Origin of the sequence: Actinomadura barringtoniae, from assembly GCF_017573505.1 — a bacterium.
GTDB lineage: Bacteria > Actinomycetota > Actinomycetes > Streptosporangiales > Streptosporangiaceae > Spirillospora > Spirillospora barringtoniae.
In genome coordinates, this window is the sequence record NZ_JAGEOJ010000025.1 from 56,233 (window position 1) to 113,762 (window position 57,530).

Below are 57,530 nucleotides of genomic sequence, written 5' to 3' on the forward strand. Positions count from 1 at the left end.
ATCACGCCCGATCCCGATGAACTGGATCCATCGCAACAACCGGATGGAGAAGCTCATGGAAACCCGTACCGACGCCGAGAAGGTCGTCCGCCGCTACTTCGACGCCCTGGCCAACGGCAAGGACGAGATCGTCCGGGACAGCTTCGCCGAGGACGCGACCTGGTGGTACGCGGGGGAACTGCCGATGTCGGGCACCTGGAACGGCCGCGAGCAGATCGTCGACGGCTTCCTCGGTTCGGCGTACGACCTGCTGGACCCCGACAAGGAGGTCGGCATCGAGGTCACCGAGGTCATCGCCACCGGCGACCACGTCATCGTCGAATGGACCTCGAGCGCGACCGTCAAGAACGGCAACCCCTACCTCAACCACAACATCGGGGTCTTCGTCGTCCGGGACGGCAGGATCGCCGTGGCCCGCGAGTACGCCGACACCCAGCACTGGGAGCACGCCCTCCGCGCCCCGCAGGCCTAGTGAGGACAGCTCGAAGGGGCCATGAACAGCCCGAAGGGGCGGCATCCGGGTGGGATGCCGCCCCTAGGTGGGGGTCGGGGCCGGGGGCTCAGACATTGGCCTGCTTGAGGTCGTGGCCGTTCTCCTCTTCGGTGTCGTCGGTGATGACCTTGGGGGCGTTGCGGAGGGTGTAGAGGGAGGTGACGGCGACCAGGGCGGCGAAGGCGGCGCTGACGATCAGGGCGGCGTGCATGCCGTCCACGAAGGCGTCGCGGGCGGCGGCGGCGACCTGGCCGGCGAGCTGGGCGGGGAGGCCGGCGGTGGCCTGGAGGGCGCCGCCGATGGAGTCCTTGGCGGCGTGCTCGGTACCGGCGGAGAGGCCGGCGGGCAGGTGGAGGCTGTCGCGGTAGACGGCGTTCAGGACGCTGCCGAGGATGGCCATGCCCAGGGCGCCGCCGAGCTCGGTGGCGGTCTCGGAGATCGCGGAGGCGGCGCCGGAACGCTCCTTGGGCACCGAGGCGAGGACGGTGTCGCCGGTGACGGTCATCGCCATGCCCATGCCGAGGCCGGAGGCGACCATGATCGGGACCATGATCAGGTAGGAGGTGTCCAGGCCGACGGTGACGAAGCCGGTGAACGCGCTGGCGGAGATCGCCATGCCGATCGCGACGGTGCGGGCGCGGCCGATGGCGTTGATCAGCGGCGGGGCGATCGCGGCGCCGCCGACCATGGCGCCGAGGGCGCCGGGCAGTCCGGCGAGGCCTGCCTTGAGCGGGGACCAGCCGAGAGCGAGCTGGAAGAACAGGGAGAAGATCAGCGACTGGGCGACCAGGGCGAACATCGCGAACATGTTGGTGGTGATGGAGCCGGTGAACGCGGCGTTGCGGAAGAGGCGGATGTCGATCAGCGGCTCGGCCAGCCGGGTCTGGCGCCAGACGAACGCGGCGAGGGAGACGACGCCGATGGCGGCGGAGATGCCGACCTGCGGCTCGGTGAGGCCGTGCACGGCGGCTTCCTTGATCGCGTAGACCAGGCCGAGGACGCCGAGGATGGACATCGGGACGCTGAGCAGGTCGAGGCGGCCGGTGACCAGGTTGCGGGACTCGGGCAGAACGATCAGACCGGCGATGAGCGCGACCGCCATGATCGGGACGTTGATCAGGAAGACCGAGCCCCACCAGAAGTGGTCGAGGAGGAGACCGGCGATCGCCGGGCCGAGGCCGACGGCGAGCCCGCCGACCGCCATGAAGCTGCCGACCGCCGCGGTGCGCTGCTTGGGGTCGGTGAAGACGCGCCGGATGAGCGAGAGCGCGGAGGGCATCAGGGTGGCGCCGGCGACGCCGAGGACGGCGCGGGCGGCGATCAGGGCCTCGGCGCTGGGCGCGTAGGCGGTGATCGCGGAGGCGACCGCGAAGAGCGCGGTGCCGATCAGCATCAGCTTCTTGTGGCCGATCCGATCGCCGATGCCGCCCATCGTGATCAGCAGGCCGGCCAGCGCGAAGCCGTAGGCGTCGGCGATCCAGAGGATCTGGGTGGCGGTCGGGTGCAGGTCGGCGTTCAGGTGCGGGATCGCCTGGTTGAGCGCGGTCAGGTCGATGTTGGGGACCACGGCGACCAGGAGGCAGATGGCCAGTGTCCCGATCTTGCGGCCCTTGGAGAAGGTGGCCGGCTCGGCGGCCGGGGCGTTCGGTGAGGTGTTCATGCCGGTAAGAATCAGCCTGGGCGCTGACCGTCCTCGCACCATCCGCTGACCGTCCCGCGCACCGTCGCGAACGCCCAGCTCAGGGCCGTTTCAGGGCCGCTTTACGGGCGACGCAGGAGGCGGAGCTGGAGCATCAGCGCGAACCGGGCGTCAGGGTCGGTGAGGTCGACCTCGGCCACCTCGACGACGCGGCGCAGCCGGTAGCGGAAGGTGTTCTGGTGGACGTACATCGCCTCCGCGGCGGCCGGGACGTCGCCGAAGGCGTTCAGCCAGGCCCGGAGCGTGTCGACCAGGTGCATGTCGTGCAGGCGGTCGTAGTCCAGCAGCCGCGCGAGCGGGCCGGTCGGCGGGTGGCCGCGTTCGACGTCCAGGTCGGCGAGCTCCAGCAGCAGCGCCTCGACGTGGACGTCGGACATGCGGGCGATCCGGCGGGGGCCGCCGTTCGCGCGCAGGACGCGCAGGGCCCGGTCGGCGCCGTCGCGTGAACGGGCCAGACCGGCGCCGTCGGCCACCGCGGGCCCCACGCCGATCAGCGGCTGGAGCCGGTCGCCGACGCGTTTGAGGAAGTCGGAGCCGACGCGGACCGCCTGGTCCTCGGCGCCGCCGGGGTCCGCGACGGGCAGGATCGCGTACGCGACGTCGCCGACGAGCGCGGTGGCGGCGCGGGCGTGGACCGCGGTGAGGTGCATGGCGAACGCGTCGGCCAGGCGCTGGCGTTCGGCGGTGTGCTGGGCGCGCAGGTCGGTCGAACGGGGGAGCGCGGGCAGGTCGGGCGCGGCCAGCGCGAGGACGACGCCCGCGTGGTCGCCCAGGCCCAGGCGGTCCAAGGCCTCGGCCGCTCCGGGGCCGCCTTCCAGGGCGGTGCCGACCAGGTCGGCGCGGAGCCTGCGTTCGACGTCGGCTCCGGCGCGCAGCCGCAGCATGTGCAGGGCGACCAGCTTGGCCGCGTCGTGCAGGGCCTGTGAACGCTGGGTGCTCAGCGGAGCGTCCACGACGGCCCAGATCGAGCCCAGGAACTCGTCGCCCGCGCGGACCGCGATCGCCGTACGCGGGAGGTGGAAGCCGTCGGAGGCGGCGGGCTCGACGTAAACCGGCTGGTCACTGCGGTAGAGGGAACGGAAGATCCCCTGGTCTTCGAGGAAGCGGGTGAAGCGTTCGGGCACCTGCCGTCCCAGGATCGTCTCCACGCGGGAGGGGTCGGCCTCGTCCTGGCGGCCCGAGAACGCGAGCACCCGGGAGCTGCGGTCCTCGATCGTGACCGGGGCGTCGAGCAGCGCCGCGACCGCGTTGGCCAGGGCGAACAGGTCACCGGACGGGGTGCCGCCCAAGGTCTGCGGGCCCGCCTCCCCGACGTCGCCCTCGGCCAGCAGCGAACGGAGCAGCGCGGCGAGCTGGGCCCAGGAGGCGCCGCGGGTGAGGGCGAGCAGCGCGACTCCCGAACGTTCCGCCGCCGCGATGATCTCGGCGGCGGGCGGGGCCGGGGCGCGGACGACCAGGGCCGCGGCGCCCGCCTCGCCGAGCTCGGCGAGCAGCGCGGTCACCTCGGCGGCGTCATGGACGCCGACGCCCAGCACCAGCGCCTGGCGCGGCAGCTCGGGCCGGTCCAGCGGGTCGTTGATGACCACGCCGCCGATCGCGTCGGCCTTGTCCGGGTCGCCGCAGACGAGGTCGAGCAGCGTGGTGCCCAGATCCTCCAGGATCCGGCCCAGGCTGGCTCGCGGTCGCTCGTTCATCGCTCCCTCACGTCGCCAAGCACATCACAGCGAGATCCATTCGGTCTGGACGGTGACCTCGTCGAGGGCGGCCTGATCAGGGACGACGCCGAGCCCGGGCCCGGTCGGGACCGGCAGATGGCCGTCCTCGGAGAGCACGAACGGCTCGGTGATGTCGGTGCGGTAGTAGCGGTCCGAGGCGGAGGTGTCGCCGGGCAGGGTGAAGCCGGGAAGTGCGGCGAGCGCAACGTTTGCGGCGCGGCCGAGGCCCGTCTCCAGCATGCCGCCCGCCCACACCGGGATGCCGTGCGCCGCGCACACGTCGTGGATGCGGCGGGCCTCCAGGTAGCCGCCGACCCGCCCCGGCTTGATGTTCACGATGCTGCACGCGCCGAGCGTGATCGCGGCGGCGGCCGAGCGCGCGGAGGTGATCGACTCGTCCAGGCAGATGGGCGTGGCGACGGTCTTCGCCAGCTCCGCGTGGCCGAGGACGTCCTCCTCGTCGAGCGGCTGCTCCATCAGCAGCAGGTCGAACGGGTCGAGCCGGACCAGGTGCCGCGCGTCGGCGAGCGTGTAGGCGGCGTTCGCGTCCACCTGGAGCAGCAGGTCGTCGCCGAAGCGTTCCCGTACGGCCCGCACCGGCTCGACGTCCCAGCCGGGTTCGATCTTGAGCTTGATGCGCAGGTAGCCCGCGTCGAGGTAGCCGGAGACCGCGTCGAGCAGCTCGGGAACGGAGTTCATGATCCCGACGGACACCCCGCAGGGCACGCGGTCGTGGACCGCGCCCAGCTCCCGCGCCAGCGGCACGCCCCGGTCCCGCAGCTCGGCGTCCAGAACGGCCATCTCCAGCGCCGCCTTCGCCATCCGGTGACCGCGGAACGGCTCCAGAGCGGGCGCGACGGCGACCGCGTCGAGGTGCTCGCGTCCTGCCAGCGCCGGGATGAGGAAGCGCCGCAGCACGTCGGCGCAGCCCTCCGCGTACTCCGAGGAGTAGCGCGGATCGACCATCGCCACGCACTCGCCCCAGCCCTCGGTGTCGGTCCCCACGGCGCGCAGCAGCAGGGCCTGGCGGTCGGTCTGGGTGGCGAACGAGGTACGGAAGGGCGCCACCAGCGGCAGCCGGATCGTGCGGAGTTCGACTCCGGTCAGCTTCATTGCGCGTCACGCGTCCTTTCGCATGAGGATGTACCAGCCGGCGCGGTCGAATCCCGTCACCTGCCACCCGCCCACGAGCAGGCCGCCGAGCGTGTCGCGCAGGGCGGAACGCCAGGCCGCCGCGCACTCCGGATCGCTGCGGCGCAGCAGCTCGATGTCCTCGGGAACGGCGACCAGGACCCGTGAGCCGGTCGCAGGTCCGCTCGCCGAGCTGCTCGCCGAGCCGCTCGCGGAGCCGGTCACCGGGCCGGTCACTGGGCCGGTCACTGGGCCGGGGGACGGCCAGCCGTGGGCCGTGGCGTCGAGGGCGACGGCCGCGCCCGCCGCACGTACGGCTTCGGCGTCCGCGACCCGGTGGCGGCCGTGGCAGGCGGCGGCGACGTCGGCGTCGGCCAGCGGCCAGTCGACCAGCAGCCGGTCGGTGTCGTCGGCGCCGTTGATGCCGTCGTTCATCCGGCCGTAGAAGTTGGGCAGGTACTCGGCGGGCAGCGCGGCCAGCTTGCCGATGTTGAAATAGGCGTTGCGGCGTACCAGCGGATCGAACGTCCACGAGACCTGCGTCGCCCCGCGCCGCAGCGCCCAGGAACGCTGGTGCGCCTTGAGCGCGAAGCCCACGTTGCGTCCGCGCGCCTTGGCCGCGACGCCCGCGATATGGCTGTGCAGCGCGCCGTGCGGCGGCGGGCCGAAGAAACCGATGCACGCCCCGATCAGAGTCTCGCCGTCGAAGGCCGCCGCGACGTAGTTGCCCGCCTTGTCCATGGCCCGCAGCAGTTCCGTGGTCACCAGGCTGTTCTCGCCGCCGGGCTTCCAGATGCCTTCGAACAGGCGGCTCACCGCCTCCAGGTGCTCCAGGGCGTTGATCGGCCGTACCTGGCAACCGGCCGCCTCGGACGCCGCGTCGGCGGCGGCGAGTGCGTCGGCGACGAGCCGTTCGTCGATGCCGGGTGCGGGCTGGGTCACGGCGGCGGAAGAGTCGGTCATCGTCGTTCGCCCCCGGAGAGTAGGTCGCCGAGCAGCGCCGCCAGCAATGCCGTACGGCGCGGAAGCTCGTCGATCAGGACATGCTCGTGATCGGCGTGCGCCCCGCCGCCCACCGCGCCGAGGCCGTCCAGGGTCGGAGTGCCCACGCCCGCGGTGAAGTTGCCGTCCGAGGCCCCGCCCACGGCGGCGGCCGTCAGCGGGCCGATCCCGAGCCGTTCGGCCAGGCCCTGCGCGCGGGCGTAGAGCTCCTCCGAAGCCGCGCGTTGCAGGGGTGGTCGGTTGGAACCCCCGGTCACCTCTACCTCCGCGCCTTCCAGAACCGGCTTCAGCGCCCGCATGTCCGCGTCCACCCGTGACTGCTCGGCGGCGTCGCGTACGCGCACGTCAACGGCAAAATGCCCCTCCGCGGGGACGGTGTTGGAGGTGGTCCCGGCGGCCAGCAGGGTCGGTGTGACCGAGGTCCCGGCACTCGCATCGCCGAGATCGGCGACCGCGAGCATCTGATGCGCGGCCTCCAGCCCGGCGTTCACGCCGCGCTCCGGTTCGAGCCCGGCGTGCGCGGCCCGCCCGCGCACCCGCACCTCGTACCGCGACACGCCCTTGCGTTCGGTCTTCAATGCCCCGCCTTCCGCGGACGCCTCCAGCACGAGCGCGGCGGCACAGCCCGCAGCCTCGTCCTCGATCAGCCGCCTGGAGGACGGCGAGCCGAGCTCCTCGTCACCGGTCACCAGCAACGTCACGCCGGTCGACAACCCGGCCAGAGCGTGGAACGCCATCGCCAGGCCCGCCTTCATGTCGAAACAGCCGGGGCCGCGCAGCACCCCGTCGCGTACCTCGAACGGGTGGGTCGCCAGCGAGCCGAGCGGCCACACCGTGTCGTGATGGCCGAGCACCAGCACGCGGCGCGGGCCGTCGCCGAGACGCCAGCGCAGGTGGGTACGGCCGTCAAGGACGATCAGCTCCGGTTCGACGCCGAGCCGTGCCGTGCCCATCGCGGCAACGACCTCGGCGCTGTGCGCGACGGCGGCGAGGTCGGCCGACGGTGACTCGGTCCGGACCAGCCGTTCGATGTCGCCGACGATGGCGGGCAGCTCGGCCTGGAACCGGCCGACGCCGACCTGTTCGTGCGCCATGTCTTCGTGCGCCCTGTCTTCGTACGCCACGTCAGGACACCTTCGGGGTCGCGCGCACGCCGAAGTGCACGTAGGGCTCGCCCGTCGGCAACGCGTAGAACGTCACCGGCATCCACGAGACGCCGCCCGGCGGCCGGACGACGAACAGGTCGTCGGCGACCGGCACCAGGTCGAACTCCTGAACGGGGTCGGGGACCATGGCGGCGAGCGGCCCGGTCATCGTCTGCCGCAGCCTCGGCCCCTCCTCGCCCTCGCCTGGCAGGATCTCGATCCGCGCTCCGGCGCGTTCATAGGTGCCCAGGTGGCCGTCGAGATCCACCTCCACGGGGACCTCCGGCGGCGCGAGCGGCTCGGGCATCGTGACCCCGGCGAGCTCGGCGAAGATCTCCCGGAACAGGTCCACGTACAGGTCGTGGGCGTTCCCGCCGTTGGTGAGCAGCGTGACGGCCAGATCGTGCTCGGGCAGTACGCGCAGGAACGCCGATTGGCCGAGCGTGTTACCGTCATGCCCGATCAGCCGGTGCCCGTTCCAGCCGAAACGGATCCAGCCGAGCCCCCACGAGTCGCCGAGGGAGTGCACGTCGGGCAGGTCCACGTGCTTGGCCGCCATCGCGCTCGCCGACCCCGCCGACAGCACGCGCGTACCGTCCGCTGCGACGCCCCCGGCCAGGTGCATGCGCGCGAACGCCAGCACGTCGGCCGCCGACGCGGTGATCAGCCCGGCCGGTCCGGAGGAACGAGGCAGACCCCAGGCCGGAGCCGGGACCGGGTCTTCCTCGCCCTGCGCGATATGGCCCATCGCGGCGCGAAAACGCAGGGCCTCCTCGGGCAGCGTGGTCGTGTGCGTCAGGCTCAGGCACGCGCCCAGCCGTTCCTGCAGAGCGCGGTCCCAGCTCATGCCCGTGAGCTTCTCGATGACCCGCCCGGCCAGCACGAACCCCGAGTTGCAGTACGAGAACGTCGCGCCGAGCGGATGGTTCTGCGGCACCTCGTCGAGCTGCTCGACGTAGCGTTCCAGGCAGTCGTCGCCCCGGCCGGTGTCGGTGAACACGTCGCCGTCCACGCCACTGGTGTGGGTGAGCAGGTGCCGCATGGTCACCTTCTTGGCGATGTCCGGATCCGACAGCCGCAGCGTCGGAAGGACATCGATGATCGGCGCGTCGAGGTCCAGGAGCCCCTCGTCGACCAGCTGCATCACCAGCGTCGCGGTCCAGACCTTGGTGATCGATCCGATCTGGTAGAGCGAGTCCTCGGTGGTCTCGACGCCGGTGGCCTTGTTGAGCACGCCGTAGGCCGCCTGAGCGACGTCGTCGCCGTGCGAGATGCCGAGGACGGCGCCGGGCACGCGGTGGCGTTCGGCCAGCTCGGCGAGCCGGCGCCGCCAGTGCCCGGCGTCCAGCGCGACGGGCCGTACGGGACGTCCGGGCTCGGGCGCGTAGCGCTCCACCCAGTCGACGACGCGGCGGGACAGGTCGACGCGATGCGAGGGAACGCCGTCGAGGAGGAAGAGGTGGGATCCGCCCGGGTAGAGCACCAGCCGGGTCGGCACGCCTCGTTCGCGCAGGGCGGTGAACCACTGCTCTGCCTGCCCGACCGGACAGCGCTCGTCGGCGCCGCCGTGCAGGATCAGCGTCGGCGTGCGGACGTTCTCCACCCGGGAGTACGGGGAGAGCGCCGCGTAGCGGGCGCGGTCCTGCCACGGCGGCCCGCCCAGCTCACCGAAGCCCAGGAAATGGGCCTCGTCGGACGTGCCCGCCATGCTGGTCAGGTCGGACACCACCCCGCCCGCGACGGCCGCGGCGAACCTGTCGTCGTGGCCGGTCAGGTAGCAGGTCATGAAGCCGCCGTAGCTGTACCCGGCGAGCGCCAGCCGCTGCGGATCGGCGATGCCCTCGGCGACCAGATCGTCCAGTGGCTCCAGCAGGTCACCGGCGTCGGCCGCGCCCCACGCGCCGCGCACACCGGTGAAGAACGCCTCGCCATAGCCGTCGCTGCCGCGCGGGTTGAGCAGCAGTATCGACCAGCCGCGTGCGACCAGCGCCTGGTGGTAGAGGTGCGCCGCGTCGGCCGAACCGTTCCAGGCGTTGTGCGGGCCGCCGTGGACGTCGAGCAGCAGCGGGGCCAGGCCGGACTGGGCCGGGTCGCGCAGCAGCCAGCCGTGCACGGTGGCGCCGTCGGAGACGGAGAACTCCCGCTCCTGCGCGGTGAAGAGCTCGACGTCTGTTAGGACCGCGCCGTGCTCGGTGAGCACCCGCTCGTCGCCCGTGGTGAGATCGACCGTCGCGATCTCGCCGTACGAGGTGGGGGAGGACAGCACGATCGCGGCCGTGGTGTTGTCGACGGACATGCCGGAGACCACGCGGTCGGCGCCGCCGGCCAGCAGTCGCGGTTCGGCCTCGCCGTCGATCGCGTAGAGGTGGGTGCAGCCGCGGTCGCGCAAGCAGAAGACGATCGTGTTCCCGTCGCCCGCCAGCTGAGGCAGCGCGCCCGGGTAGCCGGGGCCGCCGGGCATCACGTTGCGGTCGGTCGCGGCGGTGAGGTCGACCGGCTCCGCCGCGGCCGCGCCGCCGTCCAGCGGAACGCGCAGCAGGCTCATGTGGCCGACCTCGGTGTCCTGGCGGCCGACGACCAGCAGGGCGGTGCCGTCGTGGGTCCAGCCGACGGTGAACGCCATGCCCGTACCGCTGCTGATCTGGCGCGGCACGGCTCCCGGCGTCGTGGCGTTCACGACGTAGGCGGCGGAACGCATCGTCAGGTCGGCATCGGGGCCGTGCGCTGCGGGGAACGCGAGGTCGCGGCCGTCGGGCGACCACGCGGGGCCGCCCGCGTGATCGTCGCCGTGCGTGACCTGCCGGACCGTACGGCCGTCGAGGTCCAGAACGTGCACCTGACCGCGCACCGAGTCGAGCAGCCCTTGCCCGTCGACCTTGTAGCCGAGCCGGTCCGCCACGATCGGGGATCCTTCGGGCCGCCGGCGCTTCTCGCCGTCCCCGCCGTCCCCGCCGTCCCCGCCGTCCCCGCCGTCCTCGCCGTCCCCGCCGTCGTTGTCGCGAGGGGCCGTGAAGGCGATGGCGGTGCTGTCCGGGCTCCACACAGGGGCGCCCGCGCCGAGCGGCAGGTCCGTCACCTGCTCGGCCTCGCCGCCGTCCGCGGGCAGCAGCCACAGCTGAGCCGGGCCGCCACCGCCGCGCAGGAACGCGATCCACCGGCCGTCCGGCGACCAGGCGGGGGCCGTGTCCGCCGGGCCGTTCGTGAGGCGCCGTGCCGCTCCGCCGTCTCCGCCGTCCTTGCTTGTTGGGACGGTCCACAGGGAGCGGTGGTCGCGGTCGTTCTCGCGATCGGCGGTGCGCAGCACGTACACGACGCGCGAGCCGTCCGGGGCCAGGGACGGCTGCTCCGGCAGCGCGATGTCGTAAAGGTCTTCGATGCCCATGCGTCGCGTCACGATGCGCTGTCTCCTCGTGGGTGTCGGGACGGAAGATCCGCGGCGAAGTGGCAGGCGGATCGGTGCGGTCGCGAGGCGGCGTCCTCGGCCGGATCGCTGGTGCGGCAGATGGTGCGGTCGCTGTGGACCATCGGCCCGGCGGGGCAGCGCGGGTGATAGCCGCAGCCGGGCGGCGGATGATGAGGATCTGCGGCTTCGGCTACCGGGGCCGGGTCCGCTGTGGGCGGACCGCTGTCCCGTCCGGGCACGGCCGCGAGCAGGTCGCGGGTGTACGGGTGGCGCGGGTCGGCGAGGACCTCTTCGGTACGGCCCGCCTCGACGATCCTGCCGAGGTACATCACGGCGATGTGGTCGCTGAGGTAGCGGACGACGGCCAGGTTGTGCGAGATGAACAGCATCGACAGCCGAAGCCGCCGTTGCGTCTCGCGGACCAGATTGAGCACGGCGCCCTGAACGGAGGCGTCGAGGGCCGAGGTGATCTCGTCGGCGATGACGACCTCCGGCCGCCCGGCGAGGGCCCTGGCGAGCGCGATCCGCTGGCGCTGCCCGCCGGACAGCTCTCCGGGCAGCAGTGCCGCGCTGCCCGGATCCAGGTTGACCTGCTCCAGCAGGCGAGCCACCTCGGCTCGCCGCTCGGACCTGCTGCTCCGGCCACCTTCGCGGGGCATCGCCTCGGCGATCGAGTCCCCGACGCTCATCCGTGGATCGAGTGAGGAGTACGGGTCCTGGAAGACCATCTGCAGGGGGCGTTCCCGGCGCCGCAGCCGCCGTACGTCCGTTCCGCCGAGCATGATGCGGCCCGAGCTGAGCGGGGCGAGGCCGACCGCGGCGCGGGCCAGGGTCGACTTGCCCGAGCCCGATTCCCCGACCAGCCCGACCACCTCGCCCGACGGCACGACCAGGTCGGCGTGGTTCACGGCGGTGAGGCCGTGGCGGCGGTGGCCGTAGTGCACGCTCACCGACTCGAAGACCAGGTCGCTCATGCCGTTCCTCCTGCAACCGTGCCGCCCGCGCGGGCCTCATCGGCCAGCGCCGTCTCTTCGGTGATCGTGACCGGGTTCCAGCATGCGACCCGGTGGCCGTTTCCCTGCGTGACCGGCTCCGGGTCCGTCTCGCGGCAACGTTCCTCCGCCCGAGGGCAGCGCGGGGCGAACGCGCAGCCCGCCGGAACGCGGTCCGGCGTCGGCGGGCGGCCGGGAATCGTGGCGAGCGGCCGGTCCAGATCGGTGTCCAGGTCCGGAACGGCGGCCAGCAGCGCCCGCGTGTAGGGGTGGCGGGCGTTGTCGTAGAGGCCCTCGGCGGGCAGTTCCTCGACGATCCGCCCGGCGTACATCACCAGGACCCGGTCGCAGTTCTGGGCGATCACCGTGACGTCGTGGCTGATCAGCAGGACGGCGGCGTCCGCGTTCGCGCGCACCTCGGCGAGCAGGCGCAGCACCTGCCGCTGAACGGTCACGTCGAGCGCGGTCGTCGGCTCGTCCGCGACGATCAGCTTGGGCTCGCCCATCAGCCCCATGCCGATCATCGCGCGCTGCCGCATGCCGCCGGAGAACTCGTGCGGGTACTGCCTGGCGCGGCGTCCGGGAGCGGGCACCCAGACGGCGCGCAGCCGGTCCACGGCCCGCGCGAACGCCGCGCGACGCGGCAGGTCCCGGTGCTGTTCGGCGACCTCGGCGAGCTGCCGGCCGACGCTTTTGACTGGGTTGAACGAGGTCATCGGGTCCTGGAAGACCATGGCCAGCGAGGTGCCGAGCAGCGCGCGCAACTCTCGTTCGGGCGTGTGCAGCAGCGGCGTGCCGGTGAAGTCCAGCCGGTCGGCGGTCACCCGGCCCGGCGACTCGATCAGCCGGGAGACGGCCATCGCGGTCAGGCTCTTGCCCGAGCCGGACTCGCCCACGACGCCGACCGCCTCGCCCGCCCGCACGGAGAAGCTGATCCCGCGTACAGGCGTAGTCCGGCCCGAACGGCCGGGGAACGCCACCCGGAGATTCTCGACCGCCAGCACCGGCTCATTCCCGTCACGTGCGTCCGTCACGGTGTCCGGCTTTTGCGTGGGTGGTGGCGGAACGCGGCGGGAAGCGCCGCCGATCCGGGGCGAGAGGGTGCGCAACCCGAGCACGGCCGCGGCGGCCTCGCCGAAGAGGTTGAACGCCAGGCCGGTGATGACCACGGCCGCGCAGGGGGCCAGCGCAGGCCCCGGAGTCATGTAGATGCGGTCGAGGCCCTCGCCGAGGAGGCGGCCCCAGTCGTAGTCGGGCGCCTGTACGCCGAGGCCCAGGAACGAGAGCCCCGCGAAGGCCAGCAGCGACGTACCGGCGGCGATGGTGGCGTTGACGGCCAGTGGCTCCGCGACGTTCGGCAGGATGTGGCGGACCAGCAGGCGCATCCGGCCGACGCCCGCGACCCGCGCCGCCGCCACGTAGTCCTTGCCCGCCACCCCGGCGGCCAGCGTCTGCGTGAGCCGCGCGAACGACGGCGCCATCGCGAGCCCGATCGCTGCCACGGCCCCAGTCGTACCCACCCCGAAGATCACCGCGAAGAACAGCGCCAGCAGGAGCCCGGGGAACGCGACCGCGACGTTCACCCCGGCCGTGACCAGCCGTCCGGCCCGGCGCGGCAGTACGGAGGGCGCCGCGCCCAGCACCACGCCCAGGCTCACGCCGATCGCGGTGGCCGTCACCGCCAGCAGCAGGGACAGGCGGGTGGCTACCAGAACGCGGTAGAAGACGTCGCGGCCCAGGCTGTCGGTGCCCAGCAGATGGGTGTCGGACGGGCCCTGAAGGATCGCGCCGGTGTCGACGGCGGACGCCTTGTCTCCCCACAGGATCGGCGCCAGGATCGCCAGGGCCGCCACCACGAGCAGCAACACTCCGGCGCAGGCGCCCACGGGCGTACGAGCGACCGCGATCCACCTGGCTCCGCGCTTGGTACTGGTCCTGGCCTTGGTGTCGGCCTGCGCGTTGGCCTTGGCGTTGGCCATCAGTCCTCCCTGATCGTGGATCGCGGGTCGAGCACCGCAAGCAGCACGTCGACCAGGAGGTTCACCGCCAGCACGCCGACGCCGTAGACGAGGACGACGCCCTGTACGACCGGGTAGTCCTTCTGCCGGATGGACTGCACGATCGTCGATCCGAGTCCGGGCCAGGCGAAAACGTTCTCGACCAGCACTGTCCCGGCGACCAGCGCCGAGAGCAGCAGTCCGCCGACGGTGAGCGTCGCGGTCAGGGCGTTCGGCAGCGCGTGCCGCATGTAGATCAGCCGCGCGGGCAGCCGCTTCGCGCGGGCCGTGCGCACGTAGTCGTCGCCCAGCACCGAGAGCATCTCCACCCGTCCGATCCGGGCGAGGACCGCCGCGGGCCCTGCCGCCAGAGCCAGTACGGGCAGGACGTACGAGCCGGGTCCGCCGCGACCCGCGACCGGGAACCACGCCAGCCGTACCGCGAACACGTACGTCAGCAGCACGGCCAGCAGGAACTCCGGGATGGCCGCCAGCAGCACGCTCGAGGAGGTGAACGCGAGCTCGGCGCCGCGCCTGCGGCCGCCGCGCGTCAAAGCGGCCATCACCGTTCCCAGCGGGATCGCCACCCCGAGCGCCACGACGAAGGCCAGCACGGCCAGTTGCAACGTTCCCGGCAGCCGGTCGCCGATGACCTGCGACACCGGCAGATCGCTGATCGTGGACGTTCCGAGGTCACCGGTGAACAGGCGCCCGAGGTAGCGCAGATACTGCTCCCACAGCGGGAGGTTGAGCCCGAGCGCCTCCCGCCGCGCCGCCACCATCTGCTCCGGTGCGGTCGGCCCGAGCGCCGCGCGCACCGGATCACCCGGCATCAGATGGATCATCAGGAACGCGGCCGTGACGAGCAGCAGCAACGAGGCCACGAACCGCCCGGCCCGCCGTACCCCGAACCGACCCCAGCGACCGCCCGGCACCCCGCCGCGCATGCGGGTCACCGGCTGCCGTTCGCCCACCCCGATCGCCGACATCACGTTCCTCCCGCTAGGCGTACATGCGGATCGACGACGGGACGATCGCGTCCTGGCTCACCCGGAAACGCGCGCCCTGGCCGAAGAACGGCTTCGTGGCGTTGTAGTAGGGCACCGCGTCGAGCCGCTTCACCAGCGCCGTCTCGGCCTGCTGCCACTGCGGGCACCCGGCCGTGCCCACCTCGCCCGAGGCGGTCTTGACCAGCGACTCGTACTCGGTGTTGTGGATCCCGGCGAAGTTCACGCCCTTGGGCGGCGTCGTCCCGGACATCAGGGGGACGAGCTGGTTGGGGGCGGTGACCCCGACCGGGCCCATGGAGACGTCCCAGTCACCGGACCCGAAGAGCGTGCTGTTCAGCGCGGGGCTGTCGACCGGCTTGAAGCTGACGTCGACCCCGAGGTCCTTCCAGGCCTTCTGTACGAGCTCGGCGCCGGAGGCCATCGTCGGGCCGAGCTGTGTGCCGTACAGGACGCTCAGCTTCAGCTTCTTGCCGCCCTTGGCCCGGACACCGTCCGAACCGGCGACCCAGCCCGCCGAGTCCAGCCCGGCCTTGGCCGCCGCGAGGTCCTGCGCCGGCAGGTTCCCGGTCACCGAGTCGCCGGTGCAGGCCCGCGGTTCGAGCGTGACCATGCCCTGCGAGGGCTTCCCGGTCCCATTGGTGAGGACCTTCCCGAGGGCCGTCAGATCCAGCCCCTGCACGAGCGCCCGCCGCACCTTCTCGTCCGCGCCCGGGCGGCCCGCGTTCTGGTTGAAGAACATCTCGCCGACCGGCGCCTGCATGTCGGCGTGGAACAGCTTGCGCGCGTTCAATCGCTGCTGCTCAGGGCCCAGCACCGAGGCCTCGTTGAGCTCGCCGGACAGCAGCAGGTTGGCCGCCGTGGACTCGTTCGGGATGACCCGGATCTTGACCTTGTCCGGCAGCCCCTTCTGGTCGCCCGAGGCAGGGCCCCACGTGTAGTCCTTGCGGCGGGTCAGCGTGTAGTGGTCGTTCGCGACGGCCTCGGTGATGGTGAACATGCCGGTCCCGTTGCCGCCCCCGGCCAGCGACTTGCGGTCCGCCAGCCCCTTCCCGCACACGATCGGCACCGACCCCGCGTTCCGCAGCAGGAACGGGTCGGGCGCGCCGCTGGTCAGCGTCACCGTCCGCGCCGCGTCGTCCCCCTTCGCCGCCGTGCCGGGCATGATCATCACCCCGGCCAGCGGCGACTTGTTCTTGGGATCGCCGACGTAGTTGATGTTCGCGGCCACATCGCCGGCGGTCAGCGGCGACCCGTCCGAGCACGTGATGCCCGCGCGCAGCGTGAAGGTGGCCTTCTGTGCCGTCGCCTGCCAGGTCTGCGCGAGCCCCGCGACGGGCTGCCCCTTGTCGTCGAGGTGGACCAGCGGGTCGTACAGGAACTTGCCGACGCCGATCGCGACCGACAGCAGCGTCCGCGCCGGGTCGAGGCTTCCCGGGTCGGACGCGATCGCCATGGTGAACGTCTTGCCGTCCGCCGGCTTCCCGTTCCCGCCGCCCGCCGTACCGGACGCGCCCCCGCACCCGCCGACCACCAGCGCGGTCCCCGCCACGAGCGGCAGGACCCGGGGCAGGGCCCGAGACAGGGGCCGAGACAGGGCCCGAGACAGGGGCCGAGACAGGGGCCGAGACAGGGGCCGGGGCAGGACCTGGGGCAGGCGCCGGGGCAGGACCTGGGGCAGAGCCCGGCCGGCGATCCGACGTCCGGTCCGCGGTCGTCCCGTGACCATGCCGTTGAGCTCGTCCAACGTCCTCATGTGGACTCCCACCTCCGAGGCATCGAATCGGTGATGCCGGGAAGGTAGGTCAGCCGACGACCCCGCAGCTTCGTCGGCCACGACAAGCCGACCCGGGGTGATTCATCCGCTCCGACGAACGCCCGCGCTCCCACGGCGCCCCCGGCGCGACCGCTTGACGTGGCCCGGGGGCTGCTGCACGTGCAGATGCACTGTGCTCGTCCTGGAGTGCGGCGACGTCCATTGATCATCCGATCGGAATGGGGTTGCTTTGATAGCGTCGAAACGCGGCGTTCGGGAGCGATCTCGACGCGAAACGGCCCCGTACCGCCTGGGATGTGGATTCTCTGGGTACGGGGCCGTTCCATCGCGACGTCTCGGAATCGGCACTCCCCCTACCGGCGGGTAATACCCCACAAAGGCAAGTGCGTGCACCAGAGACGCGCTAGCAAGAGCGTAGCCGTCACGGACCCGGGATATCGGTGGATCACGCGTCCCGCGACGCATCCGGATCGTTCACGCCATCCGGGAACGCGCATTTCTGCAGGTGAATCGGCCATTGATCGCCATTCGCGATTATGGTTCGTGCACTTTTCCTCGTTCGGCGCGCCCATCCGGGAGACCGGGCCGGCATCGAGGGCTATATCTCGCGTTCCAAGCGCGGCCGTGGCCCGTCCCAGCTCTCGGGATCGCTCGGATCCCCGTCGCGACCTGCCCGGATGTGACGGCAGCCGTCCAGGTCCGCGGCGAAGGCGACGCCCAGGTCGGCCGCGACTTCCCGAAGGGTCTCGATCGCAGCGGTCTCCTGAGTCATGCTCCAGGTGAACGAGGGTCCGTCGCGCAGAGCCCTCTTGATCGCACGCCTGCCGAAATGGTCCAGGCGCGTCCCCTTACCGACCGAGATTTCATATACCGATCCCTGTCGGCATCGTTCGCACAGTTGCCAGACAAGGCGACCGGCATGGACGGGCTTCTTGCCCGCGGTGTTGTAGAGCACTATTTGGCGGTAGGCCGCAGGAGACCTGGGCGGGTGGTACATGAAGACCTGGCTCGGCGTCGCGGCCTCGCTCAAGTGGGCCAGTCGCCATCGCGCCTGCGGTGCGCCACGCGCAGGTATGAACATCAGAGGTGTCCTCGAGCCTTCGTGGGTTTAACCGATCAGTCTGTCCCAGCCGGGGCCGGGCCACATCTGCTTCGCCCATAAGGCCGGATGTTGTCACCGATTGAACCCTCATTGAACGCGCGGTATTCGTGCCGGAGGATGGCGGGCAAAGGCACGGCCATCTTCGCCCGGGAGGGGTTCCCTTGAGCGACGAAAAGCCTGGCGACGCGCGACCTCCGGCGATCGACACCGGCACGGCGCATCCCGCCCGGATCTGGAATTACTGGCTGGGCGGTAAGGACAACTACCCCATCGACCGGGAGATCGGCGACCAGACCCTCGCCGTATATCCGGAGATCGTCGATCTGGCCCGGCAACAGCGCGCCTTTCTCGGCCGCGTCGTCCGCCATCTGGCCGGTGAGGCGGGCGTACGGCAGTTCCTCGACATCGGCACCGGCCTGCCGACGGCCGACAACACCCACGAGGTCGCCCAGCGGATCGCGCCCGAGTCGCGCATCGTCTACGTGGACAACGACCCGCTCGTCCTCGTGCACGCCCGCGCCCTGCTCACCAGCACCCCCGAGGGCGCGACCGACTACATCGACTCCGACCTGCGCGACCCCGAGCGGATCGTGACCGAGGCGGCCAGGACCCTGGACTTCACCCGCCCGATCGCGATCACCATGCTCGGAGTCCTGATCTTCATCAGCGATGACGACGAGGCCGCGGCCATCATGAAGCACCTGGTGGACGCCCTGCCGCCGGGCAGCTACCTCGCGCTGACCCACACGACCAACGCCGTCCACGGCGCGCGCACCGACGAGGCCGTACGCGTCTGGAACGAGGGCGGCTCGGTCCCCATGGTCGTCCGCAGCCCGGAGATGATCGAAGGCTTCTTCGGCGGACTCGAACTCCTCGACCCCGGCCTCGGCCCGCTCACCCGCTGGCGCCCCGACGGCCCCGCAGGCGAGGCCGTCGACGAATTCTGCGCGGTCGGCAAGAAGCCACAAGGCTGAACGGACCCGAGCCGCCGCACTCACGTCAAGGCTCGCGCACCGAAGCCGGTGGCGGCAGGGACCGTTGCCGAGGTATGGCCGGCGTTCAGCTGCGCAGGCGGAGAGAGAAGACTGGGGACCTGGGGCGGAAGCCAGATGCGGGCAGGCCCGCGATACTCCTTGGTGCTGACGTCGAGGGGCTGGTAGGTGTCCGGATCGATCAGGTCCGGGCCGTCGACGATGAGCTCGGTGTAGAGACGCTCGGTGGTGATGAGACCGACGTCGGCGCGCTGGTCGGCCAGGACGGCCTTGAACTGCGCGGCGTCCAGCAGCCGGAAGAGCTCGATGGCCGGGCCGCCGAGGATCCCGCGTTCGTCCGCCCAGACGAACCCGGCGTTGACGGCGGCGCGGACCTGGAACCGGGCGCCGGCGGCGGCGAGCCGGTTGTGGCGGCGCAGCCCGCGCCGCAGGCGATCGGGGAACGGGCCGAGCAGGAGCTCCGGGCTGATCCCCGGAGGCAGGATGACGAAGACGGCATCGCCGCGGTCCTCCTGCTTGCAGGCGGTCGGCGGGATCCCGACGGTCGCCAGTGACGTGGTCACCAACGTGTTGAGGGCTTCGCGCAGATGCGCGTGAAGGCTCGTGGGCCGCCCGCCGAACCCGACGATGTCGATGGCCAGAAGACCGCAGTGCAGTGATGCGCTCAGTCCGTCATGCAGGGAGAACTGGCCTTGCAACGCTCCGGGCAGCAACGGTGCCGGGATGGGGGAAGGAGTGCGTTCGTACATGATGCCTGCCCTGGACGGGGGCCTGATCATTGTCGGCCCGGGGTCGATGAGGTCGTCTTCGTTGACGACGTCCTCGCTGGTACCGCCACACCATGTCCCGGTCGGGGCGAGGCGCGCAGGATCGACACCGAAGCACAACGGATCACGACGATTCCGGAAGCCGGCACCGTACGTGATCTGCCGAGACGCTGTTCGGGGATCAATGTGATGAGCGTGTTCGGAAACGTTCGAAGAGCCCGCCGGGAGCCAGGCCCCCGACGGGCTCTCGCATGGAACGGACGGGGCCGGCCCCGCCGGTAACAGGGTCGCCCGGCCAGCGCCGTTCCGTTTCTCCGGAGAGGCGGTCCAGTCTTGGCACCTCTCGGGTTAAAGCATCCCCGGTCCGGGTGTCCGCGTCACATGACACAAAAACAAAATTTGGAGACATCTCGCGGTCAAGATAACGACGCGCCCGGACGCCACACCACTGAACACGATCTTGTGTCGCTGTGTGTTCGGTTTCGTCCGACTAGCTATTCATCCACTGAAAGGTCCGGCATGTGGCGTTCCTGTCGGCCATGATGCACGTGGCTCCCCGACCGGTAATCGGAGGAGCCATGTCTGGACCCTCGTGTCCGGCATTGAACAGACATCTCCGGATGTCCAGTCGCCAGGTCCTCTATGGAAGGAACAGCATGACCATCATCGCCATTGATGTGCCCTGGCCTGCGCGGGAGCCGGGCCGGCCACACCTCATCCCTTGGCACTGAGCAGGGGTCGCGAGATGCCGATCTTCTCCCGCCCCTCGTTCACGCTGTGGTCGCGCAAGCTTCAAGCCGCACAGCCCGCCATCAGTGCCGCCAGGCTGGAGCGGTTCCTGGACCTGAGTCGTCCGGCCGAGCCGGCCGCACAACTCCGGCAGCTCCTGCTCGTGGTCTTCCTGCTCACCCCCCTGTCTCCGGAAGAGATCACAGAGCATGCCCAGCGCCGCTGGGACCTGCACCCCGACAAGACGGCCGAGCTGCAGCGCGGCGAGGTCGAGTTCGGGTTCCGCTGGTACTCCATCAACGGCGTCCTCACCGACTGCGGCGCCTCTCAGGCCTTCATCGACAAGGCCCGCGAGCTGTTCCACGATTTCTCGCGCCAAGACATCGCTCCGGGACAGCTCGCGTCAGGCCCGGAGGACACCACCTCGACAGGCGATCAAGCCCCCGAGGACGACGAGTCCACCGGGGAGCGCCAGGACGACGTGGCCGAGGAGCACAAGGAAGAGACAGACCTCGCGGACGCCGCGACGACCAAGCCCGACCCCGCCACCGCGAAGAACAGGGCCGAGTTGCTCGCATTGCTGCCGGCCTTCCGGACCTGGAAGGGGCGCAGAAGCTACCGCAACATGGAAAAGGCGATCGACAAGCGCTACGTCCATTCCACCCTGTCCGAGGTCCCCAAGCGCACCAATCTGCCCAGCCTGGATCTTGTCCTCGCCTACATCGAGGGCTGCGGAGGCGATGACGATGACCTCATCGCCTGGGAGGAGGCCTGGCGCCGCATCGCGATGGCCGAGCGCCGCAACAGCCCTGGAGCGGACCCCGGCCGAACCTGATGCCGGGCTGGGAACCTTTTCGAGGCCTCAGTGGGATAGGGGGTGACCCTTGAACGCCGGTGCGCCATCAGGAGGCCCGATGAGAGACCGCACGAGGTGACCGACATCGCTGCTGGGCTCAACCGCCTCCCAGAGGAGCTGGCAGACGATGACGCCGCGATCATTCGGCGCTCCCTGGAGGAGCCCGACGCGTTCAGCCTGCTGTACGACCGGCACGCCCGCGATCCACCGCTACCTAGCGAGGCGGCTCGGCACGGACGCGGCCGACGATCTGATGGCCGAGACGTTCCTGATCGCATTTCGCAAGCGGCGGCGGTACGACCTGGCGCGCACCGGCGCCCTGCCATGGCTGTACGGCATAGTGACCAGGCTCATCGCCGGTCATCGCAAGGCCGAGGTGGCGCGGTACCGGCTGCGCGAACGGCTCGGCGGCCAGGGCGAGGCCGATCAGACCAGCTCATGCCCCTGTCTCGCTGTATCCGTGGTCGTGGTCGAGTTCTTCGAACCGGCCGGGATGCCCCGGCGGCAGGGGCGGAGCGGGCACCGGCGGGATCGAGAGCGTTCCCCAATCGATGCGCAGGCCGTCCATGTGCGCGTCGAGGTCGAGCGTGTCCACCGCCCGCCCTCCGGCGATGGTGGTGAGGGTGAAACTGTCGGTGCCCAGCCCGCCGTCTTCGCCGTCCCCCATCTCGTCGCCGACCAATTGAAGCCAGAGGTCCAGTGCCCAGCGCAGTTCGGCCGCGTCCGCGTGGACGAAGCTGATGATAGTGCCGCCGGATCCAGAGACGAACTCGCACTCGGCCAGGTAGTAGCCGTGCTCGCCCGCCGGGGCGGTCGGCAGGTCGTTGGTGAACAGGTTGTCGAGCCTGGCCAGTCCGGCTCGGGCGGTGGGATCGTCCGGGTGGGCTTCAAGGACACGCGCGTACAGTCGCTCGGCTTCGAGCCTCCTGGAGGTGAGCGCGTCCCTGTCGCCCGGCCGGCTGTCCCGCACGTAGTTGATCTGCCGGGTCAAGCAGCCGGCCAGCAGGTTGGCCGCCAGTCGATCCTCCGGGCGAGCTCCGACGACGGTACGCAGCCAGCGTTCTTCTGGCCGGCTGTGCTGTGGGCCTTCGACAGGGTCGAAGGGCAGCAGGCACAGCAGCCGACCCAGCTCAAGCGCGGCGTCCAGATCTCCGGCATCGGCGTCGCCACGCAGCACGTCCAAGATCGACATAGGCCCGCAGACTACGCGTGTTCCACCGGATCGTTGACGGGTGTCGGCTGTGCGCGGGTGCGGAGGAGCCAGTGCGCGGCGACCAGGGGGATGACGCCGACGGGGTACCAGGCGACGTCAACGAGGTCGAACTGCGCGCCTAGCAGCTGGCGCGCGAGCCAGCTGCGTTCAGACAGCGCCGCAGGTACTGGTGTGAGCTGGGAGAACTCGATGAACCAGCAGTACGCGATCACGCCGATGCCGGCGGGCAGCGGGGAGATCTGCGGCCTGATGAAGATCACGATCGTGTAGACGATGACCCCGGACAGGGCGGCGCCCGAGTACTGCTCGATGGGCCCGTCCATGGCCGCGCGGATGCCGTAAGCCGCGCCTGCGGAGGCCGCTGCCAAGACCACCATCAGCAGCCGGGTCCAGCGCGGCGCGAGCGACATCGCGTGATCATTGGGCTCTGGCACCCTCGCATGATCACAGCGGCGGCCGTCTCGCGTCCCGCCCTTCACCGAATCAAGATCCCCGCAAACCGCTGGGCGCTCGCGAAGTTTCGCGAACGCCCAGGTCAGGTGGGTGGGTCGTGTGGGACTCGAACCCACAACCTACGGATTAAAAGTCCGGAGCTCTGCCAATTGAGCTAACGACCCGCAGGGCAAGGGTACCGAGATCGGCGAGGGGTTCGCATCGCGGTTACGGGAGGGTGGAAGGGAACGGTTCATTCCACTTTGAGGGGGAGGTGCTTCAGGCCGTTCTGGAAGTTGGAGGCCAGGCGGACGGGGGCGCCGGTCTGGGTGAAGGTGAGGGGGAGCAGGTGGGTGAAGATGGCGCGCATCTGGGTGCGGGCCAGGTGGGCGCCCAGGCAGAAGTGGGGGCCGAAGCCGAAGCTCACGTGGTCGTTCGGGGTGCGGGTGATGTCGAAGGTGTCGGGGGACGGGAAGATGGTCTCGTCGCGGTTGGCGGAGGCGTGGTAGACGACTACTTTTTCGCCGGCGCGGATCTGCTGGCCGGAGAGCGTCAGGTCTTGGGTGGCCGTGCGGCGGAAGTCCATGACCGGGGGCCAGTAGCGGAGCATCTCCTCGATGGCGGTGGGGAGGAGGGCCTCGTCGGTGCGGAGGGCCGCTAGTTGGCCGGGGTGCTCCAGGAGGGTCAGGAGGCCGCCTGGGATGCCGTTGCGGAGGGTCTCGTTTCCGGCGACGGCGAAGAGGAAGAACATGTTCTCGAACTCTTCGGGGGTGAGGCCGCCGGAGAGCATGCGGGACATGATGTCGTCGCCCGGGTCCTTGCGCTTGGCGTCGGCCAGGGCGTGGGCATAGGCGAACATGTCCGCCAGGGCCGTACGGGACCGGGGGTTCATGGGGCGGCCGTCGGGGCGGAGGAAGGTCTCGGGGCGCGCAGAGACGGCGGCCTGGCCCATGGGGGAGAGCGTTGAGGCTTCGGCGGTGGAGAGGGCCGCGTAGTCGGCGTCCTGGTAGCCGATGACTCGGGACGCCCAGTCGTAGAGGAGGCGGCGGTCCTCGTCGGGGACGCCCATGATCTGCGCGAGGGTCCAGACCGGGAGGTCGGCCGCGATCTCTACGAAGTCGATCTCCTGGCCGCGCGTGTTGCTGATGAGGGTGCGCGCGCGGGTGTTGATGGTTTCTTCCAGGGCGCGGATCGCTCTCGGGGTGAACGCGGCGGCGACGATGCGGCGCAGGCGGGAGTGGCCCGGGGGGTCTTGGTTGAGCATCATGGCGCGGACGAACGCGAGGTCTTCGGGGGTGTCGGGGTCGCGGATCTGCGTCGCGCCGAGGTTGGAGGAGAAGAGCTCGGGGCTGCGGAGGACGTGCTTGACGTCCGCGTGCCCGAACACCGCCCAGTAGCCGGGGCCTGGGGGCCAGGGTCCTACGGAGGGCTCGGGGATCCGGCACACCGGGGATTTCTCGCGCAAGGCCCGGAACGTGTCGTACGGAACGCCCGTCTCGTAGGTGGACGGCAGAAAGATCTCCTCGTGCATGGCCTCAGCCTGCATCAGGACGGCGCAACAACGAAAGGACCGCTCGCGTCCGGGGCCGGTTCTGACCATCATGGCGGGGTGACTTTGATGCCTGCGGATGGCGACAAGATCCTGAAGGATAACTTCGCGGCCTGGGTGCTGGACCTGGGGCTGAGGGTCGAGGAATTGGGCGAACGGCGGGCCGTGCTGCGGCTGCCGTGGTCGGACAGGCTCGCGAGGGAGGGCGGCGGGCTGAGCGGTCAGGCGATGATGGCGGCGGCCGACACCGCCACGGTGATCGCGGTCTCGGCGGCGCGGGGCGAGTTCGTGCCGATGACCACCGTGCAGCAGTCCACGAGTTTCCAGCGGCCGATCGTGGCCAAGGACGTTCTGGTGGATGCGCGGATCACCAAGTTGGGGCGGACGCTTGCGTTCGCGGACATCTCGCTTACGGGTGAGGGGGACGCCGAGGCGGCTGCTAAGGCGACCACCGTCTACGCGATCCTCGGCTAGGGGACTGGCTGCAATTGGAGGCGGGCCAGTTCCTTGCGCGAGGAGATGCCCAGCTTGGGATACGCCTTGTAGAGGTGGTACTCGACCGTGCGGGGGCTGAGGAAGAGCTGCGAGGCGATTTCCCTGCTGCTGATGCCCTCGGCCGCCAGACGTACGACTTGGAGTTCCTGGGGCGTCAGGCGGTCTAGCAGATCAGGGGCCGTTGCCTGTTGGTGAGAGGCGAGGGTGGAGGTCGTCTCGCCGGTGGCTCGGAGCTCGGAACGGGCCCGTTCTGCCCACGGAGTTGCCTTCAGGCGCTCGAAGATCTGCGCTGCCGAACGAAGTGGGCCGCGGGCGTCGCTGCGGCGGCGGGCGCGGCGTAGCCATTCGCCGTAGAGGAGTTCGGTGCGCGCTCGTTCGAACGGGCGGGCACCGTCCTCCTCATGGAGGTGGAGGGCCTCTTCGTAGGCCTTGCCGGATGAGTCGGCCTCGTGGAGGAGGGCTTGGCTGCGTAGGGCTACGGCACGCGTCCAGGGGATGTGTGAGGCGTCGGCCCACGAGGTGAAGCGGGCAAGTGCCTCGTGCGCGCGTTCAGGCTGCCCGGCCCGTACGGCCGCCTCGATCTGGTCAGCGGCGGCGACCATCGTGCCTGCGGTGAAGCGGCGGGGGCTCTGGGCGACTTCCTCCAAACGAACCAGCGCGGCCTCATAGCGGCCCAGCCCTAGGTCCAGGAGACCCAGCGCCACGTCGGCCAGCCCGCCGGAGGGCGGCGGCGCGTGCTCGACCAGGCGATGCAGCCGTTCCTCGTCGCCCTCGATGGCCGCCAGCCGCGCCAGTACGGCGCCGACGCGGCCCTCGCGGCGTTCCATGCCGATGTCGCGGGCGATCGTGATCGCCTCCTGGCCGGTGGCCTCGGCGTCGCGGTGCAGGCCGGCGGCGATCTGCACCTGCGCGAGCGCCTGCAGGACGTTCGGCAGCACGCCGATCAGGCCCTCGCGGCGGCAGCGTGCGGCCTCGGCGACGGCCAGCTCCTGTGTGAGGCGGTCGTCGCCGACGATGAGGCCCCAGTAGATGGCCTGGGTGAGGTCGGAGCCCTCCGAACGGGCCGCAGCGACCTGCTCGGCCAGGAGGGGGAGGCCGGCGGCGTAGTCGGCCTTGATCAGATGTCCCAGGGCCCGTACGGCGGGGTCGTCGTGGCCGGTGGCGCGCAGCAGTTCGACGGCCCGGCCGATGGTCTCGGCGTCGCCCGCCGACCACGCGTAGGTGGCGCCGGTGCGCAGCATCGCGGGGACGTCGCCGGGCTCGGCGTGCTCGGCCTGCGCGATGAGGAGCCGGGCGGCGGCGGGCGGGTCGCCGCGTTCGAACTCCACGGCCGCGCGGATCCGCGCCAGCCGGGCGAGATCGGCGGGCGACTCGGCCAGCTTCTCGGCTCGCTGGGCGAAGTCGTCCGCCTCGGCGGGGCGGCCCGCCCGGAAGACGGCGTCGGCCGCGCGGCCCAGCCGTCGTGAACGCTCCGACAGCGACGGGCTGAGCTCGGCGGCGTGCTGGTAGAGCGTGGCGGCCGGGCCGTAACCTGCACGGCTCAGCGCGCGTTCGGCCGCCTTCTCGAGGTCGGCGGCGACCGCCTCGTCGGGCGACATCGTGATCGTGGCGCGGTGCCGGACGCGGCAGTCGGGGTCGTCGGCCGCCTCCGACAGCGCCCGGTGAACGCGGATCCGCTGCGCCGCGACCGCGCCGTGGTACGACGCGGAACGGATCAGCGGGTGCCGGAAACGGATCGCCGAGCCGGTGACCTCGACCAGCCCGGCCCGTTCCGCCTCCTCCAGGTCGCCGAGGCCGAGGCCGAACGTCGCGGCGGCGGCGAGCAGCGAGGGCATGTAGCCGCGGCCCTCGGCGGACGCGATCAGCAGCATGTCGCGGGTCTTGTCGGGCAGCCCGGCGATCTGCGCGCGGAACGAGGCGGTCACGCGTTCGGCGAGCGGCAGCGGCGCCGAGGACTCGGGCATGCGCCGCGTGGAGCCGAACTCCAGCAGCGCCAGCGGGTTGCCGTCCGACTCGCGGACGACCCGGGAACGCAGCGACGGGCTCAGCGTCGCGTGGCGTTCCGACAGCAGGTGCTCGGCGTCGGCCCTCGCCAGCCGGGTCAGCTGGAGCTCGGGCAGGCCGGGGGTGGCGAAGCCGTTCTCGCGCGCCGCGAACATCATCACGACGCCCTCGACGGCCAGGCGCCGGGCGGCGAACAGCAGCGCCTCCGTCGTCGCGACGTCCAGCCACTGCGCGTCGTCGATCAGGCAGAGGACCGGGCCGTCCTCGGCGAGGTCGGCGAGCAGGGTCAGCACGGCGAGGCCGCAGATGAAGCGGTCCTGCTCGGCGGCGCCGACGATCGTGCCCGTCCCGGTCGGCCCGAACGCGCCGCGCAGGGCCGCCGCCTGCGCCTCGGGCAGCGACTCGACGCGGTCGCGCACGGGCCACAGCAGCTGCAGGATCCCGGCGAAGGCGATGTCGCGCTCGGCCTCGAACCCGGTGACGCGCAGGACCCGCGCGCCCCGGCACACCTCGTCGCCCGCCGCCCACTCCAGCAGCGCGGACTTGCCGATGCCCGCCTCGCCGCGCAGCACGATCGAGCCGCTGCGCTGGTGGTCGCGCGCCGCGTCGATCAGTTCGGTGAGCCGCGCCAGCTCGTCATCACGCCCGTAAAGCACGCAATACAAACTACGGGGCCGAGTACCGAAACCTTACGGATGCCGCCCGTATCGGGCCGCTCGTAGCTTCATCACCAGCGAGAACGACGACTACAAGTGATGCGGGTGAAAGCGATGAGCGAGCTGTTCGAGACCGTGAAGATCGGTGCGCTGGAGCTGCCCAACCGGCTGGTGATGGCGCCGATGACGCGCAGCCGCGCGTACGAGGCCGGTCAGGTGGACGAGCTGGTGGCCGAGTACTACACGCAGCGGGCCGGGGCCGGGTTGATCATCACCGAGGGGACCCAGCCGAGCGTGATCGGCCAGGGCTACATCTCCACGCCAGGCCTGCACAACGACGACCAGACGCGGGCCTGGCGGGCGGTGACGGACGCGGTGCACGCCGAGGGCGGCCGGATCTTCGCCCAGATCATGCACAGCGGCCGCGTCGGGCACCCCTACCTCTACCCGGACGACGCGCTGCCGCTCGGGCCGTCGCCGATCGCCTCGGGCGAGCAGCTGTTCACCGTGGACCAGGGCATGCTCGACCACCCCGAGCCGCGAGAGATGACCCTTGAGGACATCGCGCAGGCGGTCGACGACTTCGTGGTCGCCGCGCGCAACGCGATCGAGGCCGGTTTCGACGGCGTCGAGCTGCACGGCGCCAACGGCTATCTGATCCAGCAGTTCCTGGCCGACGGCAGCAACCGCCGTACCGACTCCTACGGCGGCTCGGTCGAGGGCCGCATCCGCTTCGCCGTGGAGGTCGCGCGGGCGGTGAGCGACGCGGTCGGCGCGGACCGCGTCGGCTTCCGCGTCTCACCCGGCGGAACGGCGAACGGCGTGAGCGAGAGCGACCCCGAGGAGCTCTACACGGCGCTGCTGCGCGAGCTGGCTCCGCTGGGCCTGGCGTACCTGCACGTGATGGAGCTCGGCGACCGCGCGCTCACCCGGGTCGTACGGGCGGCATGGCCGGGCACGCTGATCCTCAACCCGCACCCGACGCCGTCATCCTTTCCGGCCATGCCCGAGTACGGAGTCGAGGCGCTGCGCGAGGGCGTCGCCGACGCGATCGCGTTCGCCCAGCTGTGGCTCGCCAACCCCGACCTGCCCGCCCGCATCAAGGCCGGCGGCCCGTACAACGAGGCCGACCCGGCGACCTTCTACGGCGGCGACCACCGCGGCTACACCGACTACCCCAGCCTTGTTTGATTGGCTTTCGCGGCCTCGGAGGCCTCGCCTGGCGGCTCGGCCTTCGAACCACAAAAGCGGCGAGCGCGACATCGCTTCGCGATCTGAGCGGGCGACTTCGCCTTCGGCTCGTCACCCGCTCAGTTAGCGCGCTCGCGTGCGTGGCGGGTCGGCCGCAAATGGACGTCCCGGCGGTCCTGGGACCGCCGGGACGTTCTCGCGCAGGTCTTAGTAGCCGGGGCGGACCGCGCCGGCGAAGTTGCGCTTGTAGTAGCTGTTCAGCTTGATCCGCTTCACCGGCTTGCCGGTCGTGGAAGCGTGGATCATGTAGCCCTTGCCCACGTAGATGCCCATGTGGCTGCGGCCCGAGTAGAAGAACAGCAGGTCGCCGGCGACCGCGCCCTTCCACGAGACCTTGTACTTGACCGCCCGCCAGATCTGCTGGGTGGTCCGCGGCAGCTTCACGCCCGCCTTGCGCCAGGAGCCGCCGGCGAGGCCGGAGCAGTCCCACGAACCGGGGCCGGTGCCGCCGTAGCGGTACGGGTCGCCGATCTGCTTGTAGGCGTAGCGGACGGCGTAGGCCGCGCGCTTCTTCTGCCGCGTCTTGCGGGCCTTGGAGATCTTGCCTGCTGCGCTCGCCTGAGCCGCTGCCTGCCGCTGGGCGACCTGTGGAGCGGACGCGTTCGCCGGGCCGGCGACCAGGAGCGAGGCTCCGACCGCGACCGCCGTGCTGAGCGTGATGCCACCGGCGAACAGCTTGAGGGGGTTCCGGAGGGTATGCAGGACGACTCCTGTCATCGTGGTGGTGCCTACCGGGCAGCCCTCACCGCAGGCGGTGGCACCGCCGTACGAGATGGGGTTGCTGGCGTATTCCGGCTCCGGCGGTGCCCAGGGAAGGGAAAGGCACCGAGAGCGCGGACGCGTTCCGGCTCCGCGCATCGGGTCTGCGCGGACGCGGCCGTCGGACGCGGGCTCTTCGGCGGCGGGAGGCTGGGGCACCGCTGCCGCGTCGACGTGAATGTTCTGTTATCTGCTTGGTTCCATTGGCGTACGGAACCGGCAAGAAACTAGCGACGCCCCGCCATGTCCGGCAAATCCCGGGACCGTCGATAAGCCCGAACGGGTGTTCCGGCATACCGGGTATGTGGGGCGCCGCCTGCACCGATTGATGTGAATTTAAGGTTCGTGTGATGTGAGTCACAGTTTGCGGCGGATGTACCCGCTGAGCTTGCCCGACACGGTGCGTACAGGGTGCGACTCAATGGGTTGCGGCCGGTTTATCGACCGTTCGCCACCCGCGACTCTCAGTAACCGGGGCGCACGGCGCCGTTGAAGTGCCGCTTGTAGTACCCGGAGACCTTCACACGCTTGACCCGCTGCCCGGAACTGGGCGCGTGGATCATGTAGCCCTTGCCCACGTAGATGCCCATGTGGCTGCGGCCCGAGTAGAAGAACAGCAGGTCACCCTTGGCGAGACCCCTGAAGGAGACCTTGTACTTGACCGCCCGGTAGATGGCGTACGTGGTGCGCGGCAACCTCACTCCGGCCTTGCGCCAGGCGCCGCCGGCGAGACCCGAGCAGTCCCACGAGCCGGGGCCGTTGCCGCCGTAGCGGTAGGGGTCGCCGATCTGCTTGTAGGCGTAGGCCACGGCGATGGCGGCCCGGCGCTTCTGCCTGGCCTTTCTCGACTCCGCGACCTGCGCGTCGCCGCTGAGGCCTCCAGCCGCGACACGTGCGGTGGCGCCTGCCGCGACACGTGCGGTGGCGCCGGTCTCGGCCCTGGCCGGTGTGGTCGGCAGCGCCACGGCTCCGGCGACGGTCGCCGTGCTCAGCGCGCAGCCGCCGAGAAGCAGTTTCGTACGGGGGGAAAGAGAAGACGCGACGGTAAACAGGATTGCTCCTCACCTCGCTGTTCATGCCTACCGGGGCAGCCGGGACAGCGGGGTGAGAAACAAATGTCGGCTGACTTTCCGCCAACCCCTGGATGGCTTCGGGGAGGCGCTGAGGGGACCCGGTTCCATGCCTCTGGTCTGCATGGATGCGGCCGGCCGTCCGCGAGCGCACCCTCACTCGGGTGCGTGAATCGTTGGGGTTTCGCGTGATCGCGGCGGCCCATTGTTCGCTTTCGCGGCGACACTTGCGTCGCCGCGGCACACGGAACCACAGCACTCACACCTCGGCAATACCCGGCCCCTCGGAAGGGCTTTCTGGATCAAGAAATTGCCGATTACTCGCAGTGATCTGCGCAGCGGAAACGCGGCGCCGGTTTATCCGGCTGTGATGCCGACCACATTCGGCCTCCGGATGCCCCACGTGTCCATCTCGGCGAGTTGGTGGCGCGATGTCCGAATTGAAATGGCGCCCGCCGTCCGGCGGGCGCCGCTGCCTTTCCGTCCGATGGACCGTGCCTCGACGGCGCGTCCAGTGGCCCGTTGCGGCCAATCACGATTGTGTTATCCAGGTCACTTTCCGTGGCTGGTACGGCGCCCCACCCGGGCCGATCAGCCCCAGGAGGCGGCCGAGGAGTCGACGTACGGCGCGTTCGGCGGCAGGACCTGAGCCGGCCCCTCCGGGCGCCCCGGAGTGACCGACCCGGCCTCCATCCGGTCCCGGACGCACTTGGCCAGAGTGAAGGTCGAGGTGATGAGGTACAGCCCGCCGAGCGCCAGGAAGGCGCGGATCCAGACCGGCGCGGGCATGTAGACGATGCCGAGCGCCATCGCGGCGACCGAGACGGCGAACGAGATGATCGCCTGGATGAAGAATGCGGTCGTTCCCTTGAGCTGCAGGAAAGCGTTCATGGGGACAACTGTGCGCCGGGCCGGGACGCCGATCCTGAGTAGGAGTGCGGGGATCTCTACTCAGGTCCGCGCCGCGCGCCCCTGAGTAGCCCGCCCCTCGACCGGTCACCCGGAGCCGTCAGCCGGATCCGGCCATCGGGGACGTGCCCATTGACAAGTCTCCCTCCCGCACCTGTTATCCGAGCAAGCTTCATATCCCGTGCTCCCGGGAGGAGAACCAGTGCCCCGCAGGTCACGCACCTCGCACGTCCTGGCCGCGCTCGTGCTGTCCGCCGCGGCGGCGGTCACCGCCGCCCCGCCCGCCGACGCCGCAGCCGCCGACGCGGCGCCACGCCCCGTTCCCGCCGGCTCGAAGTTCCCCGCGAACTTCCTGTGGGGCGTGTCCACATCCGGCTTCCAGTCCGAGGGATCGTTCCCCGACAGCAACTGGACGCGGTACGTGGCCCGGAAGGCGTACGGCATCAAGGACCCGTACAAGAACAGCGTCGACTTCCGGCACCAGTACCCGCAGGACGTGCAGCGCGCCAAGAGCCTCGGCGTGAAGGTGTTCCGCACCTCCATCGAGTGGGCGCGGATCGAGCCCCGCAAGGGCTTCCGCGACCCGAAGGCGCTGGCCTACTACGACGACCTGATCCGCCGGATCCGCACCGCGGGCATGCGGCCGATGCTGACGCTCGACCACTGGGTCTACCCCGGCTGGGTCGCCGACCAGGGCGCCTGGGACAACCCGCAGACGGTGAACGACTGGCTGCGCGAGGCCAAGTTCATCGTGGACCGCTACAAGCGGCAGGGCGTCATCTGGATCACCTTCAACGAGGTGAGCCAGAACCTCTACCACGAGCTGCTCGCCCGGCCGATGAACCCCGACCAGTTCATGAAGATGCGCGCGGGCATCACCAAGGCGCACCGCGCGGCGTACGACATGATCCACAAGGTCGACCCGGGCGCGCCGGTCTCGACCAACCTGGCCTACGGCTCGATCGCCAACCCGCTGTTCGACGCCGCGATCTTCAACCAGGTGACCGACAAGCTCGACTACCTGGGGATCGACTACTACTACGGGGCCAACGCCGAGAACACGACCGCGCGGTACTCGCTCAGCGGCGAGTTCTGGAAGATCGACCCGGAGCCCGAGGGCCTCTACTACGTGCTGAAGAGCTACCACCGGCGGCTGCCCAAGCTCCCGATCTACATCGTGGAGAACGGCATGCCGACCGACAACGGCAAGCCGCGCGCCGACGGCTACACCCGCGCCGACCACCTGCGCGACCACATCTACTGGATCCAGCGCGCGATGGCCGACGGCGTGAAGGTGATGGGCTACAACTACTGGAGCCTCACCGACAACTACGAGTGGGGCAGCTACCGGCCGCGCTTCGGCCTGTTCACGGTGAACGCGCTGACCGACCCCAAGCTCACGCGGCACCCGACCGACGCCGTGCCCGCGTACCGCGCGATCATCGCCGACCACGGCGACCCGTCCGGCTACGTGCCCAAGCGCCGCCCCGGGTGGTGCTCCATCGAGGACCCGATCGCCACCTGCTTCGGCAAGATCCCGACGCCGCCCGTCCCGTACCGGATCCGCTAGGCGGGCCGGATCGGCTAGGCGGGCCAAATCCGCTAGGCGGGCCGGATCGGCTAGGCGAGCCGGAATTGCCGAGCGGAACGACCCTTACGTTGCCCGCGTTGGAGGAGACGTGGCGTTCCTCATCGTGTTCACCATTCCCGGGCTCGTCCTCGGTCTGGTCGCGCTGGCCGTGATCGACCGGATGGGCCTGTGGGCCAACCGGCGCTTCCGTACGCCCTGGCGGCGCGACGATCAGGGCCGCGGGGTGTCGGCGGTCGGCGTGGACGAGCTGAGCGCGTTCTTCCAGGGCTCCAAGCGGCATCAGCTGGACGAGAAGCGCAGCTCGCTGATCCTGCGCGACGAGGAGAACGACGGCGCGCCGCCGCGCACCAAGGTGGATCTGGAACGCGGCACCGCTGTGATCCGCCGCTCATCCTGAGGCGCGCCGAAGGCGAGTTGCGGGCGCCTCTCGCGTGGGTACGGCGTGTAGTGCGCAGATGCGAAGGCGGACTGTGGGGGAGCGGAGTGTTACCGCTCTCCCCATCGCCATTAATGTGACCTGTGGGTAACATCACCCCGAATCACATTCGGTCCCTGACGTAAGGTGCTGCTTATGGACCTGAACGGAGTTTCCGCCGTCGTTTCCGGTGGTGCGAGCGGTCTCGGTGAGGCCACCGTCCGCGCGCTGGCCGCCGATGGCGCCAAGGTAGTCGTCGCCGATCTCAACGAGGAGAAGGGCAAGGCCCTCGCCGACGAGATCGGTGGCGTGTTCGTCAAGACGGACGTGTCCAACGAGGAGCAGGTGCAGGCCGCCGTCCAGGCCGCCGTCGACACCGGCGCCCCGCTGCGCGTCATCGTCAACAGCGCCGGCATCGGCTGGGCCTCCCGTACCGTCGGCCGGGACGGCACCCCGCACGACCTCGGCCAGTTCGAGACGGTCATCCGGGTCAACCTGATCGGCACCTTCAACCTGATGCGGATCGGCGCCGCCGCGATCTCCAAGACCGAGCCGGCCGACGCCGACGGCGCCCGCGGCGTGGTCATCAACACCGCCTCCATCGCGGCGCTCGAGGGCCAGACCGGCCAGGTCGCCTACTCCGCGTCCAAGGGCGGCATCGTCGGCATGACGCTGCCCGCCGCCCGCGACCTCGCCGCGATCGGCGTCCGGGTCAACACCATCTGCCCGGGCATCATCGACACCCCGATCTACGGCGAGGGCGAGGCCGCCGACGCGTTCAAGGCCAAGCTCGCCGCGCCGATCCCCTTCCCCAAGCGCATGGGCAAGGCGTCGGAGTTCGCCCACCTGGTGAAGTCGCTCATCGAGAACGACTACATGAACGGCGAGACCATCCGTTTCGACGGCGGCATCCGCTTCCAGCCCAAGTGAGGAACTGAATGTCAGAGGCTGTTCTCACCGAGGAAGACGGCGCCGTCCTCGTCATCACGATCAACCGTCCCGAGGCCCGCAACGCGGTCAACGGGGAGGTGGCGCGGGGCATCGCGGCTGCGCTGGACGAGCTCGACAGCCGCAAGGACCTGTCGATCGGCATCCTCACCGGCGCCGGCGGCACGTTCTGCGCGGGCATGGACCTGAAGGGCTTCCTCACGGGCGACAACCCGATCGTGGAGGGCCGCGGGTTCGCGGGTATCGTCGAGCGCCCGCCGGCCAAGCCGCTCATCGCCGCCATCGAGGGCTACGCCCTGGCCGGCGGCTGCGAGATCGCGCTGTCCTGCGACATGGTCGTGGCGTCGAACGAGGCGCAGTTCGGGCTGCCCGAGCCGAAGCGCGGTCTGGTGGCGGCGGGCGGCGGCCTGCTGCGGCTGCCGCAGCGCATCCCCTTCCACATCGCCATGGAGATCGCCCTCACCGGCGACAAGTACCCGGCGAGCCGGATGGCCGAGCTCGGCTTCGTCAACCGCCTCACCGAGGCCGGCGGGGCCCTGGCGGCGGCCAAGGAGCTGGCGCTCAAGGTCGCCGAGAACGCGCCGCTGGCGCTCGCGGCCACCAAGAAGGTCATCGTCGAGTCGCCCGACTGGTCGTCCGAAGAGGCCTTCAAGAAGCAGTCCGAGATCACCATCCCGGTGTTCGTCTCCAAGGACGCCCAGGAGGGCCCGGCCGCCTTCGCCGAGAAGCGCAAGCCGAACTGGAAGGGCGAGTAGCCCGGACAGGGACCGACTGTCCGACTGACGCCCGGAGCCACCGCACGGCTCCGGGCGTCAGCCGTTTTCCTCCGTCATCTGTCACACGCGCACGGGTGGGACGAGGGTTACGCGAGAGGCCTGATCCGGCCACTGGGGGGACCCCCTTACCCTCCGGTAAGTCTTCCCGTACTCTTTTGTCCCGCCTTGACCCGATCTTGGGAGTGGACACATGCGAAGGAACGCCTTGCTCGCCGCGGCGACTGCCGTGACCTGCGGCGTCGGGGTGGTCGCGGTGACCGCCGCCCCCGCGGACGCCGCCGCCTGGCGGAACATCACCAGCAAGTCGCTCGCCTATGACGGCAGCCTCGACCGGGTCGACTTCGTCAGCAAGAACGTCGGCTGGGCGGTCGGCAGCCAGGGCAACATGTTCAGCCCGAAGGCCGTGATCGTCCGCTGGAACGGCTCGGGCTGGGTCCGCCAGGCCAGCCCCGTCGCGTTCTCCCCGACCGACGTCGCCGCCGCGGGCCCGAAGAAGGCCTGGATCATCGGCTACAGCCTGAGCGGTTTCACCAGCCTGTACTGGAACGGCGTGAAGTGGGCCAAGGTCGCCTACCCGATGGTCGGCTTCCCGTCCCAGGTGGCCGCCTCCGCCGACGGCACCGCCTACTCGGTGGCGGGCGTGGACTCCTCCGGCGGCGGCCTGAGCTCCGTGCTCCGCTGGAACGGCAAGGGCTGGACCAAGATCAACCTTCCGTTGCCCGCCAGCTCCAGCATCACCTCCGTGGACGTGCGCTCCAAGAACGACGTCTGGCTGGCCGGCACGACCTCCCCGATGGGCACCACGGTCAACGGGATCGTGCTGCACTGGAACGGCAAGGTCTGGCAGAAGCTCAACATCCCCGGCTCCATGGGCATCCCGGCCTACCAGGGCGTGCTGAACAAGATCGTCGCGCTCTCGCCGACCAACGTCTACGTGTCCCGGGTCCGTCAGAACGCGCAGATCACCAACGCGATCCTGCGCTGGAACGGCAAGACCTGGAAGACCATCAACACCCCGCTGAACGCCGCCGGCATCGGCCTGTCGGGCGACGGCCACGCCGGCGTGGTGATGCTGCCCATCACCAACGGCACCCGGTCGCAGTACATGCACTACACCGGCTCGGCCTGGAAGACCTACAACGGTCCGGTCCGCAACAACGGCGGCGTCCAGATCGGCGACGTGGACAAGCGCCCGAACACCACCGGCATCATCTCCGTCGGCACGTCCTCCAGTGCCAAGAAGAAGATCCCCTTCATCGAGTACTTCGGCTGATCTCGTAGGCGTAGTCAGAAGGCGGGCCCGCGCACGGCGCACGGGCCCGCCTTCGGCGTTCCAGCCAGCCGAAACGCCTCGCCGGAGCGGCCTCATCGAACTCCCAGGGAGCCTTCAGGGTCCTTTCAGGTTCACCTGAAAGCCTCTGCGATGATTGCGGAGGGGGACGGTGGCCACAGTGACTGAGCAGGCGGCGAGCATCGGGATGCGCAGCGAGGCGGGGGCGAACGCGCCGGAGGCACGGCTGCTCGTCGTCGAGGACGAGCCGAACATCCTCGAGCTGCTCGCGGGCAGCCTCCGCTTCACCGGCTTCGAGGTGATGACGGCGACCAACGGCGCCGAGGCCGTTCAGGCGGCCCAGCGGCACCGGCCGGACCTGATCGTGCTGGACGTCATGCTGCCCGACATCGACGGGTTCGACGTCGTACGGCGGCTGCGGTCCGGGGGGACGCACACGCCGGTCGTGTTCCTGACCGCGCGGGACGCGGTGCAGGACCGGATCAAGGGCCTGACGATCGGCGGCGACGACTACGTCACCAAACCGTTCAGCCTGGAGGAGGTCGTCGCCCGCATCCGCGCCGTGCTGCGCCGGGTCGGCGGCGGCGCGCCCGAGCCGTCCCCGCGCATGGTCTTCGCCGACATCGAGCTGGACGAGGACAGCCACGAGGTCTGGCGCGAGGGGCGCCCGATCCAGCTGTCGCCGACCGAGTTCAAGCTGCTGCGCTACTTCATGGCGAACGCGGGCCGGGTGCTGTCCAAGGCCCAGATCCTCGACCACGTGTGGAACTACGACTTCCGCGGCGACGCCGGGATCGTGGAGTCCTACGTCTCGGCCCTGCGCCGCAAGGTCGACAACATCGAGCCGCGGCTGATCCACACCCTGCGGGGGGTGGGCTACGTGCTTCGCTTGCCGCCGAAGTAAAGATCATGACTGTTTCGGGGGGAACGGGCCGGGGGGCGCTCGCGCGGCTGCGCGCGGTCCCCGAGCGGACGCCACTGCGGGTCAAGCTGATCGCCGGGATGCTCGTGCTGGTCACGCTCGGCCTCGCCGTGATGGGCACGGCCGGGGTGTGGGTCCTGCGCGACTACCTGGTCGGGCGGGCCGACAACCAGCTCCGCATGACGGCGGCCAGCATCGAGGGGCAGATCGAGCGCCAGCGCGACAACCCCAGCGGCCAGGCCTACTTCCGCGTGCCCGCCGACACCTACTGGGAAGTGCGGGACGCGAACGGGCGGGTCACGCAGACCCAGGGCCCGACGATGCTGAGCCATGGCCAGCCCAAGGTCCCGGGGAACGTCACGAGCCGGACCGGCACGCCCTTCACCACGCCGGGCAAGGGCGGCTCGTCGGCGTCGTGGCGGGTCCTCGCCGAGCAGATGCCCGGCGACCAGACCCTGGTGCTCGCGCTGAGCATGAACGAGGCGGACCGTACCGTCGGGCAGCTGGTCGGCATCGACCTGATCGTCGGGGTGCTGGTGGTGGCCGCGCTGGCGGCGCTCGGCATCTGGCTCGTTCAGGCGAGCCTGCGCCGGCTCGCCGAGATCGAGTCGACCGCGAGCGCGATCGCTGCCGGCGACCTGTCCAGACGGGTGCCCGAGGCTGATCCGCGCACCGAGGTCGGGCGGCTCGGCCGTTCGCTGAACACCATGCTCGCGCAGATCGAGGCCGCGTTCGGGGCGCGTGCGCACTCCGAGGCCGCGGCGCGCCGTTCCGAGGAGAACGCGCTGCGCTCGGAGGAACGGATGCGGCGGTTCGTCGCCGACGCCAGCCACGAACTGCGCACCCCGCTCACCGCGATCCGCGGGTTCGCCGAGTTCTACCGGCAGGGCGCGGCCCGTTCACCCGAGGAGCTGGATCGCCTCATCGGCCGCATCGAGGACGCGGCGTCCCGGATGGGCCTGCTCGTCGAGGACCTGCTGCTCCTCGCGCGGCTCGACCGGCAGCGCCCGATCGAACGGCGGCCGGTGGACCTGCTCGCGGTCGCCGCCGAGGCGGTCGAGGAGACCCGGGTGGTCGCGCCCGACCGCTGCGTGGACCTGTCGGTGAAGGACGGGATCGCCTACCAGGTGCTCGGCGACGAGGCGCGGCTGCGCCAGGTGATCGGCAATCTGCTGGCGAACGCGGTGGCCTACACGCCGGAGGGCTCGCCGATCGAGGTGCGGCTCATGTCGGCGACGCTGCACGGGACGCCGGCGGCCGCGTTCGAGGTCGCCGACGAAGGCCCGGGCCTCACGCCGGAGCAGAAGGAACGGGTCTTCGAGCGCTTCTACCGCGCCGACCCGTCACGCGGCGAGTCCGGACGCGGGCGTTCGGACAGCGGGACCGGGCTGGGCCTGGCCATCGTCGCAGCGCTGGTCGCGGCGCACGAGGGCATTGTCGAGGTCGAGTCGGCCCCGGGCGAGGGCGCCGTCTTCCGCGTCCTGCTGCCGCTCGCCGACGACTGATCCTGGGGATGTTCCCAGGATCTCTTGGCGAAGCTTGAGAATTGATCCAGGTTTCATTCAGGTACGTCCGCTTGGCTGGTTCGCACAGGGCGCCCCCTGGGGCGCCGGACCGGTGAACTGGGGGTGCGCGCCCTGTGCCAACGTCACGAAGAGGCCGTGAACGGAGCCCGTTCACGGCCTTCGTGTTGGGCCGGGGAGCGCGTTCAGGTGACTTTCAGGTTCAGTCCAGGTCCGTTGCAGACGCGTTGGACATTCTCATCCTGACTAAGCCAAACAGGGGGTCAGAGTGAGCGCCGAGCAGCCGAACGGAACCGAGGGCAACGAGCGTCCCGGCTTCGCCCCGCACGGGGAGCAGCCGCGGCAGGAGCAGGGACAGGGGCGTACGCCCGACACGTCACAGCCGTGGACGGCGCCGCAGCCGCCCCACGCCGCCGCGCAGCCGCACGGCACGCCGTCGCCGCAGGGCGCCGGCATGCCGCCGCAGAGCGCGCAGGCACCGCAGGGTCCGCACGCGCCGCAGGCACCGCAGGTTTCGCAGGGGCCGCAGGGCCCCGGGCAGCCGCCGCAGGGCCCGCAGGGTGTGCAGCCGCCGCTTGGCGCGCACGGACCTGGACCGCAGGGCGCTCAGGCGCCGCATGGCACGCACCCGTTCCCGGGCGGTGGCCCGCAGGGTGGCGGGCGGCCTCAGGGCATGCCGCAGCCGCCGTACGCCGCGTTCGGAGCACCCGCGGCTGGAGCCGCAGGCCACGACGGAGGCTGGGGAACGCCTCCGCAGCAGGCACCGGCGTTCGGCAGCTCCGCCTGGTGGACCATGCGCCGCAAGCTCGCCGCGGTCGGCGCGGCCGCCGCGCTCGCCGTGGGCGCGGGCGGCGTCGGTGCGGTCGCCGCGACCGCGCTGTCGGGCACCAACACCGTGTACGGCAGCCCGACCGCGGTCTCCGGGGCGTCCACCAAGGGCGGCACGACGGCCCAGGTCGCCGCGGCGGTCCAGCCGAGCGTGGTGTCCATCCAGGCACGGACGGGGACGGGCGGGGCCACCGGGTCCGGCGTGATCCTGCGCTCCGACGGCGTCATCATGACCAACGCGCACGTGGTGGCGAACGCCCAGCAGCTCACCGTGAAGTTCAGCGACGGCAAGACCGCGAGCGCCAAGCTGCTCGGTTCCAGCACCGCCAACGACATCGCCGTGATCCAGGCGCAGGGCGTGTCCGGGCTGAAGCCCGTGACGCTCGGCGACAGCAGCGCGCTCGCCGTGGGCGACCAGGTCCTGGCGATCGGCAGCCCGCTCGGGCTGGACGGGTCGGTGACCTCCGGCATCGTGAGCGCGCTCGGCCGTGAGATCAACGAGGGCGACTCCGGCGACGACGGCGGCGGCCAGGACCAGCAGCTCCCGCCGGGGCTGCGCGGCCAGGTCACCGAGCAGGAGTCCGCGGTGATCAAGAACGCCATCCAGACCGACGCGGCGATCAACCCGGGCAACTCCGGCGGCGCGCTGGTGAACGGCGCCGGGCAGCTGATCGGCATCAACACCGCGATCGCGACCTCGGGCCAGAACTCCGGCAGCATCGGCGTCGGCTTCGCGATCCCGGTCAACGACGCCAAGAAGGTCGCCGAGAAGATCATCCAGGGGTCGGCCGGATGACATAGAGCTCACCGGAGGCCGGGCGCCGGACAGCGCTCTGGGGGGAGCGGGCGGTCGGCGCGGGCCTCCGGTGGTAGACGAGTCGAAAGGGAAAATCTGGTTGAGGGGCCAGTTCCCGGGGGTCGGCTCGAGGGAAGGTGCGGCCGTGGCCGTCTCCAATGGGGGTTGGAGACGCCGCGGCCGCGTCGCCTTTCCAGGACGAACGCGGCGGGCGCGCAGGACGAGGGCGTCAGGCCGGCTTGCGCGGCGTCTTCACCGTCAGGACCGGGTCGCGCTGAGCAGAGAGCTTGGCGAGCGTCCGGCGCGTGGTCATCAGGTAGTACTCGCGCGGGAACGTCCGTACGCGCGACGGCAGCCGCGGGTAGACGGCGGCCAGGGCGGTCATCAGGAGCCGGAAGCGCCGCTGCCGGGCGCGGTCCCAGGTCCAGCCGTACTGCTCGCGGATCGGCGCGGGCATCAGCCCGGCCGTGAGCAGCCGCACCATCGCCAGGCCGGGCGCGCCGAGCGGGCCGGTGGGCAGCTTCGGGTTCAGGACCTGGTCGGCGATCGCACGGGACGCGTCGGTGATCTTCAGGCTCTGGACCATCTCCGCGTAGTAGACGCGGAAGTCGGGATAGGCGGCGGGCATCCGGTCCTCGGGGCAGCCGAGGATCGTCGCGTAGACCTTGGTCTGCTGGTAGAGCTCGTCCAGCTCGGCATCGCTGAAACGCCGCCGGAACAGCTCCTGGTAGAACTGCGCCGCCACCGCGAACAGCGTCGCCGCGACCCAGACCTGCAGCTCCGGGTCGTTCGCCTCGTAGCCGGGCCCGGTGATCTGCTCGTGGCCCTTGCGTACGAGTGCGCTGAAGCGTTCGGCCTCGTCGCGCGTGCCGAACTGCACCGCGTACAGCCAGCCCATGGTGTTCTGCAGGCGCCGCAGCGGGTTGTCGGCCGTGTAGCTGTGGTCGTACACGCCCTGCGCCACCTTGGGGTGGGCCGTCTGGAGGAGGGACGCCGCCCCGCCCGCCGCGATGAGCACGCCCTCGCGGGTGACGAGCCGGATGAGGTCGCCGTCCCTGAACAGTCCGTCGGTCATGGCGATCATTGTAAGTAAGTACTTGCTTCAAAGTCACGCCGACCGGGCACCGCCGAAAATCGAGGAGACATGATCGACGGCGGGCGGGGATAATCAGGGCATGCCCGCCGAGATCCATGTCCGCGGCTCGTTCTCCATCCCGGAGTCCGAGCTCAGCTGGCGATTCTCCAGATCCTCGGGGCCGGGCGGGCAGCACGTGAACACCAGCGCGACGGCCGCCGAGCTGTCCTTCGACGTGGCCGGCTCCCCGTCCGTCCCGGACAACCTGCGCGGGCGTGCGCTGGAACGCCTGTCGGGCCGCCTCGTCCGCGGTGTGCTCACGATCCGCGCCGAGGAGTACCGCTCCCAGCAGCGCAACCGTGACGCCGCCCGCGCCCGCCTCGCCTCGATCATGGCCGACGCCACGGCCCCGCCCCCGAAGAAGCGCATCCCCAAGAAGATCCCGCGCGGCATCAACGAGCGCCGCCTGGAGAGCAAGAAGCGCCGTTCCAGCGTGAAGCGCCAGCGTTCAAACCGCTGGGACTGACCCGCGGCCGGCGCCACCGTTCAGCCGTCGGCGGCCCGGATGGCTCGCATGGCCTCGCGGCGCTGTTCGCCCGACAGAACGTCGATGTAGACCTTGCCCGCCAGGTGGCCGCACTCGTGCTGCAGGCAGCGGGCGAAGTAGCCGGTGCCCTCGACGCGGATCGGCTTGCCCTTGAGGTCGACGCCCTCGACGACGGCGTGCGCGTGCCGGGGAGTGTCGTAGCGCTTGCCGGGCAGCGACAGGCAGCCCTCGGCCTCGATCAGCATCTCCCCGTCCGCCGCGACGAGCACCGGGTTGACCACGTGGCCCACGTGGCGGCGGCCCTCGTCGTCGTTGCAGTCGTAGACGAAGATCTGCTGCGAGACGCCGATCTGGTTGGCGGCCAGGCCCGCGCCCTCCGCCTCGTACATCGTGACGAACATGTCGTCGATGAGCCGTTCGAGCGCCTCGTCGAAGGTGCGCACCGGGTCGCACTCGGTGCGGAGCACCGGGTCGCCCAGCGTTCTGATGGGGCGGACCGTTCCGCCCCGGTTTCCCCGCTTGGTGTCGCGCGGGTGACGCGCCTCGCGCGCCTCTCCCGCCTCGCGTGCAGCCTTGCCCATGCCAAAGATCCTAATAACCGAACACGGTGTCTCCGCCACCCCGGCCGAAGCCTGGTGGCGGAGACACCGTGCGCCCGTTGATCTCCTGAACCCGCCCGCGGCGGTCCGAGGTCAGCTGGGGTCGCCCGCGGGGCCGGACTGCGGCGGGATGGACGGGCCCTCGGAGTCCACCGGCGGCTTGGCCTGCGGCGGAACCTGCGGCTCGATCGGGCCGGTGTCGGCCTCGTGCTTCTCCAGCCCGGGACCGTGCGACGGCGCGTGCGGCGCCATCGGGGCCTGGGCCGGAGCCGGCTTCGGCGTGGACGGAACGGCCGGAGCCGACGGCCCCGACGGGGAGGACGGAGACGACGGGGCGGACGGCATCGACGGCGCCGAGGGCCGGGAGGCGACGGGCGGCGGGCCGGCGGGGGCCTGCGGCTTGCGCGGGCCGGGCGCGCTCGGCGCCTTCACCGCGTCCTCGACCATCTTCTCCAGCGGGCCGGCGTCGTTCTCGGCCTTGAGCAGGCGGTTCAGCGTCTCGCTGATCTCGGTCAGCCGCTGCAGGGACTGCGTGTGGTTCTTGGTGAGCTGGGTCAGCCGGGTCGTCGCGCCCTCGTTGATGACGCTGGCGCGCCGCTCGGAGGCCGTCAGGGTGCGCTCGGCCTCGAGGCGGGCGCTCGTGACGGTCTGCTCGGCCTCCTGCTTGGCGGCGGTCAGAACGCTGTCGGACTCCTTCTTGGCGGAGGCCAGCACCTGGTCGGCCTTCTGCTTGGCCTGGGCCAGATCGTCGCCCGCGCGCTCACGGGCCTCGTCCACGATGCGCTTGGACTCGTTCTCGGCGTCCTTGCGGATCTGGCCGCCCTTGGCCTCGGCCTCGGCCACCTTGTCCTTGGCCTCGTCCTCGGCCAGGTTGATGATCTGGCGGAGCCGGTCGCTCAGGTCGTCACCGGTCGGCTTGCGCGCCTCCCGGACCTCGGCCATCTCGCGACGGGTGCGTTCCACATCGTCGAGAGCGCGGGCGAGCCGGGCCTCGAGTTCACGGATCTGGTTCTGGCTGCGGGCGATGAACTCGTCGACCTGGCGGCGGTTGTAGCCGCGCATGACGATCTCGAAGGATTCCTCGCGAAGGAGGTTCGGCAGGATTTCTGCTTCGTTGTTCATGATGCCTTGGGGGGTCATGGACGAGGTTGATCACCCCGTCAGGGGTCAGGAGACAGCCGGGAAACGTCAGGGTTGACTCTTGTCCGGTCCACCCCATTCGCGCAACCGGAACGCTCGTTGTTGCTGCCATTTCTTAACCTGGGGCGGGTCGGCAAGTTGTCCAATCTTAGGAAATTTCGCGTCAATGTCGTCGCGGCGCGCAACCTGCCCGGGTGGGTTGTGCGTCCTTTTCGGTAGGCACCCGTCGTGCGCGGCGGCAGCCGCGCCGAGCCGCCTCTTCCGCATCCTGTCCACGGGGGCAGGCCCGCCGCGGGCTCCCCCGCACGACGGGGCCTACGATCGCCCCTATGAGCAGCGAGAGTTACGTGGGGGCCCTGGGCCCGGACGAGCCGCGCATCCACCCCGACGCCTGGGTCGCGCCCGGCGCGGTCGTGGTGGGCAAGGTCACGCTCGGCCGCGATTCCAGCATTTGGTACGGCTCGGTACTGCGCGGCGACGACGAAGAGATCATTGTCGGGAACGAGTGCAACGTCCAGGATCTTTGCTGCCTGCACGCCGACCCCGGAACGCCCGCCGTACTGGAGGACAGGGTCAGCTTGGGCCACAAGGCCATGGTGCACGGTGCGCACGTGGAGACGGGCTCGCTCATCGGAATCGGTGCCATCGTTCTGAACGGCGCCCGTATCGGTGCCGGGACGCTTATCGCCGCCGGTGCGCTCATCCCGCCCGGTAAGCAGATTCCCGCCGGCGTTCTGGTTAAGGGCTCCCCAGGCAAGGTCGTACGGGAGTTGAACGACGATGATCGCCTTGTCCTGGCGCACACCTACGAGGTGTATGTGAAGAAGGCCCAGCGGCACCGTTCGGCCACCTGGCACTGACCCGCCGCCACCCTCAGGGCCCCCCGCGCCGCCCCGCGGCCGCCCTCACGGCCACCCTCACGGCCACCCCGCGCTGACCCAGAGCCACCCGGTGCTGACCCACGGGCCCGTCGCCCGCACTACGATGACCATGTGGTGTGGGGACCGGGCTATGGCAGTGCTCCGCCGCCCAGCCCCCCGACGGGGCAGGATCCATTCTCGGCGGCCGAGCACGATACGAGGGCGATGGTGGCCGCGGGCTGGTGGGCGTCGGCGCCTCCACAACAGCGCCAGCACGCCATCGGCGGGCGCATGCTCATGCTGCCCGACGGCACGTGGTGGCTGTTCGGAGCATGGGCGCGCTGGTACCGCCTGCATCCCTCAGACGGCCAGTGGTACCTCTGCCCGCCTCCGCTTTCCCCGGCCGTGCGCATGGCCGCCCGGCCCGCCCAGCACGGCAGCGGGCAGGTCCCGGCCCTGCCGCCGCACGTCGTGCCCGCCGGGCCGGACTTCTCCTACTCGCCGCCCATCTCGCTTCCCTTCGTGGGGCACGGGTTCGCGACGGACCTGACGTACAACGTCCGTTCGACCGTCGAGTCGGCCGCCGCCCTGCCGACCTCCGAATACCCGCACTGGTGGTCGCAGTTCACCCCCGAGACGCCCTCGACCGTCGCGGTCTCGTGGGGCGTCATGCTCTGGTGCTGCAGCGCCCCCGCCTTCGACTCGCGGCTCGACGGGCAGATGCTCGACCTCTGGAAGCCCTACAAGGCCAAGCCGCTGCCGGATGTGGACGGCCCGCGCTGGCTGACCCCGCCGCCGCTGGAGGCCCTGGTCGGCCTTTATGCCGAACGGCTCAGGGCGAGCAGGGTCGACGCCGCCGTGGTCGTACTGCGGACCATGTGGGCGGTGGCGAGCGTTCTGCGCGAGGACCCGCGCTTCCAGGTGCGGGCCGACGCCCTGCTGGAGATGCTCAGCGCCACCCTCAGCAACCCGACGGTGGACTACGGCGCGCTTCCTTATGGAGACCAGGCCCTCGTGCAGCAGTGGCTGACGCGCTGCCCGCCGCACCTGGTGCCCGCGCTGCGGAACGAGAGTTCGCCCGGGGACAACTTCCGCCACGCCTACTACAGCCTGGCCGAGGTGATCGGCGACCTCGCCGGAGACCCGGCCGACCCCGCCTACATCGAGCCCCGGCTGGTGGCGGCCGCGCTGGTGGCCGCCGACCTGGACGTCGTACGCAAGGAGATGGCGGCCAACATCGTCCCCTGGCTCGACCCGGAGATCCGCTACACCGTTCAGGCGGTCGGGAGCCAGGCAGGACATCCGCTGCGCCGCCTGTGGCCCACGGACCAGCGGCTGCCTGACCCGTTGCGGGCCGCGCTGGCCCAGGGAGACGCCGCCGAACGCGTGCTCGCCGCCACGTACGAGGTGGACCTGGCCTGGTGCCGCCTCGCCGGGATGCCCGCCAGGCCGCGCGGCTTCCCGGTCCCCACGGCCGTCATCGCCGAACTCATCGGCCGCGAGCGCGCACGGGCCACGGCCGCCGCCGGCTCGACCGGCGCGGCGCCCGCCGCCCCCGCGTACGCCCAGCATCAGACGCCGCTCAGCTCGCAGAGCCAGCCGGGCCTGAAACCCGGGGCGCCGCCGCAGCCCATGGGGATGCCCGAGCCGCCCGGCCAGCCGTACGTACAGCCGCCCGCTCAGCCGGGCGCGGGCGGACCGCACGGCTTCAACCAGGCCCAGCCGCCGCCCCCTCCCGCGGCGGCGGCAGCGCAACCGTCCGCTGAGGAGCAGGAGGGGGAGAACTACGCCCCTCCCTACACCGAGCTGGGCTTCCAGCGCCCGGGCGGCGCGCCTCCCGCCCCCGTCCAGGCCGCCTCGCCCGTTCCGCCGCCTCCGCCTGGCCAGCCGGGCCAACCTCCTCAGCCGTACGCGGCCCAGCAGCCACCGCCCGGCGTCCCGGCCCCGCCCCAGGCCCCTGTCCCGCCTGGCGCGGCGGCAGTCCCTGCCGAGGAGCAGCCGGAGTCGGAGCACTACGCCCCGCCCTACACCGAGCTGGGTTTCCAGCCCGCAGGTGCCCCACCGGCGGGTTTTCAAGGCGGACCCCCGCAGCCCCAAGGCCAGCCCCCTCAGCAGCAGCCTCCCGGCCAGCCGCCCCAGCCTCCCGGCCAGCCGCCGCAGCCTCCCGGCCAGCCGCCGCAGCCTCCCGGCCAGCCGCCGCAGCCGCAGCCCCAGCCTCAGGCCGCCCAGCAGGCTCAGTTCGGGCAGCCCGCTCCCGTTCCGCCGGAGCCTGAGAAGCCGGTCGATCCCTACGCCACCCGCTTCGACGAGGGGGCAGGCAAGAGGCGCCCTCAGGGACAGCCCGTTCCCCCGGCGCCTCAGCAGCAGGGCCCGCCCGGCACGCGCATCATGCCCCCCGGCGGCGTGGACGGCGACCAGCCCGGCGGCGCAGGCGGAGGCGGCGCGCCTCCCGGCGGCGGTACGCGGATCATGTCCGAGACCATGGTCGGCGACTTCGACTTCCTCGACCACACGCCCTCGCCCGACACCCCCATTCACGAGATCCCGCCGCCTCAGGAAAGCGTGGACCGCCGCGTGCTGGAGCGGTACGGCATCAGCCTGGTCTCCGGCTCCCAGGACGCGGGGGAGCTGCTGGACGATCTGCGCGGGCGCATCGAGAGCTGGCACGTCCCCGGCGAGGACGACATCGAGGCCACCCGGGTCGACGGGCGGCCGTCGGCGATGGGCGTGCCGAGCATCCTGCTGGTCGGCGGCCCGCACACCGGGCAGCGCCGGCTGGCCCGCATGATCGCGCTCACCGCCGCCGACGCGGGGCTCGGCGACGGGTCCATCCGCGCCGCCGACGCCGATGACGTCCGGGAGGCGCCCGCGGAGGGCATCGCCAGGATCCTCGGTTCCGCCGCGCAGCAGCCGAACGGCCCCGGCGCAGGCGGCGTGGTCCTCTTCGAACGCCTGGACGTGGCGGTCACGACGGCGGCCGACCCGGTGGCGTCCGCGGCCGCCGTGCGGCGCGCGCGGCGCGACCCGTCGGCGGGCAACCTGCTGATCGCCACCTGCGAGCCCCGCGCGTTCAAGCGCCTGGCCAAGGACCATCCGCGGCTCACCGAGATCTTCCGGGTCTACCGGATGCCCGACCTCACCGAGCTCGACGACCGCATGACGCTGCTGCACCTGCTGGCCGACGAACGCCGCGTCACGCTCGCCAACGCGGCCCTGGAGGTCGCCCGCGAGGACCTGGCGCGGCTGCGCGGTCCCGGCGACCTGGTCAACGCGCGCCTGGTGGAGACCTACCTCGACAAGGCCTGCCAGCGTTCGCTCGAACGCGCCGGAGCGTCCAGGGACCGGCTGGTGCTCACCCCCGACGACCTCTCCGGGGTCGCCGAGAGCATCGAGCCCGCGCTGCGCCCGCCCGGCGACATCGACGGCTACCTGCGCCGCCTCGACGGGCTGAGCGGGCTCACCGGCGTCAAGGCCGCCGTACGGGAGCTGATCGAGGAAGCGCGGCTGGCCGCCGACCGTGCCCGCTACGGCGTGGAGAGCGGTTCGCGGCACCTGGTCTTCACAGGCCCGCCCGGCACCGGCAAGACGACGGTCGCGACCCTGCTCGGCGGCATCTACGCGGCGCTCGGCCTGCTCGACTCGGGGCACGTGGTGGCGTGCCGCCCGGTTCACCTGGCGGGCCGCGACCAGCTCGACACCGAGGGCCGCGTCGCGGGCATGGTCGACCAGGCACTGGGCGGCGTACTGCTGATCCAGGAGGCGTACCGCCTGGACCGCAGCCCCGACGTGGTGCGCGAGCTGCTCGACCAGATGGAGGAACGCGCCGACCGCTTCGTGATCATCTGCTCGAGCCCGGGGGCCGAGATGGAGGGCTTCCTGTCGGGCAACCCCGCGTTCCGCGCCGAGATGGGCCGGGTGCTGGAGTTCGAGGGGATGGGCGACCGCGACCTGGTGCGGCTCTTCCAGGACTACGCCGAACGCGACCTGTACATGCTCGACGAGGAGCTCCGCGTGGAGCTGCTGTCCCGCTTCGCCCGGATGCGGCAGGACCCGGCCTTCGCGTACGCCAGGACGATCCGCGGGCTCTTCGAGCAGACCGTCGCCCGGCAGGCCGCCAGGCTCGCGGGCGCGGACGTCAACGCCGCCACGGTGGCCCGCCTGACCGCCCGGGACCTGCCCGAATCACCGCTGGAACAGATGCTGGGCGACTTTCACCAAGGCCGCTGAGAGGTCGCCGACGGACCGCTGAGAACGGCAGAAAGGCCAGGTCGTTCCGGCATGAAGCGGTCAAAACCCGGGAAGGCTCGTCATGAGAGTCCCGGTGGATGAGGCCCGATTGGTATAGGCCCGGTGCCCCTAGCGCGGTGGCGGGAAGTAGCCATGAGGGTGAGGGATGGAGTGGCCCTCGAATGGCCCTCTTGGGTCATGCCCCTTCGGCCGTCCGAAGCGTAGCCTCGTCATTGGGTGTGGGGAACGAACGGAGGTGGACGCGGTGCGCCAGCAGAATCTCGACCTGCGCGTCCACGACCGTGTTGCGCTGGACGAGATCGAACTCTATGCCGAGATGCTCAGTGCGGTGGCATCGGCCGAGCGGCCGCTGACCATCGCTGAGATCGACATGGTGCTCGGCGTACGTCAGAGCGAAGCCGGTCGTCGCGAGCTAGCGCCGCAAGATTAGCCGACGAACACCGCGCCGGGGACCGCACGAGCGGCCCCGGCGCAACCCACACCGGTCCGCGCAACCCACACCGGTCCGCGCAACCCACACCGGTCCGCACACCGACCCGCTTCAGTGCACGCCTCGGGATCGATCCCGGGGTGTTTTTTATTGACCGATCGCGCTTCCCGACCGGTGCCACATTTCGGAAATCATCCGGCGATTTCGTAGCCCGCTTCGTCGATCGCGGCGCGCAGTGCGGCGTCGTCGAGGCCGTCGCCACGCACCGTGACCATCTTGGCGTCCACATCGACGGCCACGTTCCGCACGCCGGACACCCGTCCGACCTCGCCGTTGATCGCGTTGACGCAGTGCGCGCAGCTGATTCCGGGCACGCTGTAACGAATCTCACTCATCGTCCTGATCGCTCTCCGTAGTGGGTTCGGGTGACCGAGCCTAGGGCGTGTCTTCGCAGATCGGGGCGTGTGTCGGGGGTGTGCGCTTCTTGATCTAGGGCAACCTTGTAAGTGAGAGGACGGAGGACGGCGGCCGAAGCTGGGGCAAAGGTTCTTTTTACGGCTGGTTGCGCCTACGATCCTCTGCGGACTGTTCCGGCATTTCAGGAGAACGACGTGCGCTTGCGTCTCACGCCGCGTGAGGACAGCTTTTACGACATGTTCGCCGACTCGGCGAACAACCTGGTCACTGGCGCCAGGCTGCTCGTGGAGCTCATCAGCGACGGTGCTGACCGGGAAGCGATCGCGGAGAAGATGCGCGCCTGCGAGCATGCGGGCGACGAATGCACTCACGCGATCATGCGCCGGTTGAACGAAACGTTCATCACCCCGTTCGACCGCGAGGACATCTATCGGCTGGCCTCGACGCTCGACGACGTGATGGACGAGATGGAGGAGTTCGCGGACCTCGTCGTGCTCTACAAGATCGACGAGTTCCCCAAGGGCATCGTCCACATGGTCGAGGTCCTGGAGCGTGCCGCCGAGCTGACCGCCGAGGCGATGCCGAGGCTGCGCTCGATGAAGGAGCTGAACGAGTACTGGATCGAGGTCAACCGCCTGGAGAACCAGGGTGACCAGGTCTATCGCAAGCTCCTGGCCACGCTGTTCAGCGGCGAGTACGACACGCTGACCGTGCTCAAGCTGAAGCAGATCATCGATCGCCTCGAGGAGGCCGCGGACGCCTTCGAGCACGTGGCCAACACCGTCGAGACGATCGCGGTCAAGGAATCATGAGCGAGCCCTCCGACGCGGGCGCGACCCTCACCAAGGACGTCGCGCCCGGGGCGGATCCTTCGCTGGCCGAACAGGCCCGGCGGGGACCGAGCAAGTTCTGGCTGCTGATGCCGGCCGGTCTCGCCCTGGTGATCGTGCTCGGCGCGATCGGGGTCCGGTCGGACGCCCAGATCGCGGTGCTGATCCTGGTCGTCATCGTCTCGCTGGTCTTCGACTACACCAACGGCTTCCACGATGCCGCCAACGCGATCGCCACGTCGGTGTCCACCCGGGCCCTGACGCCGCGCGCCGCGCTGCTGATGGCCGCCGTGATGAACATGGTCGGCGCGCTGCTCGGCACCGAGGTCGCCAAGACCATCAGCGAGGTCATCGAGCCGCCGGACGGGCTGCACGGCCTGACCGTGGTCGCGGCGGGCGTGCTCGGCGCGATCACCTGGAACCTCATCACCTGGTTCTTCGGCCTGCCCTCGTCCTCGTCGCACGCGCTGATCGGCGGCGTCGTCGGCGCGGGCCTGGCCTCGGCCTCGCTCGTGCACTGGCAGACGGTCGTCGACAAGGTGGCCGTCCCGATGGTGGTGTCGCCGATCGTCGGCTTCGTGCTGGCGTACCTGGTGATGATCGCCATCCTGTGGATCTTCCGCCGGGCGCACCCGGGCAAGGTCAGCCGCCGCTTCCGCATCGCGCAGACGCTCTCGGCCGCCTCCATGGCGCTCGGGCACGGCCTGCAGGACGCGCAGAAGACCATGGGCATCATCGTGCTCGCCCTGGTCACGACCGGGCACTCCGACGGCGAGGGCGTCCCGCTCTGGGTGATCCTGTCGTGTGCGGGCGCGCTGTCGCTCGGCACGTACGCGGGCGGGTGGCGCATCATGCGGACGCTCGGCCGCAAGGTGATCGAGCTCGATCCCCCGAAGGGGTTCGCCGCCGAGGCGACCGCCTCGGTGGTCCTCTATGCGGCCGCCTACATCTGGCACGCTCCAATTTCGACCACCCACACGATCACCTCGGCGATCATGGGTGTCGGCGCGACCAAGCGGCTGTCCGCGGTCCGCTGGGGCGTCGCCGGCAACATCGTGGTCGCCTGGATCCTCACCATGCCCGCCGCGGCCCTGGTCGCGGCCGTCGTCTACTGGCTGGTCCACGCGTTCGGCGCCTGACGGATTCGGTACTCGACGAATGGGATGATCTCGGCATGGATCAGCCGACATCGCTCACCGAGGTCCGTTCGCGCATCGACGCCATCGACGGCGACCTGATCGCGCTGCTCGCCGAGCGCCAGGGCCTGGTGCGCGCCGCCGCGGCGTTCAAGACCGACGAGCAGGCCGTACGGGCGCCGGACCGGGTGGCGAAGGTCGTCGCGCTGGCGCGGGAGCGCGCCGAGGCGGCGGGCCTGGCCCCCGAGGTCGCCGAGTCGGTCTGGCGGGCGATGATCGGCGCGTTCATCGAGCTGGAGCTGACCGAGCACGCCACCCACCGCCCACCCGCCTGAAAACGCCGATCTTGCTCTCAGCGCCCCTGCGAGGTGCGTGGGAGGGCGCTGAGAGCAAGATCGGCGTGTTGGACTACCTGCCGCTGATGCGGTCGAGCGCGGGCGGCGCGACCGGGGACGCGGTGCCCATGTAGGCGACGAAGGCGTCCAGGTCGATCGGGCCGAGGACCTGGTCCTTGCCCTCGGTGAACGCGGCGAAGCCGTCACCGCCGCCGAGCAGGAAGTTGTTCGCCGCGACCTTGTAGGTGGCGGCCGGGTCCACGGCCTTGCCGTCGACGGTGATGTTCGAGACGCGGTCGCCGATCGCCTTCGAGCGGTCGATCGTGAAGTGCAGCGTCGAGGACGGCTGCAGGATCTTCTCGCCCGCCGAGGTCCACTGCTGCTCGAGCAGCTTGTCGAGCTGCGCCCCGGTCAGCGAGGTCACGCCCATCACGTTGCTGAACGGCTGGACGGCGAACGACTCGCCGTAGGTCACCACGCCGTCGCCCTCGGAACCGCTCGCCTTGTAGATCAGGTCGGTCCGGACGCCGCCGGGGTTCATGACCGCGACCTGCGCGCCCTTGTCCTTCATGCTCGCCAGCTGCGCGTCGGCGATGACGTCGCCGAGCGTGGTCTCACCTGCGGCGGACGGGGTGCGGTTCAGGTCGGCCGTGATCTTGCCGATCGGCTTGTTGGCGATCGTGGCGACCCGGTCCTTCCAGGTCTGCACGAACTTCTCGGTCGCCGGGTCCGGCGCCACGTCGCGGGTGACGACGTGGTTGTCGCCCTTCACCGAGGAGCGCACGATGTCGTCGGTGCGCTTGTCGACCTGGAAGTCGATCTGCGTGATGACCCGGCCGAACGAGGAGCCCGAGGAGTAGAAGCGCGGGTTGCCCTTGGGGTCGGGGACCGAGCAGACGTACTGCTGGTGGGTGTGGCCCGCCAGCACCATGTCGATGTCGGGGTCGGCGTCCTTGGCGATCCGGGTGCCGGCGCCGGCGATCACGTTGCAGTCGTCGGGCTTCTGCCCGGCGGGGACCTGGTCGCCCTCGTGCACCAGCAGCACCATCGCGTGCACGCCGCGGCGCTTCAGCTCCTTGGCCGACCGGTTGGCGGCCTTGACCTCGTCCTCGAACTTCAGGCCCTTGATGCCGTCCGCGGTGACGATGCTCGGCGTGGTCTTGGTGACGACGCCGATGAAGCCGATCCTCACGCCGTTGATCTTGCGGATCGTCCAGGGCTTCAGGATCGGCTTGTTCTTCTTCTCCTTGAGGACGTTCGCCGCGAGGTAGTCGAACTTGGCGCCCTTCCACTTGCCCGCGGGGGAGCAGCCGTCCGTCGGGTGGCAGCCGCCGTTCTGGATCCGCTGCAGTTCCTTGTAGCCCTCGTCGAACTCGTGGTTGCCGACGGCCGAGGCCGTGACGCCCACGTCGCCCAGGAACTGCACCGACGGCTCGTCGTGGTAGGCGGCCGAGATCAGCGGCGACGCGCCGATGAGGTCGCCCTGCGCCACCGTCAGGGTGTTCTTGTCGCGCAGCTGCTTCAGGTGGGCCGCCACGTAGGCCGCGCCGCCCGCCGGAACGGACTTGCCGTTCTCGTCGATGGCCGTGCCCGAGCTGCCGGTGGGCGGCTCGAGGTTGCCGTGGAAGTCGTTCAGCGACAGCAGGCGTACGGTCGCCGTCCGCGCGGGGTGCTTGCCTGGCTTACCGGCCTTGCCCGGCGTGGCCGCGGCGGGCTGGGCCGCCAGGCCCACCACCGCCAGCCCCACCGCGGCGCAGGCCAGGGTGATGCGTCGTCGAGTCATCCCGGCACTCTAGGACGGCCGGTCATCACGTTTCCGGACGGCCAAATGACGTTTCCATGACGGTTTGACCAGTGCCGGGGGCCCGGTCGTTGCCCCTAGGGTGGGGATCATGGCTGACGTGCAGGTGCGTTCCGCGGAATCTCCCGTCCCGGCTGCCGAGGCGGACGAGATCGCGGCCCTCGTCGACGCCGCGACCGCGGCCGACGGGGTCGGCCCGCTGTCGGAGGCGTCGCGGCTCTGGCTGCGCAACGGCGGCGGCGCGGCGCGCGGCCTGGTCCTGCGCGAGAACGGGGAGAACGGCGAGCCCGGGAATGACGGCGAACTCGTCGCGTACGCCCACTTCGATCCGGCCACAGAAGAAGAGAGCGCGGCGGGGGAGTTGGTCGTTCACCCCGACAAGCGCCGCCGAGGCCACGGCCGAACCCTGCTGAGGGCGCTCCTTACTGAAGCGAACGGCCCGTTCCGCGTCTGGGCGCACGGGGATCTGCCCGCCGCGGCCGCGCTGGCCGAGGCCGAGGGCATGGAACGCGTCCGTGCCCTCTTCCAGATGCGCCGCCCTGCCGCCGATCCGCTCCCCGACATGAAGGTCGCCGACGGCGTGGCCCTCCGTACGTTCAGGGTCGGTCAGGACGAGGACGCGTGGCTGGAGGTCAACCGGCGCGCGTTCGCCGATCACCCCGAGCAGGGCGCCTGGACGATCACCGACGTGCTGCAGCGGGAGAACGAGCGCTGGTTCGACCCGAGGGGCCTCTTCCTCGCCGAAAGTGAACGCGACGGAAACCTCCTCGGCTTCCACTGGACCAAGATCCACCCGGACGGCTTCGGCGAGGTGTACGTCGTGGGCGTGGATCCGGCCTCCCAGGGCCTGGGGCTCGGGCGCACGCTCACCCTCGCGGGCCTGCGGTTCCTCCAGTCCAAGGGGGTCCCGCAGATCCTCCTCTACGTGGACGAATCCAACGTCTCCGCCGTGAAGCTGTACGAGTCGCTCGGCTTCACCAGGCACGCCGTCGACGTGATGTACGGGGCATCGACAGATGCCTGAAATGCCCTGTATGTAGGCCGTTTAGAGGCTTGTGACCTGCGGTGTTAACCCACCGTCCATGCCAAAGCGAGACATTCTTACTGGCTCTGCCCAGTCGGGTTCATGCTCCGTTCACCTAGATCAGGGTGAGTGGACATCTCCCCTGCTTAGCGTCGCTCTCGACGGCGAGCCCGCCACCCTGGACGCATGGTGCCAGCACAACCCCCGGTCGGGCCGCCGCCCTTACGACTAAGAGGAGACCCTCCGGTGAAGAACGGATCTCGGCTGGCCGCCCTGGGCGGAGTGGTCGTCGCGGGCGCTCTCGCCCTGACTGCCTGCGGGAGCGACGACAACTCGGGCACGAGCGCGAGTAACGCCCCGACCGGCAATATCGACTGCGCGAAGTCCACGGTGAACGCGGACGGGTCGAGCGCGCAGAAGAACGCCATCGAGGAGTGGACGAAGCAGTACTCCACCAAGTGCTCCGGGGCGAACCTGAACTACCCGGGCAACGGCTCGGGCGCGGGTATCAAGAGCTTCACCTCCGGCCAGGTCTCCTTCGCGGGCTCTGACTCGGCGCTGAAGCCCGAAGAGGTCACCGCGGCCAAGACCCGCTGCCAGGGCAACAACGCCCTGAACCTCCCGATGGTCGTCGGCCCGATCGCCGTCGTCTACAACGTCAAGGGCGTCGACGGCCTGAAGCTGTCGCCGGAGACGATCGCGAACATCTTCGCGGGCAAGATCAAGACCTGGAACGATCCCGCGATCGCCAAGGAGAACTCCGGCGCCAAGCTGCCGAGCTCCAAGATCAGCACGGTCTACCGCGGCGACGAGTCGGGCACGACCGAGAACTTCACCAACTACCTGCACACGACCGCCCCCGCGGCGTGGACGTGGGAGAAGGCCAAGAAGTGGCCGAACCCGGTGGGCCAGGGCGTGCAGAAGTCCGACGGCATCGTGAACCAGGTCAAGAGCACCGACGGCTCGATCTCCTACGTGGAGATGTCGTACGCCAGCTCGAACAACCTGCAGACCGCCGACGTCAAGAACGGCGCCGGTGAGTACACCAAGCTGTCGGCCGACAGCGCCTCCAAGACCGTCACCGGCGCCAAGATCGTCGGCACCGGCAACGACCTCGCGCTGAAGATCGACTACGCCACCAAGGAGGCGGGCGCCTACCCGATCGTCCTGGTGACCTACGAGATCGCCTGCGAGAAGGGCCTCCCGGCGGACCAGTCCAAGTTCGTCAAGTCCTTCCTGACCTACACCTCGAGCGCCGACGGCCAGAAGGTCCTCACCGACCTCGGCTACGCCCCGGTGCCCGACGCGGTGCTGACCAAGGTCCAGGCGTCGGTCAAGGCACTGTCCTGACCCGACACGACGAGTCCAGCAGCCCCGCCGCCGACGACCTCGGCGGCGGGGCAAGCCTGGGTTCCGGCACCGCCGATGACCGGGCCGGCAGCCCGGCCGATGACCGGGTCCCCAGCCCGGCCGATGACCGGGCCGCAGGCCCGACCGGCGCCCCAGCGCCCCGCGTAGCCGAACGAGGAGGAACCCGCCGTGAGCGAAGCGAACCAGCAAACACAGCACCGAAGGTCACGCATGACCGAGCCGCTGGGCGAGGTGGCCTCCGAGCCGCTAGGCGAGGTGGCCGCGTGACCAGCGAGACCGGCGTCGGCGTCGAAGCGACCGCCGGCGCCAAACACCGCGCCACCGGAAGGCCGATGAGCACCGGCCGCGCGGGCGACAGGATCTTCGCGGGCCTGGCCCGCGGGTCGGGCATCCTCGTGCTCGTCATCATGGCGGCGATCGCCGCCTTCCTGGTGTGGAAGGCGATCCCCGCACTGCAGAAGAACCACGCGAACTTCCTCACCTCCGAGACGTGGGACCCGAACGCCACGGTGCCCAAGTTCGGCATCGCGCAGCTGGCGTTCGGCACGGTCGTCTCGGCGCTGCTGTCGCTGGTCATCGCCACCCCGGTCGCGATCGGGATCGCGCTGTTCATCGCGTTCTACTCGCCGCGCCGGCTCGCCAGCGGCCTGGGCTATGTCGTCGACCTGCTCGCCGCGGTGCCCAGCATCATCTACGGCCTCTGGGGCGTGCTCGTGCTGGCGCCCCACATGGACGGCGTGAGCAAGGGCCTGAACTCGGTCCTCGGCTGGATCCCGCTGTTCGGCGGCGACAGCCCCGGCAAGAACTCGATCTTCACCGCCTCCGTGGTGCTGGCGATCATGATCCTGCCGATCATCTCGTCGATCTCGCGCGAGATCTTCCTCCAGGTGCCGCAGGCCAACATGGAGGCCGCGCTGGCGCTCGGCGCCACCCGCTGGGAGATGATCCGGATGGCCGTGCTGCCGTACGGGCGGTCCGGCATGATCGGCGCCTCGATGCTCGGCCTCGGCCGCGCCATGGGCGAGACGATCGCCGTCGCGCTGGTGCTGACCCAGGTCCCCGGGATCAACATCCACATCCTGGAGAACGGCGGCAACACGTTCGCGGCGAACATCGTCCGCAACTTCAACGAGTCGCTCGACACCGGCCGCGGCGCGCTGATCGCCTCCGGTCTCGTCCTGTTCGTGATCACCCTCGTCGTCAACATGGCGGCCCGGGCGGTCGTCGCCCGCCGCAAGGAGTTCGTGTGACAACCGCGACCACCCCCGCCAAGCGCCCGGCGACGCTCGGGTCGGTCTCCACGGGCCGCAAGATCAAGGACCGCGTCGTCCAGGCCCTGGTCTACGTGGCCTTCCTGCTCGCGCTGATCCCGCTGATCGCCGTGCTCTACACGGTGATCAAGAACGGCGTCGCGCGGCTGGACGGCACCTTCCTCACCCACTCGATGAAGTTCATCGGGGGCAAGGACGCCGGCGGCGGCGC

At 70.6% G+C, this 57,530-nt stretch carries 48 protein-coding genes, 1 tRNA gene and 1 pseudogene (1 of these 50 running past the window's edge); 25 read left to right on the forward strand and 25 right to left on the reverse strand.

The annotated features are described in order from the left end of the window. The first annotated feature begins 16 nt into the window (after positions 1-16). Positions 17-472 (forward strand): nuclear transport factor 2 family protein, encoded by a 456-nt coding sequence (locus J4573_RS44625; protein ID WP_208262445.1) that lies wholly within the window; start codon positions 17-19, stop codon positions 470-472. A gap of 88 nt (positions 473-560) precedes the next feature. Here J4573_RS44625 and J4573_RS44630 read toward each other — a convergent pair whose 3' ends face one another. From J4573_RS44630 to J4573_RS44680, 11 genes are all read right to left on the reverse strand, one after another. After that, positions 561-2,153 carry an MFS transporter gene (locus J4573_RS44630; protein WP_208262446.1) on the reverse strand — a complete coding sequence of 531 codons (1,593 nt, stop codon included), beginning with the start codon at positions 2,151-2,153 and terminating at the stop codon, positions 561-563. 101 nt (positions 2,154-2,254) lie between these two features. Beyond that, entirely contained in the window at positions 2,255-3,886 is a 1,632-nt protein-coding gene (locus J4573_RS44635; RefSeq protein ID WP_208262447.1) for a PucR family transcriptional regulator, read from the reverse strand. Between the two features lie 24 nt (positions 3,887-3,910). Continuing rightward, positions 3,911-5,020, reverse strand: a complete 1,110-nt coding sequence (menC, locus tag J4573_RS44640; RefSeq protein ID WP_208262448.1) for an o-succinylbenzoate synthase — start codon at positions 5,018-5,020, stop codon at positions 3,911-3,913. Positions 5,021-5,026: 6 nt separating this feature from the next. Then, complete coding sequence (locus tag J4573_RS44645) at positions 5,027-6,001, reverse strand: GNAT family N-acetyltransferase (protein WP_243774611.1); 975 nt, start codon at positions 5,999-6,001, stop codon at positions 5,027-5,029. After that, positions 5,998-7,164 (reverse strand): M20 family metallopeptidase, encoded by a 1,167-nt coding sequence (locus J4573_RS44650; protein ID WP_307797422.1) that lies wholly within the window; start codon positions 7,162-7,164, stop codon positions 5,998-6,000. The genes J4573_RS44645 and J4573_RS44650 overlap by 4 nt, the downstream gene beginning before the upstream one ends. A 1-nt stretch (position 7,165) precedes the next feature. Then, positions 7,166-10,579, reverse strand: coding sequence for a serine hydrolase (locus tag J4573_RS44655; protein WP_307797424.1), 3,414 nt, complete (start codon positions 10,577-10,579; stop codon positions 7,166-7,168). Next, entirely contained in the window at positions 10,576-11,562 is a 987-nt protein-coding gene (locus J4573_RS44660; RefSeq protein ID WP_208262449.1) for an ABC transporter ATP-binding protein, read from the reverse strand. The genes J4573_RS44655 and J4573_RS44660 overlap by 4 nt, the downstream gene beginning before the upstream one ends. Next, complete coding sequence (locus J4573_RS44665) at positions 11,559-13,559, reverse strand: dipeptide/oligopeptide/nickel ABC transporter permease/ATP-binding protein (RefSeq protein ID WP_208262450.1); 2,001 nt, start codon at positions 13,557-13,559, stop codon at positions 11,559-11,561. Before J4573_RS44665 ends, J4573_RS44660 begins: the two co-directional genes overlap by 4 nt. Beyond that, positions 13,559-14,566, reverse strand: a complete 1,008-nt coding sequence (locus tag J4573_RS44670; RefSeq protein WP_208262451.1) for an ABC transporter permease — start codon at positions 14,564-14,566, stop codon at positions 13,559-13,561. Before J4573_RS44670 ends, J4573_RS44665 begins: the two co-directional genes overlap by 1 nt. Positions 14,567-14,579: 13 nt before the next feature. Then, positions 14,580-16,136, reverse strand: a complete 1,557-nt coding sequence (locus J4573_RS44675) for an ABC transporter substrate-binding protein (protein ID WP_307797425.1) — start codon at positions 16,134-16,136, stop codon at positions 14,580-14,582. Positions 16,137-16,959: 823 nt separating this feature from the next. Then, positions 16,960-17,391: a hypothetical protein gene (locus J4573_RS44680; RefSeq protein WP_208262452.1), complete on the reverse strand. Its 432-nt coding sequence runs from the start codon at positions 17,389-17,391 to the stop codon at positions 16,960-16,962. Positions 17,392-17,624: 233 nt separating this feature from the next. Here J4573_RS44680 and J4573_RS44685 point away from each other — a divergent pair, with 233 nt between their 5' ends. Further along, a complete protein-coding gene (locus J4573_RS44685; RefSeq protein ID WP_208262453.1) occupies positions 17,625-18,437 on the forward strand; it encodes an SAM-dependent methyltransferase in 813 nt (270 codons plus the stop codon). Between the two features lie 20 nt (positions 18,438-18,457). Here the strand turns inward: J4573_RS44685 and J4573_RS44690 are convergent, their stop codons facing one another. Beyond that, complete coding sequence (locus J4573_RS44690) at positions 18,458-19,204, reverse strand: hypothetical protein (RefSeq protein WP_208262454.1); 747 nt, start codon at positions 19,202-19,204, stop codon at positions 18,458-18,460. Positions 19,205-19,967: 763 nt separating this feature from the next. Between J4573_RS44690 and J4573_RS44695 the strand changes: the two genes are divergently transcribed. Continuing rightward, positions 19,968-20,786 (forward strand): hypothetical protein, encoded by an 819-nt coding sequence (locus J4573_RS44695; RefSeq protein ID WP_208262455.1) that lies wholly within the window; start codon positions 19,968-19,970, stop codon positions 20,784-20,786. Between the two features lie 274 nt (positions 20,787-21,060). Further along, a pseudogene (locus J4573_RS54835) lies at positions 21,061-21,111 on the forward strand (hypothetical protein); the annotation flags it as partial. 132 nt (positions 21,112-21,243) lie between these two features. Here the strand turns inward: J4573_RS54835 and J4573_RS44705 are convergent. The 4 genes from J4573_RS44705 to J4573_RS44720 form a co-directional block, all read right to left on the reverse strand. Beyond that, positions 21,244-21,999: a hypothetical protein gene (locus J4573_RS44705; RefSeq protein ID WP_208262456.1), complete on the reverse strand. Its 756-nt coding sequence runs from the start codon at positions 21,997-21,999 to the stop codon at positions 21,244-21,246. An 11-nt stretch (positions 22,000-22,010) separates the two neighbouring features. Next, entirely contained in the window at positions 22,011-22,454 is a 444-nt protein-coding gene (locus tag J4573_RS44710; RefSeq protein WP_208262457.1) for a ribosomal maturation YjgA family protein, read from the reverse strand. Positions 22,455-22,564: 110 nt separating this feature from the next. Further along, positions 22,565-22,637: transfer RNA gene (locus J4573_RS44715), tRNA-Lys, on the reverse strand. Between the two features lie 68 nt (positions 22,638-22,705). Then, entirely contained in the window at positions 22,706-23,983 is a 1,278-nt protein-coding gene (locus J4573_RS44720) for a cytochrome P450 (protein WP_243774612.1), read from the reverse strand. On the opposite strand from J4573_RS44720, the gene J4573_RS56450 reads away from it, so the two are divergent. Then, positions 23,978-24,475 (forward strand): PaaI family thioesterase, encoded by a 498-nt coding sequence (locus J4573_RS56450; RefSeq protein WP_307797426.1) that lies wholly within the window; start codon positions 23,978-23,980, stop codon positions 24,473-24,475. The genes J4573_RS44720 and J4573_RS56450 overlap by 6 nt on opposite strands. Here the strand turns inward: J4573_RS56450 and J4573_RS44730 are convergent. Next, complete coding sequence (locus tag J4573_RS44730; RefSeq protein ID WP_208262460.1) at positions 24,472-27,156, reverse strand: ATP-binding protein; 2,685 nt, start codon at positions 27,154-27,156, stop codon at positions 24,472-24,474. The genes J4573_RS56450 and J4573_RS44730 overlap by 4 nt on opposite strands. 114 nt (positions 27,157-27,270) lie before the next feature. On the opposite strand from J4573_RS44730, the gene J4573_RS44735 reads away from it, so the two are divergent. Next, positions 27,271-28,347 carry an alkene reductase gene (locus J4573_RS44735; RefSeq protein WP_208262461.1) on the forward strand — a complete coding sequence of 359 codons (1,077 nt, stop codon included), beginning with the start codon at positions 27,271-27,273 and terminating at the stop codon, positions 28,345-28,347. A gap of 207 nt (positions 28,348-28,554) precedes the next feature. On the opposite strand, the gene J4573_RS44740 is transcribed toward J4573_RS44735, so the two are convergent. The 3 genes from J4573_RS44740 to J4573_RS44750 form a co-directional block, all read right to left on the reverse strand. Next, positions 28,555-29,124 carry a C40 family peptidase gene (locus J4573_RS44740; protein WP_208262462.1) on the reverse strand — a complete coding sequence of 190 codons (570 nt, stop codon included), beginning with the start codon at positions 29,122-29,124 and terminating at the stop codon, positions 28,555-28,557. Between the two features lie 506 nt (positions 29,125-29,630). After that, the gene (locus tag J4573_RS44745; RefSeq protein WP_307797427.1) at positions 29,631-30,131 is read right to left on the reverse strand and encodes a C40 family peptidase; all 501 of its coding nucleotides are present in this window, start codon (positions 30,129-30,131) and stop codon (positions 29,631-29,633) included. A 696-nt stretch (positions 30,132-30,827) separates the two neighbouring features. Then, the gene (locus J4573_RS44750) at positions 30,828-31,127 is read right to left on the reverse strand and encodes a YiaA/YiaB family inner membrane protein (RefSeq protein WP_208262463.1); all 300 of its coding nucleotides are present in this window, start codon (positions 31,125-31,127) and stop codon (positions 30,828-30,830) included. Positions 31,128-31,347: 220 nt separating this feature from the next. Here J4573_RS44750 and J4573_RS44755 point away from each other — a divergent pair, with 220 nt between their 5' ends. The 8 genes from J4573_RS44755 (at position 31,348) to J4573_RS44790 (ending at position 40,235) form a co-directional block, all read left to right on the forward strand. After that, positions 31,348-32,715: a glycoside hydrolase family 1 protein gene (locus J4573_RS44755; RefSeq protein ID WP_208262464.1), complete on the forward strand. Its 1,368-nt coding sequence runs from the start codon at positions 31,348-31,350 to the stop codon at positions 32,713-32,715. 109 nt (positions 32,716-32,824) lie between these two features. Further along, positions 32,825-33,133: a DUF6191 domain-containing protein gene (locus J4573_RS44760; RefSeq protein ID WP_208262465.1), complete on the forward strand. Its 309-nt coding sequence runs from the start codon at positions 32,825-32,827 to the stop codon at positions 33,131-33,133. 174 nt (positions 33,134-33,307) lie between these two features. Next, the gene (locus J4573_RS44765) at positions 33,308-34,081 is read left to right on the forward strand and encodes an SDR family oxidoreductase (protein ID WP_208262466.1); all 774 of its coding nucleotides are present in this window, start codon (positions 33,308-33,310) and stop codon (positions 34,079-34,081) included. Positions 34,082-34,089: 8 nt separating this feature from the next. After that, positions 34,090-34,854, forward strand: a complete 765-nt coding sequence (locus J4573_RS44770; protein ID WP_208262467.1) for a crotonase/enoyl-CoA hydratase family protein — start codon at positions 34,090-34,092, stop codon at positions 34,852-34,854. 211 nt (positions 34,855-35,065) lie between these two features. After that, positions 35,066-36,148, forward strand: a complete 1,083-nt coding sequence (locus tag J4573_RS44775) for a hypothetical protein (protein ID WP_208262468.1) — start codon at positions 35,066-35,068, stop codon at positions 36,146-36,148. Positions 36,149-36,353: 205 nt separating this feature from the next. Then, a complete protein-coding gene (locus J4573_RS44780; protein ID WP_208262551.1) occupies positions 36,354-37,070 on the forward strand; it encodes a response regulator transcription factor in 717 nt (238 codons plus the stop codon). Between the two features lie 5 nt (positions 37,071-37,075). After that, the gene (locus tag J4573_RS44785; protein ID WP_208262469.1) at positions 37,076-38,593 is read left to right on the forward strand and encodes a sensor histidine kinase; all 1,518 of its coding nucleotides are present in this window, start codon (positions 37,076-37,078) and stop codon (positions 38,591-38,593) included. A gap of 286 nt (positions 38,594-38,879) precedes the next feature. Next, positions 38,880-40,235 carry a trypsin-like peptidase domain-containing protein gene (locus tag J4573_RS44790; RefSeq protein ID WP_307797429.1) on the forward strand — a complete coding sequence of 452 codons (1,356 nt, stop codon included), beginning with the start codon at positions 38,880-38,882 and terminating at the stop codon, positions 40,233-40,235. A gap of 229 nt (positions 40,236-40,464) precedes the next feature. Here J4573_RS44790 and J4573_RS44795 read toward each other — a convergent pair whose 3' ends face one another. Continuing rightward, positions 40,465-41,310 carry an oxygenase MpaB family protein gene (locus J4573_RS44795; protein ID WP_208262470.1) on the reverse strand — a complete coding sequence of 282 codons (846 nt, stop codon included), beginning with the start codon at positions 41,308-41,310 and terminating at the stop codon, positions 40,465-40,467. A gap of 100 nt (positions 41,311-41,410) precedes the next feature. On the opposite strand from J4573_RS44795, the gene arfB reads away from it, so the two are divergent. Continuing rightward, complete coding sequence (arfB, locus tag J4573_RS44800) at positions 41,411-41,836, forward strand: alternative ribosome rescue aminoacyl-tRNA hydrolase ArfB (protein WP_208262471.1); 426 nt, start codon at positions 41,411-41,413, stop codon at positions 41,834-41,836. A 20-nt stretch (positions 41,837-41,856) separates the two neighbouring features. Here arfB and def read toward each other — a convergent pair whose 3' ends face one another. Then, complete coding sequence (gene def / locus J4573_RS44805) at positions 41,857-42,438, reverse strand: peptide deformylase (protein WP_208262472.1); 582 nt, start codon at positions 42,436-42,438, stop codon at positions 41,857-41,859. Positions 42,439-42,549: 111 nt separating this feature from the next. Further along, entirely contained in the window at positions 42,550-43,578 is a 1,029-nt protein-coding gene (locus J4573_RS44810; RefSeq protein WP_208262473.1) for a DivIVA domain-containing protein, read from the reverse strand. A 347-nt stretch (positions 43,579-43,925) separates the two neighbouring features. On the opposite strand from J4573_RS44810, the gene J4573_RS44815 reads away from it, so the two are divergent. From J4573_RS44815 to J4573_RS44825, 3 genes are all read left to right on the forward strand, one after another. Further along, positions 43,926-44,456, forward strand: a complete 531-nt coding sequence (locus J4573_RS44815; RefSeq protein ID WP_208262474.1) for a gamma carbonic anhydrase family protein — start codon at positions 43,926-43,928, stop codon at positions 44,454-44,456. A 225-nt stretch (positions 44,457-44,681) separates the two neighbouring features. Continuing rightward, positions 44,682-48,683 (forward strand): AAA family ATPase, encoded by a 4,002-nt coding sequence (locus J4573_RS55730; protein ID WP_208262475.1) that lies wholly within the window; start codon positions 44,682-44,684, stop codon positions 48,681-48,683. 256 nt (positions 48,684-48,939) lie between these two features. Next, positions 48,940-49,134, forward strand: coding sequence for a hypothetical protein (locus J4573_RS44825; RefSeq protein WP_243774645.1), 195 nt, complete (start codon positions 48,940-48,942; stop codon positions 49,132-49,134). Positions 49,135-49,325: 191 nt separating this feature from the next. Here the strand turns inward: J4573_RS44825 and J4573_RS44830 are convergent, their stop codons facing one another. Next, complete coding sequence (locus J4573_RS44830; RefSeq protein ID WP_208262476.1) at positions 49,326-49,529, reverse strand: heavy-metal-associated domain-containing protein; 204 nt, start codon at positions 49,527-49,529, stop codon at positions 49,326-49,328. 216 nt (positions 49,530-49,745) lie between these two features. On the opposite strand from J4573_RS44830, the gene J4573_RS44835 reads away from it, so the two are divergent. From J4573_RS44835 to J4573_RS44845, 3 genes are read left to right on the forward strand one after another with little or no spacing between them, the layout of a single operon-like run. Next, positions 49,746-50,363, forward strand: a complete 618-nt coding sequence (locus J4573_RS44835; RefSeq protein ID WP_208262477.1) for a DUF47 domain-containing protein — start codon at positions 49,746-49,748, stop codon at positions 50,361-50,363. Next, positions 50,360-51,520, forward strand: coding sequence for an inorganic phosphate transporter (locus J4573_RS44840; protein WP_243774613.1), 1,161 nt, complete (start codon positions 50,360-50,362; stop codon positions 51,518-51,520). The genes J4573_RS44835 and J4573_RS44840 overlap by 4 nt, the downstream gene beginning before the upstream one ends. A gap of 35 nt (positions 51,521-51,555) precedes the next feature. Beyond that, a complete protein-coding gene (locus tag J4573_RS44845) occupies positions 51,556-51,852 on the forward strand; it encodes a chorismate mutase (protein ID WP_208262478.1) in 297 nt (98 codons plus the stop codon). 73 nt (positions 51,853-51,925) lie between these two features. Here the strand turns inward: J4573_RS44845 and J4573_RS44850 are convergent, their stop codons facing one another. Beyond that, positions 51,926-53,635: a bifunctional metallophosphatase/5'-nucleotidase gene (locus J4573_RS44850; protein ID WP_208262479.1), complete on the reverse strand. Its 1,710-nt coding sequence runs from the start codon at positions 53,633-53,635 to the stop codon at positions 51,926-51,928. A 109-nt stretch (positions 53,636-53,744) separates the two neighbouring features. Here J4573_RS44850 and mshD point away from each other — a divergent pair, with 109 nt between their 5' ends. The 4 genes from mshD to pstA form a co-directional block, all read left to right on the forward strand. Further along, positions 53,745-54,677, forward strand: coding sequence for a mycothiol synthase (gene mshD, locus J4573_RS44855; protein ID WP_208262480.1), 933 nt, complete (start codon positions 53,745-53,747; stop codon positions 54,675-54,677). Positions 54,678-54,923: 246 nt separating this feature from the next. Beyond that, a complete protein-coding gene (pstS, locus tag J4573_RS44860) occupies positions 54,924-56,027 on the forward strand; it encodes a phosphate ABC transporter substrate-binding protein PstS (protein WP_208262481.1) in 1,104 nt (367 codons plus the stop codon). A 284-nt stretch (positions 56,028-56,311) separates the two neighbouring features. Beyond that, positions 56,312-57,298 (forward strand): phosphate ABC transporter permease subunit PstC, encoded by a 987-nt coding sequence (pstC, locus tag J4573_RS44865; protein ID WP_307797430.1) that lies wholly within the window; start codon positions 56,312-56,314, stop codon positions 57,296-57,298. Continuing rightward, a protein-coding gene (gene pstA / locus J4573_RS44870; RefSeq protein ID WP_208262482.1) for a phosphate ABC transporter permease PstA crosses the window boundary here: on the forward strand, positions 57,295-57,530 show its beginning. The gene runs 667 nt beyond the window's last position; 236 of the gene's 903 nt are visible here — the first part of the coding sequence; the start codon lies at positions 57,295-57,297; its stop codon lies beyond the right edge, outside the window. Before pstC ends, pstA begins: the two co-directional genes overlap by 4 nt.

Excerpts from the sequence above, each read along its gene's own strand:
- J4573_RS44625 (WP_208262445.1), top strand. The coding sequence starts at position 17 with ATGAACTGGATCCATCGCAACAACCGGATGGAGAAGCTCATGGAAACC.
- J4573_RS44630 (WP_208262446.1), bottom strand. The coding sequence starts at position 2,153 with ATGAACACCTCACCGAACGCCCCGGCCGCCGAGCCGGCCACCTTCTCC.
- J4573_RS44635 (WP_208262447.1), bottom strand. The coding sequence starts at position 3,886 with ATGAACGAGCGACCGCGAGCCAGCCTGGGCCGGATCCTGGAGGATCTG.
- menC (WP_208262448.1), bottom strand. The coding sequence starts at position 5,020 with ATGAAGCTGACCGGAGTCGAACTCCGCACGATCCGGCTGCCGCTGGTG.
- J4573_RS44645 (WP_243774611.1), bottom strand. The coding sequence starts at position 6,001 with ATGACCGACTCTTCCGCCGCCGTGACCCAGCCCGCACCCGGCATCGAC.
- J4573_RS44660 (WP_208262449.1), bottom strand. The coding sequence starts at position 11,562 with ATGAGCGACCTGGTCTTCGAGTCGGTGAGCGTGCACTACGGCCACCGC.
- J4573_RS44665 (WP_208262450.1), bottom strand. The coding sequence starts at position 13,559 with ATGGCCAACGCCAAGGCCAACGCGCAGGCCGACACCAAGGCCAGGACC.
- J4573_RS44670 (WP_208262451.1), bottom strand. The coding sequence starts at position 14,566 with ATGTCGGCGATCGGGGTGGGCGAACGGCAGCCGGTGACCCGCATGCGC.
- J4573_RS44690 (WP_208262454.1), bottom strand. The coding sequence starts at position 19,204 with ATGTACGAACGCACTCCTTCCCCCATCCCGGCACCGTTGCTGCCCGGA.
- J4573_RS44695 (WP_208262455.1), top strand. The coding sequence starts at position 19,968 with ATGCCGATCTTCTCCCGCCCCTCGTTCACGCTGTGGTCGCGCAAGCTT.
- J4573_RS44705 (WP_208262456.1), bottom strand. The coding sequence starts at position 21,999 with ATGTCGATCTTGGACGTGCTGCGTGGCGACGCCGATGCCGGAGATCTG.
- J4573_RS44720 (WP_243774612.1), bottom strand. The coding sequence starts at position 23,983 with ATGCACGAGGAGATCTTTCTGCCGTCCACCTACGAGACGGGCGTTCCG.
- J4573_RS44735 (WP_208262461.1), top strand. The coding sequence starts at position 27,271 with ATGAGCGAGCTGTTCGAGACCGTGAAGATCGGTGCGCTGGAGCTGCCC.
- J4573_RS44740 (WP_208262462.1), bottom strand. The coding sequence starts at position 29,124 with ATGACAGGAGTCGTCCTGCATACCCTCCGGAACCCCCTCAAGCTGTTC.
- J4573_RS44750 (WP_208262463.1), bottom strand. The coding sequence starts at position 31,127 with ATGAACGCTTTCCTGCAGCTCAAGGGAACGACCGCATTCTTCATCCAG.
- J4573_RS44765 (WP_208262466.1), top strand. The coding sequence starts at position 33,308 with ATGGACCTGAACGGAGTTTCCGCCGTCGTTTCCGGTGGTGCGAGCGGT.
- J4573_RS44770 (WP_208262467.1), top strand. The coding sequence starts at position 34,090 with ATGTCAGAGGCTGTTCTCACCGAGGAAGACGGCGCCGTCCTCGTCATC.
- J4573_RS44775 (WP_208262468.1), top strand. The coding sequence starts at position 35,066 with ATGCGAAGGAACGCCTTGCTCGCCGCGGCGACTGCCGTGACCTGCGGC.
- J4573_RS44780 (WP_208262551.1), top strand. The coding sequence starts at position 36,354 with ATGCGCAGCGAGGCGGGGGCGAACGCGCCGGAGGCACGGCTGCTCGTC.
- J4573_RS44785 (WP_208262469.1), top strand. The coding sequence starts at position 37,076 with ATGACTGTTTCGGGGGGAACGGGCCGGGGGGCGCTCGCGCGGCTGCGC.
- J4573_RS44795 (WP_208262470.1), bottom strand. The coding sequence starts at position 41,310 with ATGACCGACGGACTGTTCAGGGACGGCGACCTCATCCGGCTCGTCACC.
- arfB (WP_208262471.1), top strand. The coding sequence starts at position 41,411 with ATGCCCGCCGAGATCCATGTCCGCGGCTCGTTCTCCATCCCGGAGTCC.
- def (WP_208262472.1), bottom strand. The coding sequence starts at position 42,438 with ATGGGCAAGGCTGCACGCGAGGCGGGAGAGGCGCGCGAGGCGCGTCAC.
- J4573_RS44810 (WP_208262473.1), bottom strand. The coding sequence starts at position 43,578 with ATGAACAACGAAGCAGAAATCCTGCCGAACCTCCTTCGCGAGGAATCC.
- J4573_RS44815 (WP_208262474.1), top strand. The coding sequence starts at position 43,926 with ATGAGCAGCGAGAGTTACGTGGGGGCCCTGGGCCCGGACGAGCCGCGC.
- J4573_RS55730 (WP_208262475.1), top strand. The coding sequence starts at position 44,682 with ATGGTGGCCGCGGGCTGGTGGGCGTCGGCGCCTCCACAACAGCGCCAG.
- J4573_RS44830 (WP_208262476.1), bottom strand. The coding sequence starts at position 49,529 with ATGAGTGAGATTCGTTACAGCGTGCCCGGAATCAGCTGCGCGCACTGC.
- J4573_RS44840 (WP_243774613.1), top strand. The coding sequence starts at position 50,360 with ATGAGCGAGCCCTCCGACGCGGGCGCGACCCTCACCAAGGACGTCGCG.
- J4573_RS44845 (WP_208262478.1), top strand. The coding sequence starts at position 51,556 with ATGGATCAGCCGACATCGCTCACCGAGGTCCGTTCGCGCATCGACGCC.
- J4573_RS44850 (WP_208262479.1), bottom strand. The coding sequence starts at position 53,635 with ATGACTCGACGACGCATCACCCTGGCCTGCGCCGCGGTGGGGCTGGCG.
- mshD (WP_208262480.1), top strand. The coding sequence starts at position 53,745 with ATGGCTGACGTGCAGGTGCGTTCCGCGGAATCTCCCGTCCCGGCTGCC.